Origin of the sequence: Candidatus Poriferisocius sp. (assembly GCF_965219775.1) — a bacterium.
Lineage (GTDB): Bacteria > Actinomycetota > Acidimicrobiia > Acidimicrobiales > Bin134 > Poriferisocius.
This window is the reverse complement of record NZ_OZ244793.1, coordinates 2404279-2461949: the sequence shown is the minus strand read 5'-3', so window position 1 is coordinate 2461949 and position 57671 is coordinate 2404279. Positions and strand designations below refer to the sequence as shown.

Below are 57671 nucleotides of genomic sequence, written 5' to 3'. Positions count from 1 at the left end.
TCTGGCCGCCGAGGCCGCCCAAGGCCACATTGCCGCGGGCGCCGACGTGCTCACCGGTTCGGCCCAGATGGTGGTGGGCGCCACCGGCATCGCCCAGGAGAACGACGTGCTGTGGTTCGGCACCCAGGCCAACCAGACGCCGCTCGGTGCGGACATCGTGGTGGCCTCGCAGGTGTACCGCTGGGAAGTGATCCTCGAACAGATCATCAACAACATTCAGGACGGCGTGCTCGGCGGCGAGACTTTCATCATGACCTTCGAGGGCGGCGGCCTGGACATCCAGTTCAACGAGGACTTCGACCTTCCCGCGGGCGTGAGGGATTCGGCAGAGGCGACCATCGCCGGACTGTCCGACGGGTCGATCTCCACCGGGCAGTAGCAAGCCCACCGGCGAGTACCCATCGCAGATGAACGCTGACCGGGCGGCGCCAGGAGGGGGGCCCATGCTGGAGATGCGCGGCATCACCAAGCGGTTCCCCGGAGTCGTCGCCAACGAGGATGTCGACTTCACGGTGCGGCCCGGTCAGGTTCACACCCTCCTCGGGGAAAACGGGGCGGGCAAGAGCACGCTGGTGAAGATCCTCTACGGGCTGTATCAGCCCGACGAGGGATCGATCACCTTCGACGGTGCCCCGGTGGCCATCGATTCCCCGTCGGTGGCCATCCGCACCGGTATCGGCATGATCCACCAGCACTTCATGCTGGTGGACACCCTCACGGTGGCCGAAAACGTGGCCCTCGGCTTGGGCAAGCCGCTGAGCCTGACCCATTTGGGGCCCATTCGCAGGCGCATCCTGGAGGTCTCCGAGGAGTTCGGCCTGGCCGTCGACCCCGACGCCTACATCTGGCAGATGGCCGTGGGTGAGCGCCAACGGGCGGAGATCGTCAAGGCGCTGTACCGCAACGTCAAGCTGTTGGTGCTGGACGAGCCCACCGCGGTGTTGACCCCGCCGGAGGTGACCGACCTGTTCGTCACTCTGCGGCGGTTGACCGCCGACGGTCGAGGCCTGGTGTTCATCTCCCACAAGCTCAACGAGGTGATGGAAATCTCCGACGAGATCACCGTGTTGCGCGACGGCCGGGTGTCCGGTCGTACCACCCCGGCGGTTTCGAGCCGGGAGTCCCTGGCCATGATGATGGTGGGTCGCCCGGTGGAGTTCACCCGCAACATCGCCGAACAGACGCCGGGCCCGGCCAAGCTGGAGGTGCAGAACCTGCGGGTTCGGGGGGATCGCGACGAGCTGGCCGTCCACGACGTGAACATCGACGTTCGGGCGGGCGAGATCGTGGGCATCGTCGGGGTGTCGGGCAACGGGCAGCGGGAGTTGGCCGAAGCCATCGTGGGACTCCGAGAGATCGAATCGGGAGTGGTTTCCATCGACGGGCAGCCGGTGAAGTCCCCCACCCCCAAGCAGGTGCGGTCCATGGGTTTGGCCTATGTGCCCGAGGAGCGCATGAAGTACGGCAGCATCGGCGAGTTCACGGTGGCCGAGAACCTGGTCCTGGTGGATCACGACCGGCCCCCGTACGTTCGCCGAGGGCTGTTGAGCCTCAAGTCCATCGAACGCCACAGCCGCCAACTGGTGGACGACTACTCCATCCGTACCCCCAGCACCACCACCCTCACCCGCAAGCTGTCGGGGGGCAATATCCAGAAGGTGGTGATCGCCCGGGAGTTCAGCGGCGACGCGGAGATGCTGCTGGTGGCTCAGCCCACCCGGGGCATCGACATCGGCGCCGCCGAGTACATCCACGAGCAGCTCCTGACCCAGCGGGCCCAGGGCAAGGCCATCTTGTTGATCAGCGAAGACCTCGACGAGGTGATGGCGCTGTCCGACCGGTTGGTGGTGATGTACGAGGGGGCGGTGATGGGACGCCTGAGCCGCCACGAGGCAACCATCGACCAATTGGGGCTGTTGATGAGCGGCGTGGGCGAGCCGGAAGGGGCGGCAGTAGCCTGATCGGCCACCGGGAGGTGTCTGAGTACCTGGTGGGCTCCCCCGCCTTCAAAGCGGGTGGGACGGGCGATCCCCGTCCGGCGGGTTCGATTCCCGTCCACCTCCGCTGACTGCGAAGGCGTTGCCAGTCAGACGGCCAACGGTTTCTGTGGCTCTTGCGCCGGGGACCGACGACGTTCAGACGGCCAACAAGTCGCGGGCGCCGGTGTCGCTGCTGGGGTGACGCAGCTTGGACATGGCCCGGGCTTCGATTTGGCGGATGCGCTCGCGGGTGAGGTTGAAGTGCTCGCCCACCTCTTCGAGGGTGCGGGGCTCGCCGCGGTCGAGTCCGAAACGGAGCTTGAGGATTTCCCGCTCCCGCTCGTCGAGCGGGCCCAACAGGCGGGTGATCTCCTCGGGCAACAGGGCGGTGGCGGCCACCTCGAACGGGGACTCGGCCGAACGATCCTCCACCACGTCGCCCAGCTCGGCGTCACCGTCCTCCCGCAGCGGTTCGCTCAGCGACAGCGGCTCGGCGGCAAAGCGGAGGGCCTCGGTCACCTTGTCCTCGGAGAGATCCACCTCGACGGCCAGCTCGGCCAGGGTGGCCGGTCGACCCAGCTTCTTCTCCAGGTTGGCCCGAGCCTTCTGCAGGCGGGCCAAGGTGTCCCCGGCATGCACCGGCAACCGGATGGTACGCCCGGTGTTGGCGATGCCCCGGGTGATGGCCTGGCGAATCCACCAGGTGGCGTAGGTGGAGAACTTGAAGCCCTTGCGCCAGTCGAACTTCTCCACCGCGTGCATCAGCCCCAGGTTGCCCTCCTGGATCAAGTCCAACAGGGGCAGGCCCGACGCCTGGTACTTCTTGGCGATGGACACCACCAACCGCAGGTTGGACTGCACGAAGCGGCGCTCGGCTTCCTCGCCGATGTTCTTCTGGCGGCGCAGGATCCGGCGGCGAGCGGGGGACAGACGATCGGGGCTGCCGACCTCGGCGGCCTTGTCCTGCTCGAGGAGTTCCTTGGCCTCCTTGCCCTCTTCGATCTTCTGGGCCAGCTCGACCTCGTCGTCCTTGGTGAGCAGCACGTACTGGCCGATGTCGGTCAGGTAGAGGCGGACCAGATCCTCGTCGTCGCGCTCAACACGCTCTTTGGGCATGCCTTACCCTCCCAATTACCGTGGATCACCGGTCCTGCTGTCGAACCGGTCGACGCTGACCGGGCAAAGACACGGACAATTGCTCTTTGGTAACGATACCCGTTTCATTGCCGAAGGGTCACCAGCGGAGGCCATCTTTTTTCGCGACGGTCGTCGATGAGCGCTTCCGCCAGGGTGGCCAGCTCATCCTGGGACGAGAGCGGGGGGAGCGTCCATGCCCCGGCGGCCTCCGATTGCTCCTCGGCCACATCGGCCAACACCCACCCGGCGATGCGGATGGCGTTGCCGTCGCTGACCGACGACCACTGCCGGCGCACGTGCTCCAGCACCCGGACCAGCTCGGGAACCGCCACCAAGTGCAGTCCGTTGACGGCCTCGACCGGGGCGGCCTCCTCCAGGTGGTCCATCAGATCGGCCCAGGGGCTGCTGGGCGGATTGATTCGATCCTCGGCCTTCAGGGCCGGTGAATCGGGCAGGGCGGCCCGCCACCACTGGGCGTGTTGCCCATGGCGACGACTGGATCGAGCCAACAACACCCGAACCCGGGCATCCAGCGGCGCGACACGGGGGGAGTTGTGGCGGGCATCCGGCGGCGGGGCATCGGGGGAGTCGGCAGCCAGGCGGCCTTGGAGGGCGAACAGCCGCTCGGAAATCCAGGCCAGGCCCCCACAGGCGTCGGCCAGTTGCTCAATTTCCATCGTCAGACACCCCATGCAGAGGAACGGGCTGCGGCCTTCTTCACCATCAGGAACCGGGTTGGTATCGGTTGGTGATGGGCAGCCGGCGATCACGCCCGAAGGCCTTGGCGGTGATGCGCACGCCCGGGGGATTCTGACGGCGCTTGTACTCGGCCCGGTCCACCAACCCGGTGATGCGGCGCACCAACTCGGGGTCGTAGCCCTGCTCGCACAGTTCGCCGGGGGTGAGGTCGTCCTCCACGTAGGCCTCCAGCAGCGGGTCCAGCACCTCGTAGGGGGGCAAGCTCTGATCGTCGCGTTGGTCGGGACGCAGCTCGGCCGACGGCGGCTTGACCAGCACGTGTTCGGGGATGAGGTCGTGCCCGGCGCGCTGGTTGCAGTGTCGGGCCAGGGCGTACACCTGGAGCTTCCACAGATCCTTGATCACGGCAAAGGCACCGGCGGTGTCGCCGTAGAGGGTGGAGTATCCCACCGCGCTCTCGCTCTTGTTGCCGGTGGTCAAGATGAGCCAGCCGAACTTGTTGGACAACGCCATCAGCAGGGTGCCCCGAATGCGGGACTGCACGTTCTCCTCGGCCAGATCAGGGGCCAAACCGTCGAACGACGGGGCCAGCATGTCGAGAAACGCCTGGTGGCCGGGCTCCACCGGGATGATCCGGTGGTCGATGCCCAGATTGCGGCACAAGGCCTCGGCGTCGGCCACCGAATGGTCGCTGGAGTACCGGGAGGGCATCAGCACGCCGTACACATGGTCGGCCCCCAAGGCCTCGGTGGCGATCGCCGCCACCAGCGAGGAGTCGATGCCCCCCGACAGGCCGATGCCCACATCGGCAAAGCCGTTCTTCCTCACATAGTCGCGGGTGGCCAGCACCAGGGCTTGGTACTGCTCCTCCAACTCCCCCAGGCCGGGAACCACCGGGTTGGCGATGGGCCCGTTGGGCGGCGGGGCCACCAGACCCGGCCGGTCGGCCACCTCCACCTCGGCGATCAGCAGGTGCTCCCGGAAGGAGTGCGCCTGGGCGAGGATGCTCCCGTCGGCGCCCATCACCAGCGACGCCCCGTCGAACACCAACTCATCCTGGCCACCCACCAGGTTCACGTAGACGATGGGGCACCCGGTCTCGGCCGTTCGCCGGCGCAGCACCTCCCGGCGTTGGCCGTGCTTGCCCCCGTGGTAGGGCGAGGCGTTGAGATTGACGATGACCTCGGCCCCGGCGGCGGCCAGGCGGCGCATCGGACCGTCGGCCACCCAGGCGTCCTCGCACACCGACACTCCCACCGCCACGCCCGCCACGTCGAACGGGCGGGGGTCACCGGTGCCGGGGCGGAAGTAGCGGCGTTCGTCGAACACCCCGTAGTTGGGCAACTCCCGTTTGTGGCCGATGCCCAGCAAGTGGCCGTCAGCCGCCACCCCGGCGGCGTTGCGGCAGCCGTTGTCGTCGTCGACGAAGCCGACCACCGCGGCACACGATCCGGTGTGGGCGGCGATGCGCTCCATGGCCCGGCGGCTGTCCTTCACGAAGCGGCGCTTCAGGAGGAGGTCTTCGGGCGGATACCCGGTGACGGCCAACTCCGGGAACACCGCCACGTGGCAGTGGGCCTGCTGAGCCTCGCTCAGAACAGCCAGAATCCGCGCCGAGTTGCCGTCGATGTCGCCCACGACCGCGTTGGTTTGGCACAAGGCCACCCGAAGTTTGGCCACAACCCCAGGCTAATGGTGTGCGCCCGGCGCCAATTGACCGGACCGAATTGCCCAGACGGATTCGCCTAGACGGAGTAGTACAGCTCGTACTCCTGGGGATGGGGACGCAAGCCGACGGCGTCCACCTCTTCCTGCTTGACCTCCACGTAGGACTCGATCAGCGAGGTGTTGAACACGTCGCCGGCCAGCAAGAACTCGTGATCGTCCTCCAGGGCCCGCAGGGCCTCGCTCAGCGAACCGGGCACGGTGTCGATGCCGGCCGCCTCCTCAGGGGGCAGGTCGTAGATGTTCTTGTCCAACGGGTCACCCGGGTCCATCTGATTCATGATCCCGTCCAGGCCGGCCATCAACATGGCCGAGAAGGCCAGGTAGGGGTTGGCGCTGGGGTCGGGGCACCGGAACTCGAGGCGCTTGGCCTTGGGATTGTCCGAGAGCAACGGGATGCGGATGGCCGCCGACCGGTTCCGCTGGGAGTAGGCCAGGTTCACCGGGGCTTCGTAACCGGGCACCAGGCGCTTGTAAGAGTTGGTGGTGGGAGCGGCGAAGGCCAGGATGGCCGGGGCGTGGGCCAGCAGGCCACCGATGTACCAGAGGGCCAGATCGGACAGACCGGCATACCCCCGCTCGTCGTACATCAACGTCTCGCCCCCCTGCCACAACGACATGTGGGTGTGCATCCCCGAGCCGTTGTCGCCGAAGATGGGCTTGGGCATGAACGTCACCGTGCGCCCGTGCTGGCGAGCCACGTTCTTCACCACGTACTTGTAGAGCAGCACCTTGTCGGCCATCGACAGCATCTCGTCGAACACCATGTCGATCTCGGCCTGACCGGCGGTGCCCACCTCGTGGTGCTGCACCTCGATGGGGATGCCCACCGACTCCAGGGCGACCACCATGTCCGAGCGCAGATCCTGGAACGTGTCCATCGGGGAGAGGGGAAAGTAGCCGCCCTTGTAGGGAATGCGGTGGCCGGGGCTGGGCGCGCCGGTGACCGAGGGGCGTCCGCTCTCGAAAATGCCCTCGGCCGAGCGGATCTGATAGCCGGCCACGTCGGGCTGGTTCTGGAAGGCCACGCTGTCGAAGATGAAGAACTCGGCCTCAGGACCGAAGAAGGCGGCATCGGCCACCCCGGTGCTGGCCATGTAGGCCAGGGAACGACGAACCACCCCCCGGGGATCCTTGCCGTACATCTCACCGGTGACCGGGTCCTTCACGTCGCACAGCAACACCAGTGTCTTGCGCTGGGTGAACGGATCGAACACCGCGGTGCTCGGATCGGGGATGAGCAACATGTCGGAGGCGTCGATGGTCTGGAACCCGCTCACCGAAGAGCCGTCGAAACCGAGACCCTCCTCAAAGACCGATTCGGTCAGTTCTCGGATGGGAAGCGAAAAGTGGTGCTGCACGCCGGGAACATCGGTGAAGCGCATGTCCACGAATTCCGCACCTTCGGACGCCGCCAGGGCAATGACTTCTTGGGGAGTTGACACAGTGAGTTCCTCCTTCTCTCGCGCCCGTATGCTCCCACAGGCGCGGTGGCAAGGCAGTATATTGCTCTCGCTTCGTTTCCGTGGATTTTCGCGATTGTGAACGGTTTGTGAATGCCGGCCATCGGCTGGCGCACGTCAGCGACCGCGAGGCACGCTGTTGACGACTATGGACGGGTACGCCCACTCGATGAAGCCACGCTGAGCATCGGCCATGGAACGACAAAAGGACTACGTGCTGCGGACGGTGGAGGAGCGCGGGGTGCGGCTCATCCGCCTCTGGTTCACCGATGTGCTGGGTCAACTCAAGTCGGTGGCCATCTCCCCGGCGGAGCTGGCCGACGCCTTCGAGGAGGGGTTGCAGTTCGACGGGTCCGCCATCGACGGGTTCTCCCGGGTGCAGGAGAGCGATGTGCTGGCCGTGCCCGACGCGGCCACCTTCGAGCTTTTGCCCTGGGCCGATCCCACCGAGCCCTCGGGCCGGGTGTTCTGCGACATCCGCAACCCCGACGGCACGCCCTTCGCCGGCGACCCTCGGTGGGTGTTGCGACGCACTCTGGCCAAGGCCGCCGACATGGGCTACACCTTCTACACGGCCCCCGAAGTGGAGTTCTTCTACTTCCACAACGGCGACCCGGAACAAGCCCCACAGCCGTTGGACAACGCCTCCTACTTCGACCTGACCACCGCCGACGTGGCCAGCCCCTTGCGCAAGCACACCATCACCATGCTGGAGGCCATGGGCATCCCGGTGGAGTACTCCTTCCACGAGGACAGCCCCAGCCAACACGAGATCGACCTGCGCTACACCGAGGCGCTGGAAATGGCCGACAACGTCATGACGCTGCGGCTGGTGGTCCGCAAGCTGGCTCTGGACCGCAGTGTCCACGCCACCTTCATGCCCAAGCCCCTGAACGACGCCCAAGGTTCGGGCATGCACACCCACCTGTCGCTGTTCCGCAATGACGTCAACGCATTTCGCGACGCCGGGGACACCTACGGGCTGTCGGCGACGGCCAGGTCTTTCATGGCCGGCCTTCTGCGTCACGCCCGGGAGATCACCGCGGTGACCAATCAACTGGTCAACAGCTACAAGCGGCTGGTGACCGGCGACGAGGCCCCCACCTTCGTGTCCTGGGCCCGCAACAATCGCTCCGCGCTGGTCCGGGTGCCGGTGGTCAAGCCGGGCAAGGAGACGGCCACCCGGTTGGAGTATCGGGCACTGGACTCGGCCGCCAACCCCTACCTGGCCTTCTCGGCGGTGTTGGCCGCCGGACTCAAGGGCGTGCAGGAGGGCTACGAGTTGCCCCCCGAGGCCGACACCGACCTCTACACCATCACCCGAGGTCAAGGACGGGCCCGGGGCTTCGAGGAACTGCCCATGTCACTGTGGGAGGCCCTGGACGTGCTGGAAGAGTCGCCCTTGATGGCCGAGGTGTTGGGTGAGCACCTCCACGAGTGGTTCCTGCGCAACAAGCGGGCCGAGTTCTCCGAGTACCGCCGGGAGGTCACCCCCTTCGAGCTGCGTCGCTACCTGAACACCTGGTGACCCGGTGAACGAGTCACTGTTGGTGTATCCCGATCCCCCACCGCCCGAGCTGGTACGCACGCTCGACCTGGGGGGCTACACCTGGAAGGCCGTTTCCCGACCCCAGGAGGTGGACGGCCAGTGGCTGGGAGCGGTGGTGGCCGTGGACAACCGTCCCGAGGATGCCTTCGGCTTCTGTCGGGCCCTGCACCGCCAGGGCGGCGACGTTCCGGTGCTGTTGTTGGTGTCGGGGGCTCACCTGGACGAGCTGGAAATGCGCGACGACCTCTACGCCGATTTCTGCCTCACGCCCTTCCACCAGCGGGAACTGGAAGCCCGGTTGGCTCACCTGGTGTGGCGGTCGGGCACGGTGCTGCGTCATGAACTCATCGAGTACGGGCCGCTGCTGGTCAACACCGAGACCTACCAGGCCTCCATTGCCGGCAGACCGCTGGACCTCACCTTCATGGAGTACGAACTGCTGAAGTTCCTGGCCGCCTCGCCGGGGAAGGTGTTCACCCGCGAGACCCTGCTCAGCCGGGTGTGGGGCTACGACTATTTCGGCGGGGCCCGTACGGTGGACGTCCACGTGCGCCGGCTGCGGGCCAAACTGGGCGAGGAGCACGCCGGGCTCATCACCACCGTCCGGTCGGTGGGTTACCGCTTCGGACTGTCCCGCTGGGAGCGGTAGACCGTCAGTCCCGGTGGGCCCAGAGCTCGATCTCCACCAGGGCACCGAGCGGGAGGGCGGCCACCCCCACCGCGGAACGAGCCGGGCGGTGGCCGCCGAAGGTCTCGACGTAGGCCTCGTTCATGGCCCCGAAATCATCCATGTGGACCAGGAACACGGTGGCCTTCACCACGTCGGCCAAGGTGGCTCCTTCAGTGGCCAGCACCGCCTCGGCGTTAGCCATCGCCTGACGGAATTGCGCTATCACCCCGCCGGGGACCAGCGCCCCGTCGGCAATCCCGATCTGACCGGAGCAGATGAGAAATCCCCCGGCGCGAACGATGGGGGCGTACGGACCAACCGGCGTGCTCATACGATGGGATCATAGAAGGGGGACCATGAAGGACCACGACCAACACCACCCGGAGATCGATGAGCTGATCGCCTCGTCGCCATGGCCCGACGACGCCCGCGCCCTCATCGGTGACCTGGGCATCACCGACGACCGCCGGGCCCGGGCCGCCGCCGTTTTGGCCGGTGCCTCCCGGAGCATGACCAAGGCGGTGCGTCGCGACCCCAGCCTCCTGGACGTGGTGGACTCCCCCGCCGACTTCGCCGCCGAGAAGACCACGCTGGTGGCCCCCGACGACGATGATGCCCTCGACGGCCTGCGCCGATGGAAGCGCCGCCAACTCCTGCGCATCGCCCTGCGGGACCTGTTGGGCGAAGCCGACCTGGCCACCGTGGGCCGGGAACTCTCGGTGCTGGCCGACGCCTGCTTGGCCCGGGCCTTGGCCATCGCCGACGACGGTCCGCCCCTGGCCGTCATCGGCATGGGCAAGCTCGGGGGCGGCGAGCTGAACTACGCCAGCGACGTGGACATCGTGTTCGTCCACGAGGGCGACTCCGCGGCCGCCGCCCGTCGGGCCCGCCGGGTGCTGGAGATCCTCACCGCGTTCACCGCCGAGGGGGCGGTGTACCGGGTGGACATCGAGCTGCGACCCGAGGGCGGCGCCGGAGCCCTCAGCCGCACCCCCGAAGCCTTCGGCAGCTACTTCGACCGCTGGGCGGTGCCCTGGGAGCGCCAGGCCTACATCAAGACGCGACTGTCGGCCGGTGAACAACAACTGGCCAACGCCTTCTTCGACGCCATCAACCCCGGCGTGTGGGGAGAGAACCTGGAGGCCGACACCGTGCCCCACCTGCGAGCCCTGAAGCTGCGAGTGGAGGAGTCGGCCAAGCTGAAGGGCGACCGGGAGATCAAGAAGGGGCCGGGAGGGCTCCGCGACATCGAGTTCACCGTGCAACTCCTGCAGTTGGTCCATGGACGCAACGATTCCTCCATCCGCTCGCCCAACACCCTCACCGCCCTGCGCCAGCTCAGTTGGGGTGAGTACATCGACCAGGCCGACGCCATCCACTTCACCACCGCCTACATCCACCTCCGTACGGTGGAACACCGACTGCAGCTCCGTGACGAACGCCAGACCCATGAGCTGCCCACCGGCGACGACGACCGCCAGTGGGTGGCCCGGGCCACCGGTTTCGACTCGCTGGAGGCGTTCCAGGCCTCCCACGACCGTCACCTGGCCTCGGTGCGGGAGATCCACCAGCGGATCTTCTACCGCCAGACGCTCGACCGGATGCACGAGACCGGACTGGTGGGCGAGCTGCTCCCCGATCACCTCGGCCAGCTCGGCTTTGCCGACCCCGAGCGGGCGGCGGCCACCATCGAACGCCTCACCGACAACCTCGGTCGTCGGGCCAACGTGATGCAGCAGGTGCTGGTGATCATGGTGGAGGCGCTGGCCACCACGCCCGACCCCGACCTGGGGCTGGTGCGTCTGGCCTGGCTGCTGGACGGCGCCTTCCGCACCGGGGCCATCCTGCCGGTGATGCGGGATTCCCCCATCGCCATCAGCGACATCGCCCGTCTGCTGGGTTCCAGTCGGGTGGCCGCCGGGTGGATGCGGCATCACCCCGAGTTCGCCCGTTCGCTGATGGACCCCGAGGAGCTGGCCGGAGCCCGATCGGCCGAGGAGCTGGCCGCCGAGGCCGGCGAGGCGGTGGAATCCAACCGGGACGACCGTGACGTGCAGATGGCCGAACTGCGCCGGTTCGTGCGGCGCGAGCAGCTCCGGGTGGCGTCCCGGGACATCCTGGGCATGGCCTCGATCATCGAGATCCCCGAGGAGTTGACCAACATCGCCGACGCGGCCGTGGCCGCCGCGGTGGGCTCGTTGGCTCCCGAGGTGCCCTTTGCGGTGATCGGCCTGGGGCGTTACGGCGGCTTCGACCTCTCCTACGCCTCCGACCTGGACGTGATCTTCGTGTACGAGGGTGCCACCGCCGATGAGGCCCGGGCCGCCAATCGCACGGCCCGCGGCCTGCTCCGGGAGATCGGCGCTCAGACCGCGGAGGGCCGAGCCTGGGAGATCGACGCCCGCCTGCGCCCCGAGGGCGAGAACGGTCAACTGGCCCGCTCGCTGGAGGGCTACCAGCGGTACTACGCCGAGCGGGGCCAACTCTGGGAGCGCCAGGCGCTGCTCAAGCGGCGGTTCGTGGCCGGGGACCCCGACGTGGGTCGGCGATTCCTGGAGCTGGCCGACCAGTGGTGTTACCAACCTGATTTCGGCGCCACCGACGTGGAGGAGATTCGGGCCATGAAGCGCCGGATCGAAGCCGAGCGGTTGGGCACCGGGGGAAAGGCCCGCGACGTGAAGCTGGGTGCGGGCGGCCTGAGCGACATCGAGTTCACCGTGCAGCTCCTCCAACTGCAACACGGGTTCGGCCGCACCGCCGTCCAGGACAATCGCACCCTGGGGGCCCTGGCCGGGCTGGCCGAGCACCAGTTGCTGGATATCGGCGACCGGGCCACCCTGGACGTGGGCTACCGCTTCTGCCAGCGGTTCCGCAACGCCCGGTATCACTTGTCCGGTCTGTCCTCCGACGTCTTCCCCGACGACGACCACGAGGAGCTGCTGTTGGCCCGACGACTCGGGTATCCCACCAACAGGGACCTGGAGGCTGACTACCGGGACATCAGCCAGGCCGTGCGGGAGGTGACCGACCGGCTGTTCTACGACCTTCCCGACAACGCCTCGAGCTGATCGATGGGGCCGGTGGGCCACTGGGGGCAGTGCCCGGCCGCCCGCCAGGTGGCCGCGGCCACCGCGGCGAACACTGCATCGGACCCGTTCACCGGCGGCCCATCGGACGGCTGGATGGCCACGGTCACCGGGGGCATCCGGGAGGCGGGTACCACGCCGAACGACCGGATGGTCAGATCGCCGATCTCGCCGTCGAGATCGACCGAGAGCGCTTCGGAGGTCACCCAGCCGTAGGCCATGTGGGCGGCGCCGATGCAGTAGGACCGCACCACGATGTCGTCGAGCGGGTCACCGCACCACACCTGAACGCCCAGACCGTCCGGTCCCCACCGGGCCACCGCCGAGCCCCCGCCGGGCGCGGTCACCGGCTGCGTGTCGTCGCCCAGCGCGCTCAGGGCCACCACGGCCTCCACCCAACCGGCCCCCCGGATCGACACCGAGGTCGGAGGGCCGGCCACATCCACCTCCTGGACGACGAGGCCGGGGGCCACTCGGCCGATGGCCTCGGCCACCCCGGGTGTGCGGGCCACCCGGATCACGCCGTGGCCGTCGGCAGCGATGCCGATGGCCACCGGCGGCCGTTTGGGACCATGGCGCACAACGTCCTCGCGGGACCACAACACCCGCACTGTTCGACCGTGCTCATCGGCCAGCCGTCGGGCCACGCCGGGCAAGGGCGAGGTGACCTTGGCGCCGAACGCCCCTCCGTTGGCCAGCGGGCCGGCAGGCTCGCCACCGGGTACGCACCACGAGGCGTCGGTCTCCAGGTAGGCCGGTTCCACCCACGAGGTGCGTAGCCGCACCGCCCACTCCCCCTCGGGAAACTCCAGCGGCGGGGCGGCGGCCACCGGCGTGCGTCGGCCCTGCACCCGCCCGGCGGCGGCCCGAGCCTCACTGACCGTTTCTCCCACCGCCCAGCCGCCGCGCCCGTCGGACAGCGCCACCAGGGCCCCCTCGGGGGCGGTGTCGTCGGCAAAGCCGCCTCGGCCCAACGCCACCGCGGAACCCACCGCTTGGGGCGCGCCCCCTTCGATCTCGGCCCGCCGGGCGGCCGCCCCCCAGTCCCGGGGGGGACCAGGCCGGCCAAGGCAATCAGCGGCCTCCACGATGGTTTGCCAACCGGTGCAGCGGCACAGGTGCGCGGCCAGGGCCGAGCCCACCGGGGACCGGGCCCGGTCAGCGGTCGACCGTTCCGACACGGCGGCCAGGCGCATGATGATGCCCGGCGTGCAGAAGCCGCACTGGCTGGCCCCGGAGGCGGTAAAGGCATCCCCCCAGGCGGTGCGAACGGGCTCCGGCAATCCGGCCAGAGTGGTGATCGCCCGGCCCGCAACCCGCCGAGCGGGGGTGACACACGACACCCGGGGCTTTTTGTCCACCCACACGGTGCAGCAGCCGCATTGGCCCTGAGGACTGCACCCGTCTTTGACCGAACGGATGCCCAGCCGGTCGCGCAGCACCTCCATCAGCGAGGCGCCGTCGTCGGGAACGGTCACGGCCCGACCATCCACGGTGAACGACAAACTCGCGTCCGGGGACAAATCGGAGGTTGATTCCAAACGGGCGGCCTCCGGTGGAGGCGGGGCGGTGCCCGAAGGGGCGGGGTCGGCGTTCAGCTAAAGCTCTGGCCGCAGCCGCACGTGCGCTCGGCGTTGGGGTTGGTGATGGAGAATCCGGCGTCGGTCAGGCCGTCCTTGTAGTCGAGCACCGCGCCCTCCAGCAGGGCGGCGCTCGAGGAGTCCACCACCACCTTCACTTCGCCGAAGGCGACCTGGCGGTCCTCGGTGCCGACGTCGGCGTCGAAGTACATCTCGTAGCTGAAGCCGGAACATCCGCCGGGCCGCACCGCCACCCGCAGGGCCAACTCCTCGTCGTCAGCCTGCTCCTGGCGCACCAGATCCCCTACTTTACTGGTGGCCGCATCAGTCAGTGTGATCACGGAACTCTCCCTGCTCGTGTGATAGCCGGATGAAACCGCCCTCAGTCTAACGGCAGGACACCCCAGCCCACACACCCGAACCCGCCGCCCCCCGCCGCCCCGTAGTGACCCCCGCCCCCAGGCGGTAGCATCTTGACTTGTGACCAATGAGACGGCCCCGGCCCGACCTTCGACGGCCGACGGGGAATCGGCCTCGGCCCGACCCACCACAGACGATGTGATGGGGGTGCTTCGCGGGGTGATCGACCCCGAACTGGGCACCGACATCGTGGAGTTGGGCATGGCCCGGGGCGCGGTGGTGAACGACGACGGACTGGTGGAGGTGACCGTGGCCCTCACCACCTCCGGCTGTCCTCTGCGGGCCCAGATTCAGCGGGAGGTCCGCAGCCGGGTGGGAGGGCTGCCCGGCGTGGAGAAGGTGAAGATCCACTGGAGCGAACTGACCCAGGAGGAGAAGACGGCCGCCATGGCCAAGGCCCGTTTCAACGTGGCCCAGAACGCGCCCGACACCGCGGTACCGGCCACCACCAAGGTGGTCATGGTGGCGTCGGGCAAGGGGGGCGTGGGCAAGTCCACGGTGACGGTCAATCTGGCCGCCGAGTTGGCCCGGCGGGGGATGCGGGTGGGGGTGATGGACGCCGACATCTGGGGGTATTCGGTGCCCCGGATGCTGGGCGTGGAGGGCCGCCTGGCCGGCGCCGAGGACGAGAAGAAGATCGTTCCCATGGAGAAAGCGGTGGGCGACGGCACCCTGGAAGTGGTGTCGATGGGGTTCCTGGTGGATCGGGAGGAGACCGCCTTGATGTGGCGGGGGCTCATCCTGAATCGGGCGGTCCAGCACTTTCTGGAGGACGTGCGCTGGGGCCAGGTGGACTACCTGTTGATCGATATGCCACCGGGCACCGGCGACGTCCAGATGGGCATTGCCAAGATGCTGCCCCAGGCCGAAATGGTGGTGGTGACCACCCCGGCCCGCAGCGCCCAGAAGGTGGCCGCCCGGGTGGCCTCCATGGGGCGGTCCAACTACCTCCGCATCGCCGGGGTGATCGAGAACATGAGCGCCTTTGTCGCCCCCGACGGGGAGGTTTACGAGGTGTTCGGCCAGGGTGGTGGCCAGGAGTTGGCCGACGACCTGGGGGTGCCGCTGCTGGGCCAGGTGCCCATCGACGGTTCGGTGGCCACCGGCAGCGACGAGGGGGCCCCCGTGGTCTTGGACCTCACCACCGGGCCGGCCGCCGATGCCTTCCGAGCCATCACCGACCGGCTGGTGGAGGAGGTTCCGCCGGTGGACATGGCCGGTTGCACCGCCCGGATTTTCGAGGCCGCCGAGGAGGCCCTGGCCAAGCTGGACCTGGCCGCCTCCTAGTGGTGTGGGGCGCCGGTGTGTTGAAGACCTCCGAGCAATAGGACGCCATCATGTTGGTGTGGCTGGTGCTGTTGTTCATCGCGGTACCGCTGGTGGAGCTGTACGTCATCGTGGAGACCGCCCGGAGCCTGGGCACCCTGGAGACGATCGGCTTGTTGATCGTGGTCAGCGTGGTCGGGGCCTGGATGGTGAAGGCGCAGGGGCTGGCGGTGCTCTGGCGGGTCCGATCCAGGCTGCAGGGCGGTCAGATGCCGGGGCGGGAGCTGGTGGACGGCGCCCTGGTGCTACTGGCCGGGGCGCTGATGCTCACCCCCGGCTTCGTGACCGACGGAGTGGGCCTGCTGTTGCTGTTTCCCCCGGCGAGAATGGTCATCCGCCCCATCCTCATCCGCCGGTTCCGCCATCGGGTGCGCTATATCGGCTCCGACCCGTCCTCACCGGGGACCATTCACGACACCGATCTGGCCGACGAGGAATGACCGGTCGGCCCTGAGGGCCGTACGCTGGGCGGCGTGAGACCCCCTTCGGTGGACGCCCTGGCCCGGTCGCTGGCCGACACCGGTCTCCCCCACCCCCTGTTGGTGGATGCCGCTCGGGCAGCCATCGCCGAGGGCATCGGTGAGAGCTCAGCCGACGATGACGTGGCCGGTACCGCTGGGGCCGGCAACGACGACGATGGCAGCGACGTGGCCGATCGGGCCCGCCGCCACGCCCTCACCACCGCCCGAACGCTGCTGCAGCCGGTGGTGAACGCCACCGGGGTGCTGCTGCACACCAACCTGGGGCGGGCGCCGCTGGGCGTCGAGTTGGCCGCCTCCTACACCAATCTGGAGTTGGACCTGTCGTCGGGGCGGCGCGGTTCCCGCCACGCCCACGCCGCGGCCCTGCTGGCCCGCCTGTGCGACGCCGAGGATGCCATCGTGGTGAACAACGGGGCCGCCGCGGTGCTGTTGGTGCTGGCCGCGCTGGCCGCCGACCGAGGCGCGGCGGTGTCGCGGGGGGAACTGGTGGAGATCGGCGGCGGCTTCCGGGTGCCGGAGGTGATGGAACAGTCGGGGGCCCGGTTGGTGGAGGTGGGCACCACCAACCGCACCCGGGCGTCCGACTTTGCCGCCGCCTTGGACCGCCCCCACCACGACATCGCCCTCATCCTGAAGGTCCACCAGTCCAACTACCGCATCGTGGGGTTCACCGAGCACGTGGACGTGGGCGACCTGGCTTCGTTGGGCGTTCCGGTGGTGGCCGACATCGGCTCGGGCCTGATCGACGCCGCCTGCCCCTGGCTGGACGACGGGCCCCCCGCCTGGCTGGCGGGCGAGCCCGCCGCCCGACAGTGCCTGGCCGACGGGGCCGCGCTGGTGACGTTCTCCGGCGACAAGCTGTTCGGCGGTCCCCAGGCGGGCATCATCGCCGGCCGGGCCGACCTGGTGGAACGGTGCGCCCGTCATCCCCTGGCCCGGGCGTTGCGGCCGGGCGGCCTGGTGCTGCACGCCCTCCAGGAGGTGGCCATGGCCTACCTGCGGCGGGACGGGCGGGCCATCGACTTCTGGCGGATGGCGTCGCAGGACACCGCCGGGCTGGAACAGCGGGCTCGCACCCTGGCCGCCGAGGCGCAGGTGGGTGAGACCGCGGCCATGGCGTCGGTGCCCGGAGGCGGCACCCTTCCCGGCGTCGAGATCGACTCCTGGGGGGTGGTGCTGGACGGCGACCACGCCGCCGCGCTGCGCCGCGCCACTCCGCCCGTCATCGCCCGGGTGAACGACCACCGGACGTGGCTGGACCTGCGAACGGTGGCCCCCGCCGACGACCGCCATCTGATCGTCGCTCTTTCGGCGCTGCGATGAGCATCACCATCTCCACCGCCGGCCATGTGGACCACGGCAAGTCCACCCTGGTGGAGGCGCTCACCGGGGTGGACCCTGATCGATTCGCCGAGGAGAAGGCCCGAGGCCTGACCATCGACCTGGGCTTCGGCTTGGCCCGGCTGCCTTCGGGGCGAGCGGTGTCGATCATCGACGTGCCCGGTCACGAGCGGTTCATCCGCAACATGCTGGCCGGAGTCGGGGCGGTGGACGCCTGTCTGTTCGTGGTGGCCGCCACCGAGGGGTGGATGCCGCAGTCGGAGGAGCACCTGCGGATCCTGGAACTGCTGGGGGTGTCCCACGGGGTGGTGGCGCTGACCAAGGTGGGCCTGTGCGATGCCGACATCGCCGAGCTGGCCCGCCTGGAGGTGGAGGAGCGGGTGGAGCAAACCTTCTTGGCCGAAGCACCGGTGGTGGACACCGATGTGATCGACGGTCGGGGTCTGGAGGAACTGCGGACCGAACTGGACAACCTGGTGGATCGGACCCCCCCGGCGGCCGACCACCGCCGACCCCGGCTCTGGGTCGACCGGGCCTTCGCCGCCCGGGGAGCGGGCACGGTGGTCACCGGCACCCTGGGTGGCGGCCAGATTCGGGTGGACGACGAGTTGGAACTCCACGGTCGGGGGGCGGCGGTCCGGGTCCGGGCCCTGCAGAGCCACCACGACACCCGCACCAAGATCGGGCCGGGCAACCGGGTGGCGGTCAACCTGTCGGGCGTCGGCCACCAGGAGGTGGCCCGAGGCGACGTGCTCATCCGGGCCGGGCAATGGCATCTCACCAACCGCTTCGACGCCTCCCTCAGCGTGTTGGCCACCTTGGATCACGAGGTGTCCCGCCGGGGGGCCCATGCCATCCATGCCGGTACCGGCGAGCTGCCCGCCCGCATGCGCATCCTCGGCCCCGAGACGCTGTCGCCGGGCGAGACCGGCCTGGTGCGCCTCCATCTCCCCCGCCGGTTGCCGCTGTTGCCGGGAGACCGGTTCGTGGTGCGCGAGAGCGGCCGGGCCGAGACCATCGGGGGCGGCACCGTTCTCGACGTGGACCCGGTGCTCCCCGCATCCCGAGCCCGCCCCGACGGATCGGTCGACCGGGTGATCGCCGAGCGGGAGTGGGTGGAGGCCGAGCGGCTGGCCCTGCTCACCGGACATCGGCGGGAGCCCGATGTCGGGCCTTGGGTGGTGAGTCCCCCGGCCCTGGAACGGACCCGAAGCCGAATCCGCCGGGCGGTGGAGGAGGCCGGCCCTCTGGGGCTGGATCTGGCCGGCCTCGACGAGCGGGAACGGGCGGTGATGGGACTCTTGGACGACGTGACCGTCGAGGGTGGTCGGGCCCGGCCCCGGGGCCGGTCGGATCCGTTCGACGACCACCGTTACACCGCCGCCCTGGAGGCGTCGCCGTTCACCCCGCCCGATCCCGAAGCGGCCGGGGTGAGCCGCCAAGAGGTTCGGGAACTGGTGAAGCGGGGGTTGGTCGTCGAACAGGACGGGGTGTTCTTCGCGGTGGCCGCGTTGGAATCGGCCCGCTCGGTGCTGGCCGAGATGCTGGCCGCCCAGCCCGACGGGGTGACCGTGGCCGAGGTACGGGAGCGCCTGCAGACCACCCGGAAGTACGCGCTGCCGCTGTTGGCCTGGTTGGACGGCAACGGCGTGACCCGACGAAGAGGTGACCTGCGCATCGCCGGCCCCCGGCTGTAGTGGGGGACGCAGGCCCCGGTCGAGGGATGCGCCGACCGGGGCGGCGCGCTCAGTGGCGCCGTTGGGTGAGTATTTCCTTGCGCTCCAACTCGTTGAGGCCGCCCCAGATGCCGTGCTGTTCGCGAATTCTCAGGGCGTAGTCGCGGCACTCGTCGATCACGTGGCATTCCCCGCAAATGGCCTTGGCCCGGGTCTCCCTCTCCAGTTTCTCGTCCTTGCGCTCGAACGACGGAGGCGGGAAAAAGACGGACGCATGCGGTCCCCGGCAGGCTGCCTTCACTTGCCAGGCCCTCTCATTGGTGACTGCACTCACGTCCGACTACCCCCTTTCGCCGGACCTTATAGGCGCCGTAGGCCGCGCACAAGATCAGAATTTCCCGTTGGTTAGCCGATCCTGATGGCTTGTCCGGGCTCTCGGCCACGGGGCGAGCTACCGACGACGCTCCCGGTAATCGCGCGCCGCCCCTTCTGTGGGCTCCACTTCCAGCCACAAGCCGTCAATCTCCGCGACTCTCACCTGTTCGCCGGCGACCACCGGCGTCGCCCGATTCACCCGAGCCCGCCACAGCGCCCCCCGAATGCGAACCACCCCGTCGGGGGCCACGTCCTCCACCACCTCACCCAGTTCCCCGATCATCCAGTCCCGGCCAATGGTGGGGGTGGAGAACCGGGTGCGCACCATCGACGGCATGCCCGAGAACATGGCCACCGCCACCGCTCCGGTCATCACCACCATGGGGATCCACGACATGGAGACGCCGTCGTACAGCCACCAGGTACCGGCGGCGAACATGACCATTCCGGCGGAGGTCCAAAAGCGCGGCACCGAGGTTTGGATGTCGATGCCGAAGGCCACCATCGATCCGGCCAAAAGGGCCAGCGCCCAGGGGTGGTGGGGCAGCACCGAGAGCCCGTAGCCGGCCAGAATGAACAGCAGGGCACCGACCACGCCCGCCACCCCGATCCCCGCGGTGTAGAACTCGAACAGCATGAGCCCCATGCCGATGGTCAACAGGAGGTAGGCCACCGGGGGGCTGGCCACGGTGTGGAACAGTTGATCGAGCAGCGACAGGCCCCGGAATTGCACCTGCGTCACCGGGGACAGCCTCGGGCGGCCGTCCACCTCGACCACGTCCGCCACGAAGCCGAACTCCTCCAGGTCCACCAGGAAGTCACCGATGAGGGGGGCCACGCACTGCTCCTCGTCGGGGGGGATCTGCACCTGCTGGGGGTCGAACGGGATTCCGGCTTCGGCGTAGCGGTCGGCCAGGACGTCGAGCGTCAGACGGTCGCAGGCCACCACCCCTTCGGAGATCAGTTGGCGCCACCCGAGCTTGCGGTCCCGGAGGAGTTCCTGGTTGGCCCACGCCACCGGTTCGCCGCTCAACGACGCCAGCGGGGGGCCCAGGTTGCCCACCCCCGTGCCGGGGGCGATGCCGACCGCGTCGGCCACGGCGAAGAGCTGGGCCGGTTTGCCCTCCAAGGACGCGCCGTTGGGGCCGACCCACACGGCCACCGGCACCGATGAATCGGCAATGGCCCGGGCCAGCTCGGTGAGCCGTGCATCGGACACCACCGAGCGCTGGGCGTCAACCCGAAACACCAAGAGCCGGGCCCCGCCGTCGGTGGCCACGGCCAGGGAATCCTCGATGAGTTCGGCCATGACCGGATCGATCAACCCGGTGACCTCAACCACCACGGCCACCCCCGCGCCCGCCTCGTCGCCAGGCAGGGCGGCCGCTGCACCCATTCCCCCCCATCCCAGGGTGGCCAGCACACCGCCTCCGGCGAGGCAGGCTGCGGCCAGCGTCAATCGCGGGGTTCGCACCTTTGCCTAGGCGGTTTCGGACGATTCGGTGCTGAGCAGCGACGCCAGGGCTGCTTCGGACGTCTCGGTCACGGGGACGATGCGATCGAAGCCGGTGGTGTGCAACAGCCGGGCCAAGGCCCCCTCGCCGCAGGCCACCACGACCTCCCCGTCGGAGTCGCGAATCCGTCGGATGCCCCCGATCAGGGCCCCCAAGCCGGCGGAGTCCATGAACGGTACCGACCCCAGGTCGATGAGCAACCGGGGTTCGAGGGCCAACTCGCCGATCCGCTCCCGAAACTGGGCCACGGTGTAGGCGTCGATCTCGCCTCGGGGGCGAAGCACGGCGTGGGTTTCCAGATGTTCCACATCGATCTCGAGCAAAGCGCCTCCCCTTGGCTCGTGTAGATGCTACCCCGGCGGGGTGGCCGAGCCATTGGCCGAACCGACTTCTCCGGTGGGCCGGCGCGGGGGGGTTTGGTTACCATCGGTCCGTGACCCGAGTGCTGCTGGCCACCGACAGCGACTCCGTGTACCACACGGTTGACGCCGCCTTGGGAAGCGACGCCACCGAGGTGTCGCGCGTCCGAGCCGGCCGGGACGTGTTGGCCGCGGTGCAACAGCAAGAGCCCGATGTGGTCATCTGCGACCTCCAGATCGGCAACATGGGAGGCATGGCCACCTGCTTGGACCTGCGCATGGAAGCGGAGATGGGGCGGGCCCCGGACACGCGAATCCTGATGCTGCTCGACCGCCAGGCCGACCTCTACCTGGCCCAGCAGTCCCGCGCCGACGGGTGGCTGGTGAAACCGTTGGAGGTGGTGGGGCTCCAGCGAGCGGTGGAAGCGTTATCGGGCTGAGCCAGAAGGGTCACGCACCATTAGGATTGACCCCACGGGCAGTGGCGCAGCTTGGTAGCGCGCTTCGTTCGGGACGAAGAGGTCGTGGGTTCAAATCCCGCCTGCCCGACCAAGTTTGGTTCTCGATTGGGTGACTATTGGGGTGGGTTGCCCCCGGGAAAGTGGGGCATGACGGTGTGGCGCATGTGGTCGGCGGTGGATGTGGGGACGGTGAATTCGCTCAGGTCCATGATCTGATCCCAGTGGTCCCGGTACGACTCGGGGGTGGGATCCAGGTCGGTGTGCCCCGCACCGGCCACCCAGCCCAGGCGGGCCATACGACCACCGTCCACGGTGAAGCACTCGCCGGTGGCCGCACAGTCCTGGTGGGCCAGCCACACCACCGCGGGGGCCACCTTGTCGGGCCGCATGTGGGCCTCGATGACGGCGCCGAACTCGTCGTCGGAGCGGTCGGGGCTGGGGCCGGTCACCGCCCAGGGCAGAACGCAGTTGACCAGCACCCCGTGGCGGCGGCCCTCCCTGGCCAATGACCGGGTGAGCCCCATCACCCCGGCCTTGGCGGCGGCGTAGGCGGTTTGGCCCCGCAGTCCCCACACCGCGCCGGACGACACATTCACCACCCGGCCATAGCCCTGGGCCACCATGTCGGGCCACAGCGGCCACAGCACGTGGCACGGTCCCATCAGGTGCAGGGCGATCATCTCGTTGAACAGGTTCGGGCCGGACTCCGGGTTCAGCGTTCCGAACTCGGCGGCTCGATTCACCCCGGCGTTGTTGATCACCATCTGGACCCCGCCGAAGGCCTGGCGAGCGGTATCGGCCAAGGCCACCCCGCCCTCGGCGGTGGCCACGCTGTGGTCGTCGGCCACCGCAATGCCACCGGCGGCGGTGATCTCGTCGGCCACCGAGGCGGCCAGGTCGGCGTTGATGTCGTTGACCACCACCTGGGCACCCCGTTCGGCCAACAGCCGGGCGTAGGCCGCACCCAACCCCTGACCGGCCCCGGTCACCACCGCGGTCCGGCCGTCATAGCGAAGCAGGTGGGCCGCCATCAGCCGATGGGGTCGTCAGCGAGAAGTTGGCGGGGCGCCATCAGCCGATGGGTTGGCCGGCGGGGAGCGGATGCGCCGCCATCAGCCGACCACCCCGTCGGTTCGCAGTTGGGCCAGTTCATCGGGGTCCAGCCCGAGTTCTTCGGCCAGCACCTCGTCGGTGTGCTCGCCCAGCCACGGCGGGCGGGTTTCGGGCCCTTCGCTGACCGACGACAGCTTGACCGGGTTGCCGGGGGTCAGCACCGAGGTGTCGGCGTCGGGCCGGGGGATCTCCACCAGCATGTGGCGGGCGGCCACGTGGGGATCGTCGATCACGTCGGCGGCCTCGAACACCGGGGCGGCAGCGATGCCCGCGGCGGCCAGGTCGTCGGCGGCCTGAATGGTGGTGCGGTCGCCAGCCCAGGCCCGCAGCGCCGACCGGATTTCCCCCAGGTGGTCTCGCCACCCCTGGCGGGTGGAAAATCGGTCGTCGGTCAGCCATTCGGGACGGCCGATGAGGTGGCACAGTCGCTCGAATTGGTGCTCCCGGCCGATCTGGATGACCAGCTCCCCCGAATCAATGGGGAAGCCGTCGTTGATGATCGACGTGGGTATTCGGGGGTCGGTACCCAACGACCAGTAGTTGGGCACCATGTCGCCGAAGGCCACCATGGCGTCGAACATGGAAATGTCCACGTACTGGCCGTGGCCGTGTCGCTCCCGTTGGCGCAGGGCCATGAGCACGCCGATGACGGCGAACAGCCCCGAGCCGGTGTCGCCCAGCGCACCCACCGGGGACACGGTCACGTCTTCGCCCTCGGCCCGGTTGATGGCGTACAGGCCCCCCATGGCCTCGGCGATGGGGGCGTAGGCGGGCCAGTGGCCGTAGGGCGACTGCCCGAGGTTTCCGAACCCCGACACCGAGAGGTAGATGAGGCCGGGGTGGAGTTGCGCCAGGTCCTCGTAGCCCAGCCCGGCCTTGGCCAAAGTACCGGGCTTGAGGTTCTCGGCCAGCACGTCGAAGCGGGGCACCATCCGGCGAATGAGGTCGATGGCCGCCGGGTTCTTGAGATCCATGCCCACCGAGCGCTTGTTGAGGTTGTTCCGCAGATAGGTGCCCCCCACCGGTCGCCCTTGCGGGTCGGTGATTCCGGGGGTCGAGCCCCGGCCCAGATCGCCGCGCACCGGGTGCTCGATCTTCACCACCTCTGCCCCCATTCGGGCCAGGAGCTGGGTGCCGTAGGGCAGCGACTGCATCTGCTCGATGGCCAGGATGCGGATGCCGTCCAGCGGTTTGCCGTTGGCCTGGTGCTCCGGGGCGGTGATGTCGCCGAGCTTCATGGGCTTGCTCCCTGGTAGATGCGAACGGCGTTGCCGGCCAGGATGGCGTGGCGCTCATCGGTGGGTACCCCGGCGAAGTGGCTCTTGATGGTCTCTTGGGAGTGGGGCCAGTCGGACCCGCCGTGGGGGAAGTCGCTGGACCACATCATCCGGGCCACGCCGATGTGGTGGCGGTTGGCGATGCCGTACCGATCGGTGATGAAGGTGGAGGCGATGTTGGTGTCGAAGTACTCCCCCGGTGAGCGCTGGATGGGGGCTCGGGTGGCGGGGTTGGCCCGACCGAAGCGGTCGTCCATTTGCTCCTTCAGATAGGGGAACCAGGAGCAGTCGGTCTCCACCGCCAGAAACTGGAGTCGGGGGAAGCGGTCGAACACGCCCCCTTCGATGAGTTGGGTGATGCGCACCGGCATGTCGAAGAACCGCATCGACCCGGTGAGCTTCATCTTGGCCACATCCCCCTGGGCGTGGGTGGCGAAGCCCACGTGGATGGACAGCGGCAGCCCGGCCTCGGACGCAGCGGCGAACACCGGGTCGTCGGCGGGGGTGAGCACCTCGTCGCCGCTGGGCCAACGCCCGATCATCACCCCCCGGATGCCCGGCTGCGCGGCGGCCCGCTGCAGCTCGTCCACGGCGGCGGCCGCGCCCACGTTGGGGAGGATGGCCACCCCCCACAGGCGATCGGGGTCGTGAGCGCAGAACTCGCCCAACCAGTCGTTGTAGGCCTGTACGCAGGCCACATGGAACTGGGCGTCGTCGCGGTGCCATGTCAATTGGTTGGCGATTCGGGGGGTGGGGTAGAGGACTTCCAGGTCCACGCCGTCCTGGTCCTGCTCACCCAGGCGGGCCGCCGGGTCGTAGCCGCCGGGCCGCACGTCGTCCCAGCGGACCCAGCCGGAGCGTTGGTCCACCGGTAGTCCGGCGGAGCAGTTGCCCCCGAAGTTGATGGGATCGTGGGCCCCCTCCAAGACCCAGGCGTCGCCCTGCTCGAATTGCTCCATGCGCGGCGCACGGCCCTGGTACCGGGAGGGCAACCGGCTGGTCCACAGATCGGGTGGCTCGTTCACATGCGAGTCGGCGGACACCAACCGGTACCCGTTGTCCTGCTGCTTGCGATGCTGCTTGCGAATCCTCACCCTCGCTCCAACCGCCCGTCCACCACGTCCCCGCCACCGTACCCGCCCCAACCCAGCCTCATCTCCCCAGGGCTGAGCCGGTGGTGGCTCGCTCGTTGAGACTTGGGTGGTTCGCGAAGTGGGGCCGGGGGGTGTTTCGGTTGGGGGCTACTCGCTGATGCCCAGTGGGGGGTAATGGTCGGTGAGCAGGGCCCAGTAGGCGTTGGCCCGAACATGGAAACGGTTCACTCCCACCAAGAAGTTGCGAAGGCCCTCCGGCCACCGCCCGAGCACCAACACGGCAAAGAAGCCGGCGACGGAGGCCAACAACCCCAGGAGCATCCAGAAGAGGGCCGCGATCATCACAGGGATGATGAGGATGAACCGGAAGAGCACGCTCAAGCGGCTGCGGCCGTCCAGTTCGGGGGCGAAGCTCACCGTCACTTCCGGATCGGCCCCGTTGTCCTCCGGTGTGGTGCTGAAATCAAACGGCGGGTAGGACGTCCGCATGAAGCCCACGTACACCGACGTTCGGGCGTAATAGCGGATCATCATGCAACTCACGTCGGCCAGACCGGCGGGCAACCGCCCGGTGAACACGATGGCCAACCACGAGAACAGCTCCACGACGTAGGAGACAAGCAACAACACGTAGACGAGGATGAGGTGGGGGATGGCCAAGATGAGGTTGCCGATCACCCGCCACCGGCCCACCTTGAGCGGGGCGTCGAGCGAAAGCGTTGCCGGATAGTTCATGGCTGTCCTCCCTTGTCGGAATCCGAGCACCAGACTACATCCTGGCGCTCGGTTGCGTCCGGGCTCGTCGGGGGATCAGCAGCGCAACGGCCACGCCCAGGACGGACAGTACCACCAGCACGGTCCACACCTGGTGGAAGCGGCCGAAAAGCTCCGCCTCCTCCACGTTGCCCAGTAAACCGAAGGCCATGGCCAGTCCCATCAGGGCCCCGACCTGGCGGGCGGTGGACAACACCCCCATACCCAGGCTGTAGGTTTCGTTGTCCAGGTCGCGGGCTCCGATGGCGTTGATCATGGGCAACCCCATGCCCCAGCCCCCGATCCCGCCCAACAGGATGGGCACGAACATCTCCGACCAGTAGGCCGGGTCGGAGTCGGGCACCAGCCGCAACCACACCACCGCCGCCGTGGTCATGCTCATGGCGGCCACGGTGATGGTGCGCTCATCCAAGCGACGGCTGAACTGGCCGGCCAGCGCGCTGGCCACCACCGCGGCCGCCGGGAACGGCAAGAGGGCGAATCCCGCTTGCAGGGGCCGGTAGTCCCACACCAACTCCAGGAATTGCACCATCATCACGAAGTAGGGGAACAGAAAGCCGGGGATGGCTACGGCGATGAACAGCGCCCACCGGAAGTTCCGCAGTCCCAGCAGGCGGGGGTCGACGATGGGGGCCGGATGCCCCCGGATGCGCAGCCGGATCAGCGGCACCAACACCACGGCCAAAGCGAAGGCAGCGACGATCCGGCGATCGCCCCAACCCCAGGTGCGGCCCTGCACCAGGCTGAGGGTCACCATGCCCAGGCCGGCAGCCACCAAGGCGGCGCCCACCAAATCGGGGAAGCGGGAGGCGGCCTTGTGCTCGGTGTCGGTCAGCAGAGCCCGAGCGAGAAGAAACGACGGCACCCCGATGATCACGCTCAACACGTAGGCCGCCCGCCACCCCCAGACGTCGATCAGCCCGCCCCCCACCAGCGGGGCCAGCGCCCCGGCCACACCACCGACCGCCGTCCAACTGGTGATCGCCCTGGTCTGATCGCTTTCCGGCCACACCGCCAGAATCAGACCGATGGACGCGGGCATCACAAAGGCCGATCCCGCCCCCTGAACGGCCCGGCACAACACCAGCACCCACAACTCCGGGGCCCACCACCCACCCACCGCCCCTGTGACGAACAGGGCCAGGCCGAGCAGAAAGGCCCGCTTGCGACCCGACCGGTCGGCGATCCGCCCGGCCGCCACCACGAACGCAGCCAACGATATGGCGTAGGCGCTGAGCACCCACGCCGTCGAGGTGAGCCCGGCCCCGAAGTCCTCCCTGATGCCGGCCAAAGCCAGCGGCTGCAGGGTGGCGTCCATGGTGACCAGGAACACCGCCCCCATGCACGCCCAAAACACCCCCCAATGACGCCCCCGCACCCCCCCACCGTACGCGCCGCCTCGCGTTTCAGCCGATACCAGACTCCACCGGGGCTCAGATAAACCAATTGCGAATGGCGTCGGCCCTTACCTGTCTACACCACGATGGCGGCGTCGGCGGCCTCGCGGTCGTCCAGGTAGCGCTGATACATGCGACCAATGACCGTCGCCACGATCAGTGCTCCACCGGCGAGCGCGGGAAGGGCACCGAATCCGGTGTAGATACCGTTGTCAGCCACTCGCAGGAACCCCAGTACCCAGGCTCCCACGCTGAGCAGCGCGGCCAAGCCCAGGGCCAGCAACATGGCATCGAACAATGCTATGGCCCACGGCAACAGATACATGAACAGCACCACAACCCCGATGATCACAGAGAGAACCACCATCCCTCGGCCGAACCCTGGTCCGAGTTCATCGAAGCCGGAATAGTGCTTCGGGCCACCGCGGGCCTGACCGATGATTTGAGCGACAATGGAGGCCGACTCAGCACTTGGATTGGCCCGTTCCTCCGCCACCATCTGTTCCTGCTGCGGGGTCAGTGCGCCAGGCCGTTCGTCATTGATCCAGTTGGAGAAGGCAGCCATCACCAGCAATCCGATGGCGACGAGGGAAAGCAAAGCAGGCCCGGCTCGGTAGTTCCCGTACCGACGATCGAATCCCATTCCGTGGGCGAGCAAACCGCTGAAGAAGAGGAGGAGCCCACCACCCAGCGCGATCCAGATCCCGACGCCATGGTTGGTAGCCACCGAAACCAACTCCGGACCGGCCTCTGTGGTGATTGAGATCTTGGGAGGGGTGGTCAGCAGGAACAAGACGACGGTGGCCACGACGGCCCCGCCGGACACCACTTGACCCAGTGGCGCGCTCAGCCAACGAAGCCATCTGTCCCGACTGCCGGCCAGAACCAGGGCCGACGCCAGTACAGCAGCCACTCCAAGGGCGAACACGAAGATGCCGAACCAACTTCCACCGGAGGCTTCGTAGCCGTTGAACGAGCCATCCAGCAGTCGGTCGTCATACCAACACCCCGCACTTCGGGCCTCCGGTCGGCACAGGGACTTGAGTTCATCTAGTTGGTCAGCATCGAGGTCAGAAAAGCTCTCTGGTGCCTGGCCCCCCAACCGAGCAAATCCGCTCAGCCGACCGGCCCCATCAACCCACGAAAAGAACATGCTGCTCACCACCAACAGCCCACCCACAATCCCAAGAGCCGCCCCTGCAAGAGAGCGAGCAGCGATCGCCGGGCTCTTGAAGCCCGGCGACTCAACCACAACAGGCTCCACGGGCTCCCCGGTCGCTTCCCCGGAAAGCGGTGGGGGCACAGTGTAGACCCCACGCATCGCGGCACTCATCCGTCGAATCAGTGCTCGATTGTCCTTGGGGTCGGGTTGGCTGAGCCGATCCATGGCCACACCCACCAGATACAGCGCCAACCCAGATGACGCCCCCAGCGCGGCGTCAAACGTGTTGATTCCCCGCAGCACAAGCTGCCCAAGACCCCCGCCTGCGATCACGGCGATGATACCAACCATGGAAAGGGAGAGCAGCAGTGTTTGATTGATGCCGGTCATGATGGCGGGACGAGCCAGGGGAAGCTGTACATCGGTGAGTACCCGAAGACCACTGGCCCCATACGACCTGGCCGCCTCAACCACGTCTTCCGGCACTTGGCGAATCCCCAGATAGGTCAGCCGAATCATCGGTGGGAGAGCGAACACCATAGTGGCAACCGTGCCCCCAACCGGACCAGTTCCGAAAAAGAAGATGATCGGAATGAGGTACGTGAATGGATGGATCAACTGCATCCCGTCCAGCACCGGCCGGGTGAGGTTCCACACCCGGTTGCTTCGAGCACACAGTACACCGTAAGGCAATCCAACAATCACACAGATGATCACCGACACCAAGATGATGCCGATTGTCTGCATGGTAAAACGCCAATAGTCCGGTCCAAGCACCCCACTCAACAGGATGCCCGCAGCGGCAGCTACACCTACTTTGAACTCTCGAGTCAAGGTACCGACCACAATGAACAGCAGCAGCATGAAGGGCCAGGGGATCTGCAACAGGACATCGTTGGTGATCAGATCAAGAAGATGCTCAAATGGCCATTTGATGATGGCGAAGAAAAGCTCAGCTTCGACGTTGAGCCAATTGATGGCCTCCTCAACCCACTTGCCGAACGGAATCTCCCAATTGTTCAGCCACTTCTCTTCATACCAGGAGGTGGCCAATAGGCCGGTCATGACCTCCCTCCTACCGAGCTCGCTTCCGCAGCCTGTATCTGGGAGGCCTTGGATTCAATTTCCCCCAACTCAGCCAACAGGTCAAGGGCGTTGACCTGACCAATGAGTCGGCCTCTGTCGTCCACCACGGCAACGGGTTGCCCAGTAGAAATGATCTCGTAGATGTCAACCAGTGGGGTGCCTTCCGCCACGGTGCAGATGTCGGTGCTCATCACTGACTCCACTGGTTGTTGGACCACAAGCCCCAATTGCTCGGAGGACACCAGTCCCACCGGATGATCACCGGCATCAATACAGAATCGAAACTCACCCGCACCAATCTCTGCCTGCACGCCACTCACCGGTGTTGACACACGAATGGGCCTGGGTGGGACCATAACCGCCCCTACGTGCAGAACCCTGCCCTGATCCACGTCCTTGACAAATTCGGCCACATATGCCGAGGATGGGTCACGAAGGATTTCCTCGGGTGTACCGATCTGCACTACGGCACCATCCTTCATGATGCACACACGATCTCCCACGCGGAGGGCTTCGTTGAGGTCATGGGTGATGAACAGGATGGTCTTGTGGAGGATCTCGTCTTGCATGGACAACAACTCGTCTTGCATCTGGCGCCTAATGAGCGGATCCAGAGCACTGAATGCCTCGTCCATAAGCAGGATGTCCAGATCGGCAGCCAATGCTCTTGCCAAGCCCACCCGTTGCTGCATACCTCCGGAGAGCTGCCGCGGATACGACTGACCGTAGCGTTCCAAGCCAACCATCTCCAGGGCCTCATAGGCCCGCTTGCGACGTTCTCCGGTGGTGATCCCCCGCACCTTGAGGCCGTAGGACACGTTGTCCACCACTGTGCAGTGAGGAAAGAGGGCGAAGTGTTGGAAGACCATACCGATCTTGTCCCGCCGGAATGCCTCCAACTCCTTTTTCTTCAGCTCCGTTACTTCCACGCCGTCCACCATCACCGATCCATCGGTGACCTCATGAAGTCGATTGACGCAACGGACTGCGGTGGATTTGCCGGATCCCGACAAACCCATGATGACAAAGACCTCTCCGTCGGCTACCTCGAAACTCACATCATGCAGACCGATGACATGATCGGTGGCCAATTGCACGTCATCTTTTCCGACTCCGGTCTTGGCCATGGTCAGTGCCCGCCCCTTGGGACGGGCCCCGAATATCTTGTAAACGTTGCTCAGTTTGATGCTGGTGGTCATGTCGTCCTTGCCTGTCACGCGAAGTTCATGTCACCTCTGGCTCCAAATTCACCCGACTGGATCTGGAACTGATAGGCGTGGCCGTTCTCAATGGATTCACCCGCACAGGAACGGCCCGGCAGCCATGCTGCCGGGCCATTCACTTTGCGCATGGGTATGGAACCGGACCTCGACCCTACGAGGCGTTGCGGGCTTGGTTGAGCCAGTCGTCCACAGTGGCCCGGTTGGCTGAGATCCAGTCAGCAGCCGCAGCCCTCACATCGTCTTCGGTGTTGGCCCCGGCGTCGTAGTCCAGATTCTGCAACGCCACGTCCACCACCGGGATGGTGACCAACTCCAACAGCCTCGCCGCCGCCGGATTGGCGCTCAGGAACTCGTTGCGGGCCACCACCCGGATGTCGGCGGCCACGAATCCCATCTCGCACGGCTGACCCGGGCACTGCTCGGCGGGCAACGCCGCCGCACCAATCTGATCAGGCATCGGATCACCCACCGACACCCAGATCACATCGATCCCCGGCACCAACTGAGCCGTGAACGCACCCGGAGTCCACACATACTGCAGAATCGGCTCGCCCCGCTGATACCGGCCAACCGAATCGGCGAACAACGCCGCGTGCTCGGCCGACACCTGCTCAATGGTGTCCTCCCAACCGTTGCGGGCAATCGTGTCGTTGATCACAACCTGGCAACCCCAACCGTCGTTGCAGCCCATCAAGTCGGCCTTGCCGTTCCCATCGACGTCGAACAACGCCGCAATCTCCGGGTTGTTGCCGATGTCGTCCAACATCGTGATCCCGTTGGCCTCCGCGGTGGCGATGTCCACGATGAACCCCTGCAGACCACCCGCAGTGATCTCGTTGCCGATCGGCTGAGCAACCTGACCCACATCACCGTCCAAGAACGTGTCGTGGATCGGGAACCAACCATTCACCCAAAGGTCGTACTCACCCTCTCCCAAGGCCGGATAGAACGTCGCCGGCGCCAACTCCGCCTCCGCGGGATTGCTCACCTCATACCCCAACTCCGACAACAACGCCTCGTAAATCGCCGCCTGCATGTAACCCGTCGACCAATTCGCCCGAGCCATCGACACCGACACACCCTCACCGGGGGTATCGCTCACCGGCTCCGGTGCAGGTGCCGGGGTGAAGCCGGAGGCGTTGCGGGCTTGGTTGAGCCAGTCGTCCACAGTGGCCCGGTTGGCTGAGATCCAGTCAGCAGCCGCAGCCCTCACATCGTCTTCGGTGTTGGCCCCGGCGTCGTAGTCCAGATTCTGCAACGCCACGTCCACCACCGGGATGGTGACCAACTCCAACAGCCTCGCCGCCGCCGGATTGGCGCTCAGGAACTCGTTGCGGGCCACCACCCGGATGTCGGCGGCCACGAATCCCATCTCGCACGGCTGACCCGGGCACTGCTCGGCGGGCAACGCCGCCGCACCAATCTGATCAGGCATCGGATCACCCACCGACACCCAGATCACATCGATCCCCGGCACCAACTGAGCCGTGAACGCACCCGGAGTCCACACATACTGCAGAATCGGCTCGCCCCGCTGATACCGGCCAACCGAATCGGCGAACAACGCCGCGTGCTCGGCCGACACCTGCTCAATGGTGTCCTCCCAACCGTTGCGGGCAATCGTGTCGTTGATCACAACCTGGCAACCCCAACCGTCGTTGCAGCCCATCAAGTCGGCCTTGCCGTTCCCATCGACGTCGAACAACGCCGCAATCTCCGGGTTGTTGCCGATGTCGTCCAACATCGTGATCCCGTTGGCCTCCGCGGTGGCGATGTCCACGATGAACCCCTGCAGACCACCCGCAGTGATCTCGTTGCCGATCGGCTGAGCAACCTGACCCACATCACCGTCCAAGAACGTGTCGTGGATCGGGAACCAACCATTCACCCAAAGGTCGTACTCACCCTCTCCCAAGGCCGGATAGAACGTCGCCGGCGCCAACTCCGCCTCCGCGGGATTGCTCACCTCATACCCCAACTCCGACAACAACGCCTCGTAAATCGCCGCCTGCATGTAACCCGTCGACCAATTCGCCCGAGCCATCGACACCGACACACCCTCACCGGGCAAGGCCATCGGTTCGCCCTCTCCTGGGTCAGATGGTTCGCCGGTATCGGCGGGCTCACCGGAATCAGCCGGTTCGCCCGAATCAGACGGCTCCGACGAGTCACTCGGCGTCTCTGTTGACGGAGTGTCGGCGGGTGTCGCATCGTCGTCGTCATTGCCGCAGGCGGCGACGACCAGACCGAAGACCACAAAGATGGCAAACAGAACGCTCCAGAGGTTTCGCTCTCTCATTGATATCCCTCCAATTGGCATTACGCTTGGCACGCCTCGGCGCGTGCCAGCCAGCCGCTCGCCCTACCCTAATGTGCATGGAGGCCGAACGCTAGAGGCACCTCAGGCAGGCTCTTTGCCGGCAGGGTCGGCCGGTTCAGCGGCGCTTGCGGAGGCGGCGGGCGTGGGCTTCGAGTTGTTTGCGCTGCTTGCGGGAGAGGCTGTCCAGGCCTTGGCCGGCAACTTGGTCGAGGAGAGCGTCGATCTCGGGGCTGACCTCGTCGTTCGGCGGCGGGACCGCTCGCAAATGGCCGCCGCGGCGGGACCGGCGATCCGCCCTGGCGCCCCGGGGGCCGGTAGACGACCGGGATGGGTCGGACGACAGGGTGAGCTTGGGGATCCAGGTCTGCTCGACGGCGAAGCCGAAGGCCCGGATGCCGAGCAGGGCCACGGCCACCGTGCAGGCCAATAGCACCAGTTCGTACTCGTCGCGGGTGCTGAGGGCCTGGAGGGCATCGAGGCCCACGATGACCACGGCGATGACCCAGCCGGGGATGCCGGGCCAGAATCGGGCGTGGGCGTACTGGGCGGCGAAGGCCACCAACACCCCGACCTCCACCAAGCGCAGGCCGGCAGCCCCTCCGGTGATGCCCGCCACCGCTTCCAAGCCGGTGACCATGGCGGCGGGAATGACGGTGAGCAGCACCAAGAACCACGCGAACCGCACCCGGCCCAACAGCATCTCCAACTGTGATCCGAGCATGTAGAAGATGGCGAACAAGATGATCGTCCAGAAGGTGGGTTCATTGGGGATGGGCCAGGTGACCAGCCGCCAGATCTCCCCCTCCAGGACGCTGCCGAACTCGAAGTTCTCCGACACCAGCGCCAGGTGCTGAAAGATGGGTCCGTAGCGGCCCTCGATTCCCCAGATGATCATCGAGAGGACGCCGAGCCCCACCACGAAAGCGGTGGTGGACACGGCGAAGCCCCCGATGCGGAACCAGGGATCGTCGGAGTAGCCGAAACGCCTCGACGGGTACACGGTCAGCGGCCCCGGGGCCGGGCCGGAGCCCGGAGTCCAGTGTGCGAGAACAACCTCCGACCCATGGCTACTGGTGGCGCATGGCGTGGGCCATCTCGGCGTCGAAGTCGAACGGGGGCGGGGTGCCGGTCTCGATGACGAGCGACGCCATGGCCGCCGGTGCCGGCGCGGGCGGCTGGTAGTCGTCGCACACCGGGAACGGCCGACCGTACCCGACGGTGAGAAAAGCACCGTCGGGGGCCCAGTTGGTGGGCAGGGGCACGGGCTCTGGGCTTTGGCCGACGGGGACGTCGTCCGCGGTGAGGGTGACGGCGAACCGGCCCCCTTCGGTGGGTTCCACCACGGCCCCCACGAAGCAGGCTCCCGCCGGCACGGCGGCCGCCACCCGGTGCTCCCGACCGTGGACCACGGCCACCCAGCGCAACTCCCCGGAGTCCAGAAACAGCGCCCAACCGGAGATCCAGTCGCCTTGCTCGCAAATCACCCCCGAGGCCCCCTCGGGCACACCGTCGGGAAAGGCGGCCACCGCCCGGTAGCCCCCGAACTGCAGCGGTCCCGAGGCCTCGTGCAACTTGTCGCCGGGCACCAGGTCGTAACGGCTCCGCATCGACATCCACGGGGCGTACAGGTGGGCGATGCGGTTCACCGATGAGTCGTCCAGCGGCAACACCCCGTTGCGGTCGGCTTCGGCGTCCCACAGCTCGACCAGTTCGGCCAGCTTCTCGGGATGGCGGGCAGCGAGATCGTGCGATTCGGTGGGGTCGGCCACCGTGTCGAACAACTCCCACTGGTCGTGGGCGAACTCGTGGCTGCCCACGATGGCGTCCCGCTCGGCGGCGGTGAGCTGGTTGACGTGGTTGGTGACCGCCTTCCACCCCTGGTGGTACATGGCCCGGCTGCCCCAGCACTCGTAGTACTGGGTGGTGCGGTGGTCGGGGGCGTCGGCATCGTCGAGCACCAACCGCAGGCTGGCCCCGTCGAACGACATCTGCTCCACGCCGCCGAGCATGTCCGGGGGCGAAACGCCGGCCAACTCCAGGATGGTGGGCATCACGTCGGTGACGTGGCAGTACTGGTGGCGTACCTCTCCCCGTGCGGCCAGTCCGCGAGGCCAGGAGACGATGAGGGGATCGCGCACGCCCCCTTCGAAGGTGTACCGCTTCCACCGGCGGAAGGGAGTGTTGCCCGCCAGCGCCCACCCCCAGGGGTAGTGCCCGGAGGAGCGGAATCCGCCGAGGTCGTCGTAGTGGGCCAACTCCAGTTCGAGGTCGTCCGCCTCGTCGCTGATGTAGTGGCGGATCTGGTTCCAACTGCCGTTGGGACCCCCCTCGGCCGACGTGCCGTTGTCGGAGATGAGCGCCACCACCGTGTTGTCGGCGTCGCCGGTGTCCTCCAGGAAATCCAGCACTCGTCCGATGTGATGATCGGCGTGACTCAGGAACCCGGCGTACACCTCCATCATGCGGGCGTACAGCCGCCGGCGGTCGGGGTCGATCTCGTCCCAGGGCTCCACCCATGCCGGTCGCTCCGACAGCGGGACATCCCCCGGCAACACACCGAGCTGCTTCTGGCGGGCCAAGGCCTCCTCCCGCCAGGTGTCCCAGCCGCTGTCGAATCGTCCGGCGTAGCGGTCGATCCACTCGGGCGGCGCCTGGTGGGGGGCGTGGGGGGTACCGGTGGCGTACCACAGCAGGAACGGGCGTTCGGGGTCGGCCAAGCGCAGGTCACGGAGGTAGCCGATGGCCTGGTCGGCCAGGTCGGCGTCGAGGTGGTAGCCCTCTTCGGGGGTGGTGGGAGGCTCGATGTAGGTTTGGTCCCGGATGAGTTGGGGAGTCCACTGGTTGGTCTCCCCGTTGAGGAACCCGTAGTAGTGGTCGAAGCCCACCCCGGTGGGCCAGGTGTGGTAAGGCCCGGTGGCCCGCTGGTCGCGGGGGGTGAGGTGCCACTTGCCCACCGCATAGGTGGCCCAGCCCTCGGCCCGCAGATGCTGGGCCAGGGTGCCGGCCGACGACGGGATCCGGCCGGTGTAGCCGGGGAAGTTCATCGGCATGTCGGTGAGCATGCCCACCCCCACCCGGTGATGGTTCCGCCCGGTGAGCAGACAGGCTCGGGTGGGCGAGCACACCGCGGTGGTGTGGAAATTGGTGAACCGCACACCCCGGGCGGCCAGGCGGTCCAGATTGGGGGTGTCGATGTCGGAGCCGTAACACCCCAGTTGGGCAAAGCCCAGGTCGTCCAGCACGATGACCACCACATTGGGGGCATCGGGGTCGTAGGGCCGAGGCACCGGAGAGGAGGTGGATTCGGCCAATGTGAGCCCGATGTTGCGTTCAGCCATCAAGCGCTGACATTAGCCAGTACTCGGCTTGCTGCATCAACAGTCTTCAGCGGGATCGGGTGTATCGGTAGCCGAGGCGGGGGTCAGGGGGTCAGGGCGAAGCCCTCGTAGTGGTTGGCGGCCACCTCGTCGCACTTCTCGGCATAGGGGGGGAAGCCGGGGAGGGGCATGAAGACCCGGGTCTTGCCGGGGATGTTGGCCCCCAGGTACCACGAGTTGCAGGTGGGGTAGAGGGTTTGGTCAGCCACGAAGTTAACGTGGGCCACCCAGCTCTCGGTGGCCTCCTCGGTGGCCTCGATGGCACGGTAGCCGTGGGCCCGCAGGTAACCGATGCAGTCGCCGATCCAGTCCACGTGCTGCTCGATGCACACGATCATGTTGGCCAACACCGACGGGCTGCCCGGGCCGGTGATGGTGAACAGGTTGGGAAAGCCGGGCACCCCCAGGCCCAGATAGGTGCGGGGACCGGCGTACCACTGGTCGGCCAGCGAACGACCGCCGCGGCCCCGGATGTCGATGCGGAGCAGGGAACCGGTCATGGCGTCGTAGCCGGTGGCGAACACGATGACGTCGAGGTCGTAGTGGGTGCCGTCGGCGGTCCGCAGGCCGCCGGGGGTGATCTCGGCGATGGTGTTCTCGCTGATGTCCACCAGGGTGACGTTGTCGCGGTTGTAGGTCTGGAAGTAGTCGGTGTCGAGCACCAACCGTTTGCAGCCGAGGTAGGTGGAGGGGATGAGACGCTCGGCCACCTCGGGGTCCGTCACCGTCTCCCGGATCTTGGCCTTGACGAAATCGGCCGCCACGTGGTTGGCCTCCGGGGTCCGGGCGATGTCGCTGTAGGCGCCCAGGAAGGCGAAACCCCCGGACTTCCACCGAGTCTCGAACTCCCGGAAGGCCTCCTCGACCTCCACGTCGAGCACCGAGCCCTCGTTCCAGTCGAAGCGAGCCCCGAGGGCGCCCTGTTGGGTCTTGTTCTGTTCCCGCAGCTTGTGGTACTCGGCCTTCACCTCGGCCTGCTCCTCGGGGTCGAGGGGGTGGTTGCGGGCCGGGATGGCGAATTGGGGTGTGCGCTGGAACACGGTGAGGTGCCCGGCCGTCTCGGCGATGACGGGGATGGCCTGGATGCCCGACGAGCCGGTGCCGATCACCCCGACCCGCTTGCCGGTGAAGTCGATGCCCTCTTTGGGGTAGCGACCGGTGTGGCACATCTCCCCGGCGAAGGTGTCGGTGCCGTCGATGTCGGGAACGTTGGACGACGACAAGCAGCCCACCGCCGAGATGAGGTACTCGGCGGTCACCTCGTCGGCGTCGGGACCGGCGGGGGCGTGGTTGTGATCCAGGTGGTCCACCGCCGGGGCGCTGCTCACGTGCCAGCGACCGCTTTCTTCGTCGAAGACCGCCTTGGTGACCTTGGTGTTGAACTGGATGTCCCGATAGAGATCGAACCGCTCGGCCACGTGCTGGGCGTAGCGGAGGATCTCGGGCTGGGCGGGATAGCGTTCGGTCCACTCCCACTCCTGCTCCAGCTCGGGGTCGAAGCTGTAGCAGTACTCCAGGCTCTCCACGTCGCAGCGGGCCCCGGGATAGCGGTTCCAGTACCAGGTGCCGCCCACGTCGTCGCCGGTCTCGTAGACCCTGGCCGACAAGCCGAGTTGGCGGAGCTTGTGGAGCATGTAGATGCCGCCGAAACCGGCACCGATGACCACGGCGTCGTAGTGGGCAGGGTTGTCTTGGTTCGTGCTCATGTTGACGGGGAGGGGGTCGGGGTCGGGGTCAGGCCGCCGGGCGCAGCTTGTAGCGCACCGGCAGTTGCTTGGTCCCCACGATGAGATTGGATTCGGTGCGAACGGCCGGTCCGGCCGGTTCGATTTCAACGACCCGCTCGGCCATCTGCTGGATGAGCGCCTGGGTGCTGGCTCGAGCCAGGTGAGCCCCCAGGCAGTAGTGCTCGGCCCAGCCGAAGCCCAGATGGCGGTTGGGGTGACGACCGATGTCGAAGTCGTGGGGACGGTCGAACACCGCCTCGTCCCGATTGCCCGAGGCGTAGAGCAGCATCAGGAACTCGCCCTCCTTGACCGGCTGGCCAGCAACGGTGGCATCGGCCATCACCGTGCGCTTCATGTAGTTGACGGGGGTGGACCACCGGACCACCTCCTCCACCGCATCCTTGAGGAGTTCGGGGTGCTCCCGCAGCCGCTGGAGCTGGTCGGGGTAGGCCAGAAACGCCTCCAGGGCCCCCGACAGGGCGTTGCGGGTGGTGTCGTGGCCGGCCACGAACACGATGAGGTAGTAGCCGAACGTCTCGATCTCGCCCAACGGCTCTCCGGTGGGGAGATGGGCGTGGGCCAGCATCGAGGCCAAGTCGTCCGTGGGGTTGGTGCGGCGATCCTTGATGATGCGGTCGAACATGGCGTAGAACTCCATGCCCACCTGTTGGCTGGCCTCGTAGCGGCTCTCGGCCTCCCGCCGATAGTCGGGATCGTCGCCGGACAAGAGCTGCTGGGTCAGCACCAGCAGTTGCTCTTCGTCGTCGCGGTCGATGCCCAAGATGGTGGCCAAAACCCGCAGGGGGTGGCGCTGGGCGATGATGTCCACGAAATCGCACTCGCCCTCGTCGCCCAGGCTGTCGAGCAGCGACTGGGCACTGTCGTGGACGATCTGGTCGAGCTGGCTGATGCCCCGAGGGGTGAAGAAACCGCTGGCCACCTTGCGGTAGAGCCGGTGGTCGGGGGGGTCCATGCTGATGATGGTCCGCATGTTGGCGATGGCACTCGGCCCGTTCTTCTGGTCGGCCACCTGTTGATCGCTGAGCACCACGATGCCGTCGGCCTCGTTGCTGAACACCTCGGGCTGGGTGGACACCTCGATGATGTCGGCGTGGCGGGTGATGGCCCAGAAGTTCTGGAAGCCCTCGGGCTCACACCAGTGGACCGGCGAATTCTGCCGGAGCCAGGCCAGCAGTTCGTGAGGTTGGCCATTGGCCCCGTAGCGCCGGGGAGAGATGAGATCAAGGGCGTCGACGTCCACGCCTCCACGTTAGTGGAGCCATTTGCCGGCCGGCGATGCCGCTCGGTAGGCAAGCGGGTTGGTGGAGCCCGCTACTGGTAGGCGAGCGGGTTCGTGAATGGGCTTGTGGAGCCCGCTACTGGTTGGCGATGCCGCTCTGTTGGATGATGTCCTCGCTGCCCTCGAAGCCGCCGCCGAGCGCGTCGAAGTCAACCGAGCCGACGGACAGGGCGGCCAGGGGCGGCAGCGTCGGGTTGGGCTCGACGCCACCGGCCAACGGGTACTCAAAAGTGTTGGTGGTGAAGTACCGCTGGACCGAGGGGGACAGCAGGTAGGCCACGAGACTCTGGGCGGCTTCCCGGTCGTCGGCCGCGGCGGTCATGGAGGCCGCCGTGATGATGAGCAGCGAGCCGATGTCCTGGTCACCCAGGTCGTGGTTGGCCGCCCGGTGCTGGTTGCCCGCGGCGTCGGCGTCGGCGGCCATCCGGTGGTTGTAGTAGTGGTTCACCAGACCCACGTCGATCTCACCCCGAGCCACTGCCTCCACGATGGAGACGTTGTTGGGGTAGAAGCGGGCGTTGTTGGCCACCATGTCGTCCAGCCACCGGGTGGCCACCTCGTCGCCGTACTGGTCGCGAAACACGGTGAACCAGTCCAGGAAGGACCCATTGGTGGCGGGAATGGCCACCCGGCCCTCCCAGTGCGGCTCGGTGAGGTCGAACACCGAGTCGGGCAATTCGGCGGGGGGCACCCGGTCCACGTTGTGGACCAGCACCCGCTTGCGACCGGAGAAGCCGATCCAGGTGCCGTTGGCCCCCCGATGCTCTTCGGCCACCAAATCGAGCACGTCGGCGTCCATCGCCGCCAGAAGACCCCGTGCCTGCAGGAAACCCACCGGGCCCGGTGATCGGGAGATGAACACGTCGGCGTCGGTGCGGTCGCCCTCGGTGTCGATCAGCAGGGCCAGGTCGGTGGACGAGGCCCAGCGCACCCGCACCGCGGTGCCGGACTCGCAGGCGAAGGCATCCAGGACCGGCTTGATGAGGTTCTCGCTGCGGCCGGAGTAGACGGTGACCATGGCGCCGGTCTCGTCGGCACAGGTGCCGTCGTAGATGCCGGCGGCCACCCCTTCCAACTTGGTGCCCCCGTCACCCCCACAGGCCGCGGCCACCAACGTCAGAACCAGGACAGCACCGGCAACCCCGGCGCGAGAAACAACTGTCATGCCGCAGCACCCTAGGCGGACCGAGTCCGCATATCAAGTTAGCCTAACAATTGTTGTTCGGCTTCTATGGCAACCTCAGGCGGCCGGCTTGACCGACTCCCAGCGCAGCGGCAACTGGGCATACCCGTCGATGAGGTTGGAGTGCAGCCGGGGCAGCGTGCCGGGATCATCCACCCCCAGTGCCAGCCCCTCGAAACGACCGACGATGGCTTCGAACATCATCTTCGATTCCAACCGGGCCAGCGATGCCCCCAGGCAGAAGTGGGGTCCACCGGCGCCGAAGGCCACGTGCTGGCTGGCGTCGCGGGTGATGTCGAGGGTGTCGGGGTCGTCAAAGGCCCGCTCGTCGCGATTGGCCGAGCTGTACCACAGCACCACCGGGTCTCCGGCCTTGATCTCCTGCTCGCCGATCACGGTGTCGTAACGCGGTCGGCGCACGAACTGCATCACCGGGGTGGTGTAGCGCAGCAATTCCTCGATGGCGTTGGGGATGAGCGACGGGTCGTCCTTGAGCATCTGCATCTGCTCGGGGTGGCGGATGAGCTCCAGGGTGCCGGTGGTGATGAGGTTTCGGGTGGTCTCGGAACCGGCGTTCTGCAGGAGCATGAAGAACACGTCGATCTGGAGCTGATCCAGCGATTCCCCGTCGATCTCGGCTTCCATGAGCACGCTGATGAGATCATCGTGGGGCACCTTCTTGCGGATCTCGCACATCTGGTCGGCGTAGGCGAACATGTTCAAGCTGGCCTGTTGACGCTCCTCGTCGGTGAACCGCTCGTCGAAGCCGAAAGTGGTCTCCGTCCAGTGGAAGATCTTGTGGCGATCCTCCTCGGGCACCCCCACCAAATCGGCGATCACCTGCAAGGGCAACTCCACGGCGATGTCGCCCGCCATCTCGCAGCCCGACTTGTCGGCCACCTGGTCGATCAGCCGATCAACGGTGGCCTGGATCTTGCCCTCCAGGTCGCGCACCCGCCGGGGAGTGAAGCCCCGATTGATGAGCTTGCGCATCTTGGTGTGGTCGGGGGGGTCCAGGCTGATGAGCATGCCCGAGGTGGCGTCGTCGGTGGACGACGGGGGTTGATCGCCGGCCATGAAGGGGTTGGGCTGGCTGCTGAAGCACTCCGTGTCACGCGACACCCGCAGCACGTCGGCGTGACGGGTCACGCTCCAGAAGCCGTCCCACACCGGATGGGAATGCCAGGTCACCGGCTCGTGGTCGCGGAGGTAACGGAAGTAGTCGTAGGGCACGCCCTGTTCGAAGGCGGCCGGATTCCAAAGGTTCAACGGTTCCATCTCGTCCTTCTCGGTCTCCATGAGGTCAGCGGGTTCACCATTTCACAATACCGATCACCAGGGCCTGACCGATCACCGGGGCCTGACCGATCACCGGGGCCTGACCGATCACCGGGGCCTGACCGATCACCGGGCCTGGCCGATCACCGGGGCTTGCGACCGACCACGGCGATCGAAACGGTGCTCATCATCACAAAGCCCGGTGCTCGCACCTGGCCCAGCGCGGTGTCGCCGTCCTCGGCGGTCACCAGGCCGGCCTCCACCAGCCGGGGGATGGCCCGCTCCAGGGCCAAGAACCACCACTCCCCGCCGGGTTCACCAGGCCGCATCGACCACACATCGCCGATGATGTCGATGTCGGTGGCCCCCAGGTCGCGGAACCGCCCGGGCAACCGAACGCCGTAGTCGGGGTCGCGCCATTCGCTGATGGCCCCCGAGGACACGTAGCGGTGAACGGTGGCGTAGGGCTCGGGCAGCGTCTGCTCGGTGAAGGAGGCAAAGGCCCCGTCCTCCACCATCAGCCAACCACCGGGAACCAGGGCGGCCCACAGCGTTTCCATGACCTGGTCGCGCTCGGGCAGGTGCTGGAGCACCGCCCGGGCGTGAACCAGGTCGAAGGCGGCCTCGGGTACGGGGTCGGCGGTCACGTCGTGTTGTTCGACCCTCACGTTGGGCAGCGCAGGGCGGTGGAACTGCAGGTCCACGTCGGTGGACCACACCGAACCGCCCGGGCCGACCTTCCGGCCCAACCACGCCGAGATGGATCCTCCCCCCGCGCCCAGCTCCCAGCACCGCCATCCCTCCCCCACACCGACACCCGCCAGGATGCGACGGGTGCGAGGGTCGCGAGCCTCGGCCAACATGCCCAAGCGGACGCGCTCGATGTCCACCTCATCCTGGTTCACCCCGTACCGGTTCTCCGCCATGACTGCCTCCCCCTGGACCCGCGGACCGCTGCTGTTCGTTTCTCACCTTCGGGATTCCCGAGGCTTTCCTCGCCGTTCTCCTCTGGGTGCGGGCGAGCCGTACCGTATCGTCGCATTATGGCTCAGCACTCGGAGGACACCCCAGAGCAAGCGGCATTCCGTGCGGAGGTGCAGGACTGGCTGTCGGCTCGAGCCGTCCGGCGGGAGGACGGCGACGGCTGGTCCACCCGCACCACCCACCCCGATGTCGCCGCCGAGAAGGCCCACATGGACCGGTGTCGAGCATGGCAGCGGGAGCTGTACGACGGCGGGTGGGCGGCCATCGACTGGCCCGTCGACCACGGGGGACGAGGCGGACCGAGGTGGCAACGCCAGATCTTCCAGCAGGAGGCCGCCCGCTTCGATGTGACCAGCGGCTTTCTGGCCGCCGGGATTGCCCTCGCCGGTCCGGCCATCGGGCATTTCGGGACCGAGGAGCAAAAGACCCGACACCTGCGACCCATGCTGCGAGGCGACGTGGTGTGGTGCCAGCTCTTCAGCGAGCCCGGCGCAGGGTCGGATCTGGCCAACCTGGGCACCAGGGCCGACCGGGACGGGGACGAGTTCGTGGTGAACGGACAGAAGGTGTGGAACTCCTCGGCCCATCTTTCGGACTGGGGCATCCTGTTGGCCCGCACCGATCCCGAGGCCCCCAAGCACAAGGGGATCACCTTCTTCCTGGTGGACATGCACACGGCCGGAGTGGAGCCCCGCCCCATTCGCACCATCAACGGCTCGGCCCACTTCAACGAGGTGTTCCTGAGCGACGTGCGGATCCCGGTCGACAACGTGGTGGGCGAGGTCAACGGGGGGTGGGCGGTGGCCCGGCTGGTGTTGGCCAACGAGTCCACCATGATCGGCGGGGGTATGGACCGGGCCGACAGCACCGCCAACCTGATCGCCCTGGCCCAGCGGCGGGGCCGGTCCGGGGAACCGTTGATGCGCCAGGAGCTGGCTCGGGCCTACACCCGGGAGAAGCTGCTGGACCACATGGGGCGACGGATGCAGGAGGAGCTGCGCCGGGGTGGACGGCCCAGCCTGGACGGGTCGGTGCTGAAGGTGTTCTGGTCGGAGAGCCGTCGGGACCGAGGTGATCTGGGGGCGAGGCTCCTGGGCGGATTCGGGGTGTCCGGTGACCATGCCGACACCCAGGTGTGGGGCAATGAGGTGCTCAACCGATTCTGGGGATCCATCGGCGGCGGCACCGACGAAGTCCATCGCAACAACATGGCCGAGCGGGTGCTGGGCTTGCCCCCCGAACCCCGGGTGGACAAGCACGTTCCCTGGCGGGACCAGGTGGGCGGTCCGCAGGGTTGACTCCTGCTTGAACCACGTCGGCAGCCCGCCCATCTGATCTGGTCGACCGATCTCGTCGACGCCGAGGGGCCCGCCATCCCTTCGGGGGGCACCCCCGGTAGGCTGGCCCCGAAATGGCCGACCAAGCCACCTTCGCCGACCAGGCCATGGTCTACATGGATCAGCTCTACTCGGCCGCCCGGCGCATGACCCGCAATTCCGCCGATGCCGAGGACCTGGTGCAAGAAACCTACTTGCGAGCCTACCGCGGCTTCAGCCGCTTCCAACAGGGCACCAATCTGCGGGCCTGGCTGTTTCGCATACTCACCAACGCGTTCATCAACTCCTACCGGAGCAAGCAGCGCAAACCCCAGTCGGTTGACCTGGCCTCCGTGGAAGACCTCTACCTGCACCAACGACTGGGGGGCGACACCTTGGCCGCGCTGGGGGCCAGCGCCGAGGAGACGCTGATGGAGTCCATCACCGAGTCGGAGATCGTGGAGGCGTTGGAGTCGCTCCCCGAGGAGTTTCGTCTCGCCGTGCTGTTGGCCGATGTGGAGGGGTTCGCCTACAAGGAAATCGCCGAGATCCTGGACATCCCCATGGGGACGGTGATGAGCAGGCTGCATCGGGGAAGAAAAACGCTGCAGAAGCGGTTGCTAGACTTCGGAAAAGAGCGGGGATGGGTGGATCCACCCGATTCCGAGAGTGCTCCGGCTTCGGCCGGGACGTGACCGTTCGGAGGCACACCAGATGAGAAGCGACCGCCAATGTGTGGGGCCGCCCAACCAGTGCCACTTTTCGCGCGAGCTGATCACCCGAGCCCTCGACGGACAGCCCACCATGGAGAACATCGGTCGGGTGCGGGTCGATCTCCAGCACTGCCCACCGTGCGTGCAGGCCCTCGACGTCGAGGTCCGCTTCAAGCTGGCCATGAGCCAGGCCTGTCGGGAGTCGGCCCCGGCCTCCCTGCAACTCCGCATCACCGAACAGCTCCAGCGCGTGGTGCTCGACGACCTCGATGTCCAGGATCTCTGACGCCTGCCTCGGTTTCGGTGGTCCGACCGGTCCCAACGTGGAGTGCCCGGTGGCCGGTCGCCTAGGGTGAGCCCATGGATGTCGTAGCTGCGGTGGTGTGGCACTGGTGGATCGCCCTGGCGTTGGTGCTGGGTGCCGTCCCCGCGGTCATCGGCACCATCGTCGGCTACTTCGTCAAGGTGGTTGCTCCCCGCTACAACACCCGCCGGCCGCGTACCCCCGATACCGAGACCACCGACGATCAAGATCCGACCCGGCGTTAGGTCGGTGTCGGTGTCGGCTGAGCCCGTCGACTGGAGGCTGGCCGAGCGGGTGGCCAAGCGGGTGGCGGGCCACGAGCCGTTTCTCGACTCCTACCACTACCGCAACCTGGCTCCCCAACTGGCGGAACTGACCGCAAAGGCCGAGGAGTTGGTGGCCACCGAAACCGGCCTGCGTCCGCTGTCGGGTCCCGCTCGGGCCCGGGTGGCCACCCGAGCGCAGTGGGTGGACGCCAATGTGGCCTCCTTCCAGCGGCTGTTGCGCCCGGTCACCCAGAAGATGGCCGAGCGGGCGTCACGGCCCTGGCTGGCGCCGTTGACCCAACGGGTGAGCGGTACCGAGATGGGGGCAATTCTGGGTTGGATGTCCACCCGGGTGCTGGGCCAGTACGACTTGCTGGTCATCGAGGACGACCGCCCCGAGGATCAGGACATCGTCTACTACGTCGGCCCCAACGTGATGGCCTTGGAGCACAAACACGGCTTCGATCCCCACCAGTTCCGGCTGTGGCTGGCCCTGCACGAGACCACCCACCGAGCCCAGTTCACCGGCGTCGAATGGTTGCGCCCCCACTTTTTGGGTCTTGTGCAGGAAGCCCTGGATGCGGCCGAGCCCGACCTGGAGCACTTCAAGATGGTGGCCAAACAAGTGATCGAGGCCCGGCGCCGCGGTCACGACCTGCTGGCCGACGGGGGTCTGCCCGCCCTGCTGGCCACCCCCGAGCAAAAGGCGGTGCTCGACCGCATCGGCGGCATGATGAGCCTCCTGGAGGGTCACGGCGACATCACCATGGACCGGGCGGGCGCCGATTTCCTCCCCGATGCCGGCCGGTTCGCCCGGGTGCTGCGCCACCGCCGCAACTCCGCCAAGGGCATGGCCAAGCTGGTGCAGCGTCTGATCGGCATCGAAGCCAAGTTGAATCAATACGCCGCGGGCGAGGCCTTCATCGAAACGGTGGAGGCCCGCGGGGGCCGGGAGCTGCTGCACCGGGTGTGGGAGTCGGCGGAGCGCTTGCCCACCATGACCGAGATCCGCAATCCGCAGCAATGGATCGATCGGGTCAACGGCACCACCGCATTGGCGGGCTAGCCCCGGACCGCGGGCGTCGGCCCAGAGGCCCGGTGACATGAGCGACGCGGCCACCGCCCTGATCGCCGAATTGTCGGCCCGCTGCTCCTTTCCCCCGGCCGGCACCGAGGTGGACTGCGCAGTGTCGGGCGGGCCGGATTCCCTGGCGTTGTTGGTGCTGGCCACCGAAGCCGGATGTGGCGTGACCACCTGGCACGTCGACCACGGCCTGCGGCCCGGCTCGGCGGGCGAAGCCGAGGTGGTGGCCCGGGCGGCCTCCCGGTGGGGGGCGGCGTTCGAGGCCCGCACCGTCCGGTGTGCTCCCGGTGCCAACCTGGAAGCTCGGGCCCGCGAGGCCCGCTACGGCGTGCTCCCCGAGGGGGTGCTCACCGGCCACACCGCCGACGACCAAGCCGAAACGGTGCTGTTGAACCTCATTCGGGGTGCGGGCCTCGACGGGATGGCGGGCATCACCCCGGCCCGGCGGCCGCTGCTCGGTCTTCGCCGCCACGAGACCCTCGCCCTGTGCCACGCCGTTGGCCTGGAACCGGTCCATGACCCCACCAACCTCGACCCTGCCCACCGCCGCAACCGGATCCGTCACGAACTGCTGCCGCTGTTGGACGACATCGCCGAGCGCGACGTGGTGCCCATCATCGCCCGCAGCGCCGGCCACTTCCGGGGCTGGTGCGACTTTCTGGAGAAGCAGGTGGCGGCTCTCGATCCCACCGACGCCCGGGCGGTGGCGGCGGCCCCCGAACCCCTGGCCAAGCTGGCCCTGCGACGGTGGATCCAGCGAGAGACCGGCGCCCACCACCCCCCCGATGCCGCCACCGTCGACCGCGTGTTGGCGGTGGCCAACAATCACGCCCGCGCCACCGAGGTGGGACGCGGCTGGCGAGTCCGTCGATCCTCCCAACGGCTCGGCCTGAGCAGATAGGCACCACTAGGTTGGCCCCGTGCCCGGCGAGGTAGCGACCAGCGGCGATCCCGGACCGGTGCTCATCTCCCACGACGACCTGCAGGCCTGCATCGCCGACCTCGGCAGCCGCATCACCGCCGACTACCAGGGCCGGGCCCCCCTGTTGGTGGGCGTGCTGAAGGGTGCCTTCGTGTTCATGGCCGACCTGGCTCGGGCCATCAACCTGCCGGTGGAGTTCGACTTCATGGCGGTGTCGTCCTACGGAAGCTCCACCCGCACCAGCGGCGTGGTGCGGATCGTGAAGGATCTCGACCTGGATCTGGCGGGCCGGGATGTGCTGCTGGTGGAGGACATCATCGACAGCGGCCTGACCCTGAACTACCTCCGAAAGAACCTGCAGGCCCGCAACCCCGCCAGCCTGGAGGTGTGCGCCCTGCTGGTGCGCAAGGGGCGCCAGTACGAGGATCTGGATCTCCGCTACGTCGGATTCGAGATCCCACCCGACTTCGTGGTGGGCTACGGCCTCGACGTGGGCGAGCGGTACCGCCAACTCCCCCACATCTGCCAGTACCAGCCCAACAGCAATTCATAAAAATAGCTGAAATACACCTTGCTTCCGCTCCTGGGTTGTGGCAGATTGGAGACATCGGAGCGCTGAGACGCTCCCGCCCCGACCTTGTGGACACAACCCATGCCAATGGCAAGCGAGGATCGGCAGCGGCGTCTTCCCTGGGTGGCCCTCGGGCTGACCACCACCCTGACCGCGGCCATCGTGTTCGCCCTCTGGGCATCGTCGCTCGGCAAGAGCACCCCGGTGGCGGTGGCCGGCCGGGACATCCCTGCCGGTTCGGCCATCGAGATCGGCGATATTCGCGCGGTGGAGGTCGCCGGCGGTCAGGGCGCCGAATTCGTGCCGATGGCCGAAGTGGACGCCCTGGTGGGGGGCACCGTCCGGTCGCCGGTCCCCGAGGGGGCCTTCCTTCACCCCGACCTGCTGTCCCCGGTGGCCGCCCCCGACGCCGACATGGCCGTGGTCGGCGCCGTGCTGTTTCCCGGCGAGTATCCCGTCGCCCACCTGAGTGTCGGGCGGCAGGTGGGTGTGGTGCTGCCCGCTCCGCCTGCCGATCAGGCGGCCGTGGGCCGGGCCGATCTGTGGTCCCCGGCAGCGGCCACCGGCCCTGGCGCGGACATCACCAGGGTCACGGTGGCCGAGGTGAGCCCCGTTCTGGAATCCGGTCGAGAGGCCCTGTTCGTCTCCCTGCTGGCCGCCCCCGATGAGGCGGTGCTGATCAGCCGGGCCGCAGCCACCGGCCAGATGCGGCTCATCCTGTTGCCCGGAGCGCCCTCCACCTCCGATCAGGGGCCGGACACCGGGACCATGGCGTCCGGCCCGAACGCATGAGCATCGTGGCGGTGGGCAGCGCCAAGGCCAGTCCGGGCGCCACCTGTTTGTCGGTGGGCTTGGGACTCTCGTGGGAAGCCACCATCGGGCGCCGGGCCGTTTTGGTGGAGGCCGACGGAGACGGCGGCGTCCTGGCCGCTCGCTTCGGATTGACCGCGACCCCCAGCCTGGTGGAGCTGGCGGGTGCGGCCCGCCACGAGCTGACCATCGAGAAGCTGCAGACCAACTGTCAGATGCTGGCCGGACAGTTGCCCGCGCTGTTGGCACCCGGCTGCGGGGAAACCACCACCGCGGTACTCGCTCCCCTGGCCGGCCAACTGGTGGAGGGCTTCGGCCGGTTCGATGACATCGACGCGGTGGTGGACGTCGGCCGGGTGCGCACCGACTCTCCGGCGATTGAACTGATCGACCACTGCGATCTGTTGGTGCTGGTGGTGCAACCCCGATTCGACCAGCTCGTTCCCCTCGTCCATCAGGCCCGCACGCTGACGGCCCGCAACGTTCCCACCGCGCTGGTCTGCGTGGGCGACCAGCCGTACCCACCCACGGAAATGGCCAAGGCGTGTCAGCTCGACCTCCTCGGGGTGTTCGCCCACGAACCGAGGGTGGCCCAAGCCCTTCAGGCAGGACTCCCCGACCATCGGCGCCATCGTCGGTTCCTGTTGTGGCGATCCCTGGCCGAACTCGGGCAGCGTATCCATTACCGGCTGCAGGCACGGACCGAGGCGGCCTCCCCACGATGAACTCCTGTCCTCATGCCCAGCACGTGTTGACCACGGTCACCCGAATGCTCGATGAGTCCGAAACCGCCCTGCCGGGCAACCGGCGGGAACAGCGGGCCTTGGCCGAGCGGTTCATCCCGGAGGCCCTCGACGCCCTCGCTGCCGAGCGGGCCCGGGCTTTTCTTCCGGCCATCGACCGCACCGAGGAGTTGCGCATCGCCGACGACGTGCTGGCCGAACTCTTCGGACTCGGAGCGTTGGAGCGGCTGCTGGCCGACGACACCGTGGAGAACGTGACCGCCAATGGGTGCGACGCGGTGTGGGTTCACCACGCGGGGGGGATCAAGCGGCGCGCCCGGCCCATTGCCGACACCGACGAGGAACTGATCGCCTTGATCCGCAAGGCAGCCGCCCGACTGGGACGCAACGAGCGTCGGTTCGACACCGCCAATCCCTTCTTGGACCTGCAGCTTCCCGACGGATCCCGATTGAACGCGGTGATGGCGGTGTCCGAACGTCCGGCGGTGTCGGTTCGTCGCCATCGCCACGTACGGGTCACGTTGGACGAACTCTGTTCGCTCGGCGCGGTGGATGACACCCTCCGGGATTTCCTGGAGGCGGCCGTCCGAGCCCGTATGGCCATCATCGTGTGCGGGGGGACCAACGCGGGCAAGACCACCCTGATGCGGGCCCTGCTCAACGCCTGTGACCCCGATGAACGCCTGATCACCATCGAGGACCGGCTGGAATTGGGACTCTCGGCCGACCCGGAGCGCCATCGTGACGTGATCGAGTTGGAGACCCGGATGGCCAACATCGAGGGCAGCGGCGAGATCACCATGCAGCAGTTGGTGCGCAATGCCCTGGCCATGTCGCCCGACCGCCTGATTGTCGGCGAAGTGCGGGGCCCCGAGGTGGTGGACATGCTGGCCGCTCTGTCCATCGGCAACGACGGGTCGATGTGTACCATCCACGCCAACTCGGCTCGGGCGGGGTTGAGCAAGATCGCCACCTACGCCCTGCGATCAACCGAGCACATCCCGGTGGACGTCACCAACCGAATGATCGCCGAGTGCATCGACTTCGTCGTTCACGTGCGCAAGAGCCGTGACGGTCACCGCCGGGTGGACTCCGTGCTGGAGGTGGCCGGCATCGCCGACGGGGAGATCAACGGTGTCGAGGTGTTCTCGGCCCGTCACACCGACACCGCTCGGCCGAGCGGTCGTCTTCAGGCCTCCACCCTCCGACGGCTGGCCGACGTCGGCTATCGGGAATCGCCCCTTGACGGGAATCCCACGTCCGGAGACCAACCATGTCATCGGTGATCGGCGCGCTGCTGGGGGCGGCCGTGGGCGGCGGCCTGTTCATCGCCGCGTTGGGCTGGCGGGGTGTGCCGGCGGTGGCCGCCGAGCGCACCGGGGCACCGCAATCGGGAACGACCCGGTCCACGGCCGGGCGCGTCTTGTCGCTCTGCCTGGCCGCGGGGGCGGCGGTCGTGGCCATGGCGGCCACGGGCTGGCCGGTGGCCGGTGTGCTGGCCGCGTTCGCCGGCTACGGTGCCCCGTCGGTTTGGCGAGCCAAGGCCGGACGGGACCGGGAAGTCGACCGCCTGGACGCCCTGGCCACCTGGGTGGAAATGCTCCGGGACACCATCGGAGCGGCATCGGGTCTGACCGAAGCGGTGACGGCCACCGCGGCCACGGCGCCGACGCCGGTGCGCAACTCGGTGCGACACCTCGCCGCCCGGGCGGAACGAGAGCCGTTTCCCGATGCCCTGGCCAAGTTCGCCGACGAGGTGGACCACGCGGTGGCCGACGCCGTGGTGGTGGCGCTGGCCTTGGCGGCCACCAACCAGGTGGGCTCGCTCCAGGAGTCACTGGCCGAGCTGGCCCGCAACACCCGCCAAGAGGTGTCCATGCGCTTGCGAATCGAAGCGTCACGGGCCCGGCAGTTCACCTCGGCCCGTTTCATCGCCGGGGTGGTGACCGTGTTCTCCGTGGGCCTGGTGGCGTTCAGCCGCTCCTACCTCGCCCCCTTCGACCCCCCCTCGGGCCAAGTCGCCCTGGCGGTGGTCGGAGGGTTCTTCCTGGCCTCGGGTACGGCCCTGGTGCAGATGAGCCGGTTCTCCGATCCCCCCCGGATTCTTCATGTTCGCCCGATCCCGGTCACCTCGAGCACCGCCCGGGGGCCCCGTTGAGGACGGCGGAGCCCACCACCGCGATGTCGTTGCCGTCACCGCCCGTGGGGTGGTGGTTGTGGCCCTGATCGCCGGGTTGGCGCTGGGTGCCGGGATCGGCAGCGGCCTGGCCATGGCGGTCTGGGGGTTGTTTCCTCCCCGGCGATCCCTTCAGGCCCGCCTGGAGGAACTGCACCAGGGCGACCACCATCAGCCCTCGCCACGTGACCAAATTGGCCGGGCGGCGGCCCATTCTCTGCGGCACCTGGGCCTGCGAAGCCGGCGAACGACCATCGACTTGCGGGTGGCCGGCCACACGGTGGAGCAGCTTGCGGCGGCCAAAGTCGCCCTGCTGGTGGCGGGAGTGGGACTCCCGGTCGGGGGATGGGTCGTTGCCGGGCTCGCCGGCGTCTGGATTGCCCCGCTGCTCGTGCCGGCGGTATCGGTGTTGACCGCCGGTGGCCTCTTCGTGGTGCCCGACCTGGTGGTGCGGGAACGAGCCCGACGTCGTCGACGAGAGCTGCGCCACCACCTCTGCGCCTTCCTCGATCTCGTCGGCCTGCGACTGTCCGGAGGCTCAGGCATGGAGCAGGCCCTCACCGACTCGGCGGCCCAGGGCCACGGTTGGGGCTTTGTGGAGATCCAGCGAGCCCTTCAACAGGCCCTGTTGGCCAATGAACCCCCGTGGACGGCCTTGGAGAAGCTGGGCCGAGAACTGGGGGCCCGCGACCTGGAAGAACTGGCCGCCTGGCTGCTCTTGGCGGGCACCACCGGATCCCGAGTGCGTACGTCCCTGCACGTCAAGGCCCGGGGTCTGCGTGAACGAGCCCTGCACGAGGCGGAGACCGCGGCCCAACAGGCCACCGAGCGCATGTCCCTGCCGGTGGTGCTCATGTTCACCGGCTTTCTCGGCCTGGTCGGCTACCCGGCGGTGGCCGCCATCCTCGGATCATGAGCAACCGATCCTGCCCTACCACCCCAAAGGAGGAACCACCTGTGAGCATCACCACCAAACTTCACCTCAAGATACGAGCCCTGGGCTACACCCTGGAGCAAGGGGTGCGGCGGGCCTGGCAACAGGAGCGGGGCGATGTGACCTCGACGGTGATCATCATCGCCGTGCTGGTGGCCGCCGCGGTGGCGGCCGGGGTGGTGATCACCACCTTCATCTCCGGCCAGACCAGCAAGATCAGTTGATTCATCACGACGATGGCGTCGGGAACGGAACGAGAACGCGGTGAGGTCACCACCACGGTCCTGGCTGTGCCCATTGCCATGTTCTTGATTCTGGTCATCGTTCAGGCTGGGTTGGTCTCTCACGGCCAGGCCGTGGTGGACGCAGCCGCCCAGGACGGTGCGGCTGCCGGTCAGGGTGAGTTCGGCACCGAAGCGGCCGCCCGTTCGGCCGCTCAGGCCATCGTGGGGACCAGTGCCGGAACCCTGTTGTCGGACGTGCAGGTTTACGTGCGATCCCGCCCCGGGCAGCGCTCGGTGACCGTGCAGGCCACGGTGACATCGCTGATTCCGGGGTACACCCCGGCCATTTCCTCCACGGCCACCGGTCCCCGAGAGGTCTTCCGACCATGACGACCACCCAACGGGGCAGCAGCATCGTCGGGCTGGCGGTGATGACCCCGGTCATGGTGTTGCTCCTGCTCCTTGTGGTGGCCGCCGGTCGACTCGGGGTGATCGAGAGCAAACTGACCACCGCGGCCCGCAGCGCCGCCCGGGCCGCCTCCCAGCAGCGATCGGAGGTCGCGGCCCGAACGGCGGCCACCACCACGGCGGAATCCACGCTGCACCGGCTCAGCACCGGGTGTCCGGGTGGACCCGAAGTTCTCGTCCGAGAGATGGACCTGCGACCAGGAGGGCAGGTAGACATCGAAGTTTTGTGCTCCGTGTCCTTGTCCGACCTCGTACCGCTCAATGTTCCCGCCAGCCGAACGGTGTCCGCGGCCGCGTCCGCAGTGGTGGATCGCTATCGAAGCACCCTTCCATGACGACCCCGCCGCGCCTGCTCGCCCCTCAGCGCCGATCGCGCGGAGAAATCACGGTGGTGTTCGTCGTCTTGACCACCGCCCTGGTCCTCCTTGCCGGATTGGCTTACGACGGGGCCTTGCTCCTGAACGCCAGAAGGCAGGCATCCACCCTGGCCCTGGAGGCGGCCCGGGCCGGATCCCAGGCCATCGCCCTGGAAGCCCTGTACAGCGAACCCGGCGAGGTAGCGGTCGATCCGGCGCGGGCTCAGGCCGCCGCCGCCACCCATCTCGGGGATCACAATGACTGGTCGATCACGGTGCAGGGCGACACGGTGGTCACCACCGTGTGGGTGACCCAACCCCTTCACCTCCTCTCCATGCTGGGCATCGACTCCCGCCGGGTTTCGGGCAGCGGAACGGCGCGGGCCGTGCGCGGCGTTCGCACCGGAGACGACGCATGAACCACAACACCACCACGCGTGTCGAACTCCTGCGGGGCCTGGGTTCGGCCGCGCTCCTTGTCGGCCTGCTGTTGGGTATTCCCTTGCTCTTGGTTGTCGGGGTGGGCTGGCCCTTGCCTTCGGGCATCCCCGGGGGATCGGAAGCGTCCACCGCGATGCAAACCGGCACGATCCCCTCGGGCCTGGTGGTGAAGCTGCTCGCCGTTGTGGTGTGGTTCCTGTGGCTGCAACTCGCCGTCGGGACGGGCATCGAGATGTGGGCCCACCTGCGGGGTCGGGTGGCCCCTCAAGTTGCCTTCCTCCCGTCAACCGTCCAACGCATCGCCGCCCGGCTGCTGAGTTCTGCGGTGATGATCGCCTTCACCGTTCACTATCCGGTCGCCGCCATGGCCGAGAACCCGGAGCTGTTGTCCCCGAGAGCCGTCGAGACCGACGGGGAGCAGTGGCAGGCCGTGTCCGCGGAACCGCTGGTTGACACCGGAGAACGCCGGGACCGTTTGCGGACCGTGGCTGAGCGGTACCTGGGCAACCCCGATCGCTGGTCAGAGGTGTACATCCTCAATCAGGAACAGCCCCTGGTGGAGGAGGGATCGTCGACCGCTCCGTCTCGACTCCGTCCCGGATGGGAACTGGTCCTGCCGCTGGACGCTCGCCCCGCTGATTCCCCCGATACCCCTGATTCCCCCGATACCCCGGGATCCCCTGATTCCACCCGATCTCACGTCACCGTCCGGCGGGGAGACACCCTTTCCAGTCTGGCGACCGAACATCTCCAAGACCGGGAGCGATGGGTGGACATCTTCGACGCCAACCAGGACATCATCGACGACCCCGGCCTGATCCTTCCCGGTTGGCAGCTTCGTCTGCCCGATCCGGAGATCGACACCGAGGGGCCGCCGGCCACACCGCCAACGGTCTCCGACCGGACGGAACAACAGGACCGCACCTTGGCCACCCAGGCCTACACCACCGTCACCCCCAGCGTGGTGGCCGACATTCCCCCCACCCCCGACCCGACCCATCGTCCCTTGACCGCTGAACTCACCCCCTTGGTCGGGAGGGGTATGGGCGCCACGCCATCGGTGGCCGAGGTGGCCTCCCGGTCGGCAGAAGCCCCGGCTGCTCCCCAGCGGCAGACCATGTTGGCCGTCGGCGGACTCGGCGTGTTCGCGGGCAGCCTCGGCTGGCTGCTGACCCGGTTGCGCCGAACCCATCTCGGCCGCCTGCCCGAGGACCGCCTGCCCTCTCTCAGCAACCGCGCCATCGAACTGGAACGACAGCTCCAAGGGGCGGCCTCCCCCGAACAAGCCCTCCTCCTGGACGCAGCCCTGCGAGTGATGTCCTCCCGCCTCTCGGGGGAACCACCACCTCAGGTTGTCGGAGCGAGCTTCGGTTCCGGCGGGCTGACCATCCACCTCGGTGCTTCGGCCGAGCCGCCGAACGGGTTCATCGGTGACGAGAACAACGTGACGTGGCAGCTTTCCCCCGACTCGGGGCTCGATCAATTGCTTTCCCAAGCAGACGGACTGGCGGGGCCGCTCCCCACCCTGACCTCAATCGGCCACGTGGGCGGGGATCAGTTCCTGTTGAATCTGGAGCACACGGTTGCTCTCAATGTGGGCGGCGAGCGGGAAGCCGTGGACCGTCTGTGCGCGGCCATGGCCACCCAGTTGGCCTGCAGCCATTTGGCCGATGAACTGCACGTGATGTGTGTCGGCTTCCGCCATGACCTGGGGGTGTTCGACCGGGTGGAACACGTACCGGATGTCGCCACCGCCGTGACCCGGCTGGGGGAACGACAACGGCAGAACCACGCCGTGTTGGGACCGCGTCCTGCTCAACCGGCCTCTCGATTCGGCGATAACGCCGGCCACTGGCCCCCCACGGTGGTGCTGGCACCGAACCTTCTCGGCCAGGACGAAGCGGCGTCGCTGCTGCATTGGTCCGGTCCATCGGTATGCGTCGTGGGCCACGGTCTCACCGGTGCAGCCTGGACCGGTCATTTCGACGACCTCGGCCTGCTGCTCCACCCCGTGGGCCTCCGCCTGGAGCCCCACGGATTGACACCCGGAACCACCGAAGCCGTCGTCGAACTGGTTGCCTCCGCCACCGAGGGAACCGACGCTCGGGAATCGCAACCTCCACCGTGGACCGACACTTCCCCTCCGGCGGCAAAGCCGCAGCCGTTGGTGTCCGCACCGGTGGCCCAAAGTCACCCGTGGACCGACCCACCGGCACCGGTGGCCGACCCACCGCCGTTCGAGGTGGAAGTACGAGTGCTGGGTGCCGTGGACGTACCGGGAGCCGCTCAACCGTTCACCTCCCGCCGAGCACTGGATCTGGTGGCCTATCTGGCGTTGCACCCGCAGGGTGCCGATCGGGACCAGCTCCGGACCCACATCTGGCCTGCGGACAGTCCTCCTCCCGATTCGACGCTGGCCAACACCTTGAGCCGAGCCCGCAAGGCCCTGGGAGTCGACGCCGACGGCCACCCCTTCCTGCCCCGGGTGAGCCCGGAGGGCATCTACCAATTGAGCGAGCGTGTGGGCACCGACCTGGCCCGATTCGAGGCCCTGGTGGCGGCCGCTCGGGAGGACACCGGGGAGCGGGGCCGTCAACGGCTGGAAACGGCAATGGCGTTGGTGCGGGGTGTGCCGTTCACCGGGGTGTCCGGTGAGATGTTCCGCTGGGCGGACTTCGGCCTGCGGACCCGGATCGACTGTCTGGTGGACGACACCGCTCACGACCTGGCCCGGCGGTGCCTGGCGGTCGGGGACGCCGACGGAGCCCGCAAAGCGGTGATGATCAGCCTGAACCTGGTGGGCATCTGCGAGCAGTGCTACCGCTGGCGACTCCTGGCCGCCTCGGAGAATCCGACAGAGCTGCGCCAGATCATGACCGAGCTGGTCAACCGGCTGCGCCAAGAGGGCAACCACCGCAGTGTCGCCAACCTGATCAGCCCCGAACTGCGGGATCTCTACGAACGGCTGCTGGCCCCCCGAACCCGTGATGGGTTCCCCCCGGAGACAAATGGCTGAGTGAAGCGACGGTTGGGATGGAGCCGGCTACCCTCGGGGTATTCGACGCGCCGCCGATGACACCGAACTGGTCGAGAAGGCCCAAAGGGGCGATCAGGGCGCCCTGGATGCCCTGCTGCGAAAGCACTACAACCAGATTCACGCCCTCTGCCGGCGGATGGCGGGCAACGAAGCCGACGCCCTCGACGCC

At 67.6% G+C, this 57671-nt stretch carries 53 protein-coding genes and 2 tRNA genes (2 of these 55 only partly in view); 30 read left to right on the top strand and 25 right to left on the bottom strand.

The window, feature by feature from the left end:
* From ACOQPQ_RS11105 to ACOQPQ_RS11095, 3 genes are all read left to right on the top strand, one after another.
* Positions 1–379, top strand: partial view of a BMP family ABC transporter substrate-binding protein gene (locus ACOQPQ_RS11105; protein WP_420639494.1) — the end only. The gene continues 794 nt to the left of window position 1, outside the view; the window shows 379 of its 1173 coding nt (coding positions 795–1173); the start codon falls outside the window, past its left edge; the stop codon is at positions 377–379.
* 64 nt (positions 380–443) lie between these two features.
* Complete coding sequence (locus tag ACOQPQ_RS11100) at positions 444–1961, top strand: ABC transporter ATP-binding protein (RefSeq protein ID WP_420639493.1); 1518 nt, start codon at positions 444–446, stop codon at positions 1959–1961.
* Between the two features lie 10 nt (positions 1962–1971).
* A tRNA-Sec gene (locus ACOQPQ_RS11095) sits at positions 1972–2065 on the top strand.
* Between the two features lie 70 nt (positions 2066–2135).
* Here ACOQPQ_RS11095 and ACOQPQ_RS11090 read toward each other — a convergent pair.
* From ACOQPQ_RS11090 to glnA (ACOQPQ_RS11075), 4 genes are all read right to left on the bottom strand, one after another.
* The gene (locus tag ACOQPQ_RS11090; RefSeq protein WP_420639492.1) at positions 2136–3095 is read right to left on the bottom strand and encodes a sigma-70 family RNA polymerase sigma factor; all 960 of its coding nucleotides are present in this window, start codon (positions 3093–3095) and stop codon (positions 2136–2138) included.
* A gap of 104 nt (positions 3096–3199) precedes the next feature.
* Positions 3200–3793, bottom strand: coding sequence for a hypothetical protein (locus ACOQPQ_RS11085; RefSeq protein WP_420639491.1), 594 nt, complete (start codon positions 3791–3793; stop codon positions 3200–3202).
* A gap of 46 nt (positions 3794–3839) precedes the next feature.
* Positions 3840–5495 (bottom strand): NAD+ synthase, encoded by a 1656-nt coding sequence (locus tag ACOQPQ_RS11080; RefSeq protein ID WP_420639490.1) that lies wholly within the window; start codon positions 5493–5495, stop codon positions 3840–3842.
* A gap of 65 nt (positions 5496–5560) precedes the next feature.
* On the bottom strand, positions 5561–6985 hold the full coding sequence (gene glnA / locus ACOQPQ_RS11075; RefSeq protein WP_420639489.1) for a type I glutamate--ammonia ligase: 1425 nt from the start codon (positions 6983–6985) through the stop codon (positions 5561–5563).
* A gap of 211 nt (positions 6986–7196) precedes the next feature.
* Between glnA (ACOQPQ_RS11075) and glnA (ACOQPQ_RS11070) the strand changes: the two genes are divergently transcribed.
* Both glnA (ACOQPQ_RS11070) and ACOQPQ_RS11065 read left to right on the top strand, forming a co-directional pair.
* Positions 7197–8531 (top strand): type I glutamate--ammonia ligase, encoded by a 1335-nt coding sequence (gene glnA, locus ACOQPQ_RS11070; RefSeq protein ID WP_420639488.1) that lies wholly within the window; start codon positions 7197–7199, stop codon positions 8529–8531.
* Positions 8532–8535: 4 nt separating this feature from the next.
* Complete coding sequence (locus ACOQPQ_RS11065) at positions 8536–9201, top strand: response regulator transcription factor (protein WP_420639487.1); 666 nt, start codon at positions 8536–8538, stop codon at positions 9199–9201.
* Between the two features lie 4 nt (positions 9202–9205).
* On the opposite strand, the gene ACOQPQ_RS11060 is transcribed toward ACOQPQ_RS11065, so the two are convergent.
* Positions 9206–9553, bottom strand: coding sequence for a RidA family protein (locus tag ACOQPQ_RS11060; protein WP_420639486.1), 348 nt, complete (start codon positions 9551–9553; stop codon positions 9206–9208).
* A 25-nt stretch (positions 9554–9578) separates the two neighbouring features.
* Here ACOQPQ_RS11060 and ACOQPQ_RS11055 point away from each other — a divergent pair, with 25 nt between their 5' ends.
* Positions 9579–12290, top strand: a complete 2712-nt coding sequence (locus tag ACOQPQ_RS11055; RefSeq protein ID WP_420639485.1) for a bifunctional [glutamine synthetase] adenylyltransferase/[glutamine synthetase]-adenylyl-L-tyrosine phosphorylase — start codon at positions 9579–9581, stop codon at positions 12288–12290.
* Here ACOQPQ_RS11055 and ACOQPQ_RS11050 read toward each other — a convergent pair.
* Positions 12260–13786 carry a 2Fe-2S iron-sulfur cluster-binding protein gene (locus tag ACOQPQ_RS11050; protein ID WP_420639484.1) on the bottom strand — a complete coding sequence of 509 codons (1527 nt, stop codon included), beginning with the start codon at positions 13784–13786 and terminating at the stop codon, positions 12260–12262. The two genes, ACOQPQ_RS11055 and ACOQPQ_RS11050, sit on opposite strands and share 31 nt — an antisense overlap.
* A 116-nt stretch (positions 13787–13902) precedes the next feature.
* Positions 13903–14229 (bottom strand): HesB/IscA family protein, encoded by a 327-nt coding sequence (locus tag ACOQPQ_RS11045; protein WP_420639483.1) that lies wholly within the window; start codon positions 14227–14229, stop codon positions 13903–13905.
* A 139-nt stretch (positions 14230–14368) separates the two neighbouring features.
* Between ACOQPQ_RS11045 and ACOQPQ_RS11040 the strand changes: the two genes are divergently transcribed.
* The 4 genes from ACOQPQ_RS11040 to selB are packed head-to-tail and all read left to right on the top strand — an operon-like array spanning position 14369 to position 19154.
* Complete coding sequence (locus tag ACOQPQ_RS11040; RefSeq protein WP_420639482.1) at positions 14369–15595, top strand: Mrp/NBP35 family ATP-binding protein; 1227 nt, start codon at positions 14369–14371, stop codon at positions 15593–15595.
* Positions 15596–15645: 50 nt separating this feature from the next.
* Positions 15646–16074 (top strand): FxsA family protein, encoded by a 429-nt coding sequence (locus ACOQPQ_RS11035; RefSeq protein WP_420639481.1) that lies wholly within the window; start codon positions 15646–15648, stop codon positions 16072–16074.
* A 33-nt stretch (positions 16075–16107) separates the two neighbouring features.
* Positions 16108–17439, top strand: a complete 1332-nt coding sequence (selA, locus tag ACOQPQ_RS11030) for an L-seryl-tRNA(Sec) selenium transferase (RefSeq protein WP_420639480.1) — start codon at positions 16108–16110, stop codon at positions 17437–17439.
* Entirely contained in the window at positions 17436–19154 is a 1719-nt protein-coding gene (gene selB / locus ACOQPQ_RS11025) for a selenocysteine-specific translation elongation factor (protein WP_420639479.1), read from the top strand. Before selA ends, selB begins: the two co-directional genes overlap by 4 nt.
* Before the next feature lie 49 nt (positions 19155–19203).
* Here selB and ACOQPQ_RS11020 read toward each other — a convergent pair whose 3' ends face one another.
* From ACOQPQ_RS11020 to ACOQPQ_RS11010, 3 genes are all read right to left on the bottom strand, one after another.
* Complete coding sequence (locus ACOQPQ_RS11020) at positions 19204–19434, bottom strand: WhiB family transcriptional regulator (protein WP_420639478.1); 231 nt, start codon at positions 19432–19434, stop codon at positions 19204–19206.
* Between the two features lie 150 nt (positions 19435–19584).
* A complete protein-coding gene (locus ACOQPQ_RS11015) occupies positions 19585–20982 on the bottom strand; it encodes an NfeD family protein (RefSeq protein ID WP_420639477.1) in 1398 nt (465 codons plus the stop codon).
* A 6-nt stretch (positions 20983–20988) separates the two neighbouring features.
* On the bottom strand, positions 20989–21345 hold the full coding sequence (locus ACOQPQ_RS11010) for an anti-sigma factor antagonist (protein WP_420639476.1): 357 nt from the start codon (positions 21343–21345) through the stop codon (positions 20989–20991).
* A 110-nt stretch (positions 21346–21455) separates the two neighbouring features.
* On the opposite strand from ACOQPQ_RS11010, the gene ACOQPQ_RS11005 reads away from it, so the two are divergent.
* Together ACOQPQ_RS11005 and ACOQPQ_RS11000 are read left to right on the top strand one after the other, a co-directional pair.
* On the top strand, positions 21456–21821 hold the full coding sequence (locus ACOQPQ_RS11005; protein ID WP_420639475.1) for a response regulator: 366 nt from the start codon (positions 21456–21458) through the stop codon (positions 21819–21821).
* 35 nt (positions 21822–21856) lie between these two features.
* A tRNA-Pro gene (locus tag ACOQPQ_RS11000) sits at positions 21857–21933 on the top strand.
* A gap of 22 nt (positions 21934–21955) precedes the next feature.
* Here the strand turns inward: ACOQPQ_RS11000 and ACOQPQ_RS10995 are convergent.
* The 15 genes from ACOQPQ_RS10995 to ACOQPQ_RS10925 form a co-directional block, all read right to left on the bottom strand.
* Positions 21956–22873: an SDR family NAD(P)-dependent oxidoreductase gene (locus tag ACOQPQ_RS10995; RefSeq protein ID WP_420639474.1), complete on the bottom strand. Its 918-nt coding sequence runs from the start codon at positions 22871–22873 to the stop codon at positions 21956–21958.
* An 81-nt stretch (positions 22874–22954) separates the two neighbouring features.
* Positions 22955–24193 carry a CaiB/BaiF CoA transferase family protein gene (locus ACOQPQ_RS10990; protein WP_420639473.1) on the bottom strand — a complete coding sequence of 413 codons (1239 nt, stop codon included), beginning with the start codon at positions 24191–24193 and terminating at the stop codon, positions 22955–22957.
* A complete protein-coding gene (locus ACOQPQ_RS10985) occupies positions 24190–25326 on the bottom strand; it encodes an amidohydrolase family protein (RefSeq protein ID WP_420639472.1) in 1137 nt (378 codons plus the stop codon). Before ACOQPQ_RS10985 ends, ACOQPQ_RS10990 begins: the two co-directional genes overlap by 4 nt.
* Positions 25327–25473: 147 nt before the next feature.
* Positions 25474–26061 carry a DUF4389 domain-containing protein gene (locus ACOQPQ_RS10980; RefSeq protein ID WP_420639471.1) on the bottom strand — a complete coding sequence of 196 codons (588 nt, stop codon included), beginning with the start codon at positions 26059–26061 and terminating at the stop codon, positions 25474–25476.
* A gap of 34 nt (positions 26062–26095) precedes the next feature.
* The gene (locus tag ACOQPQ_RS10975) at positions 26096–27478 is read right to left on the bottom strand and encodes an MFS transporter (protein ID WP_420639470.1); all 1383 of its coding nucleotides are present in this window, start codon (positions 27476–27478) and stop codon (positions 26096–26098) included.
* A 95-nt stretch (positions 27479–27573) separates the two neighbouring features.
* Entirely contained in the window at positions 27574–29724 is a 2151-nt protein-coding gene (locus ACOQPQ_RS10970) for an ABC transporter permease (RefSeq protein ID WP_420639469.1), read from the bottom strand.
* Positions 29721–30944 (bottom strand): quaternary amine ABC transporter ATP-binding protein, encoded by a 1224-nt coding sequence (locus ACOQPQ_RS10965; protein WP_420639468.1) that lies wholly within the window; start codon positions 30942–30944, stop codon positions 29721–29723. Before ACOQPQ_RS10965 ends, ACOQPQ_RS10970 begins: the two co-directional genes overlap by 4 nt.
* Before the next feature lie 175 nt (positions 30945–31119).
* Entirely contained in the window at positions 31120–33045 is a 1926-nt protein-coding gene (gene proX, locus ACOQPQ_RS10960) for a glycine betaine/L-proline ABC transporter substrate-binding protein ProX (RefSeq protein ID WP_420639467.1), read from the bottom strand.
* A 358-nt stretch (positions 33046–33403) separates the two neighbouring features.
* Complete coding sequence (locus ACOQPQ_RS10955; RefSeq protein ID WP_420639466.1) at positions 33404–34288, bottom strand: DUF6576 domain-containing protein; 885 nt, start codon at positions 34286–34288, stop codon at positions 33404–33406.
* A 67-nt stretch (positions 34289–34355) separates the two neighbouring features.
* Positions 34356–36626, bottom strand: coding sequence for an arylsulfatase (locus tag ACOQPQ_RS10950; protein WP_420639465.1), 2271 nt, complete (start codon positions 36624–36626; stop codon positions 34356–34358).
* A gap of 83 nt (positions 36627–36709) precedes the next feature.
* Positions 36710–38371 (bottom strand): flavin-containing monooxygenase, encoded by a 1662-nt coding sequence (locus ACOQPQ_RS10945; RefSeq protein WP_420639464.1) that lies wholly within the window; start codon positions 38369–38371, stop codon positions 36710–36712.
* A 28-nt stretch (positions 38372–38399) separates the two neighbouring features.
* Positions 38400–39653 carry a cytochrome P450 gene (locus ACOQPQ_RS10940; protein ID WP_420639463.1) on the bottom strand — a complete coding sequence of 418 codons (1254 nt, stop codon included), beginning with the start codon at positions 39651–39653 and terminating at the stop codon, positions 38400–38402.
* Between the two features lie 115 nt (positions 39654–39768).
* The gene (locus tag ACOQPQ_RS10935; protein WP_420639462.1) at positions 39769–40857 is read right to left on the bottom strand and encodes an extracellular solute-binding protein; all 1089 of its coding nucleotides are present in this window, start codon (positions 40855–40857) and stop codon (positions 39769–39771) included.
* Between the two features lie 75 nt (positions 40858–40932).
* Positions 40933–42174 (bottom strand): cytochrome P450, encoded by a 1242-nt coding sequence (locus ACOQPQ_RS10930; protein WP_420639461.1) that lies wholly within the window; start codon positions 42172–42174, stop codon positions 40933–40935.
* A gap of 122 nt (positions 42175–42296) precedes the next feature.
* Positions 42297–43079, bottom strand: coding sequence for a class I SAM-dependent methyltransferase (locus ACOQPQ_RS10925; RefSeq protein ID WP_420639460.1), 783 nt, complete (start codon positions 43077–43079; stop codon positions 42297–42299).
* A 117-nt stretch (positions 43080–43196) separates the two neighbouring features.
* Between ACOQPQ_RS10925 and ACOQPQ_RS10920 the strand changes: the two genes are divergently transcribed.
* The 18 genes from ACOQPQ_RS10920 to ACOQPQ_RS10835 all read left to right on the top strand — a co-directional run.
* Positions 43197–44435 (top strand): acyl-CoA dehydrogenase family protein, encoded by a 1239-nt coding sequence (locus tag ACOQPQ_RS10920; protein ID WP_420639459.1) that lies wholly within the window; start codon positions 43197–43199, stop codon positions 44433–44435.
* Positions 44436–44548: 113 nt separating this feature from the next.
* Complete coding sequence (locus ACOQPQ_RS10915) at positions 44549–45148, top strand: sigma-70 family RNA polymerase sigma factor (protein ID WP_420639458.1); 600 nt, start codon at positions 44549–44551, stop codon at positions 45146–45148.
* Positions 45149–45167: 19 nt separating this feature from the next.
* A complete protein-coding gene (locus ACOQPQ_RS10910) occupies positions 45168–45452 on the top strand; it encodes a hypothetical protein (RefSeq protein WP_420639457.1) in 285 nt (94 codons plus the stop codon).
* Between the two features lie 74 nt (positions 45453–45526).
* Complete coding sequence (locus ACOQPQ_RS10905) at positions 45527–45715, top strand: hypothetical protein (RefSeq protein WP_420639456.1); 189 nt, start codon at positions 45527–45529, stop codon at positions 45713–45715.
* A 10-nt stretch (positions 45716–45725) separates the two neighbouring features.
* A complete protein-coding gene (locus tag ACOQPQ_RS10900) occupies positions 45726–46802 on the top strand; it encodes a zinc-dependent metalloprotease (RefSeq protein ID WP_420639455.1) in 1077 nt (358 codons plus the stop codon).
* Positions 46803–46839: 37 nt separating this feature from the next.
* Entirely contained in the window at positions 46840–47721 is an 882-nt protein-coding gene (gene tilS, locus ACOQPQ_RS10895) for a tRNA lysidine(34) synthetase TilS (RefSeq protein WP_420639454.1), read from the top strand.
* A gap of 19 nt (positions 47722–47740) precedes the next feature.
* Positions 47741–48295 (top strand): hypoxanthine phosphoribosyltransferase, encoded by a 555-nt coding sequence (gene hpt, locus ACOQPQ_RS10890; protein WP_420639453.1) that lies wholly within the window; start codon positions 47741–47743, stop codon positions 48293–48295.
* A gap of 105 nt (positions 48296–48400) precedes the next feature.
* Entirely contained in the window at positions 48401–49105 is a 705-nt protein-coding gene (locus tag ACOQPQ_RS10885) for an SAF domain-containing protein (protein WP_420639452.1), read from the top strand.
* Entirely contained in the window at positions 49102–49848 is a 747-nt protein-coding gene (locus ACOQPQ_RS10880; protein ID WP_420639451.1) for a hypothetical protein, read from the top strand. The genes ACOQPQ_RS10885 and ACOQPQ_RS10880 overlap by 4 nt, the downstream gene beginning before the upstream one ends.
* A gap of 44 nt (positions 49849–49892) precedes the next feature.
* Entirely contained in the window at positions 49893–51152 is a 1260-nt protein-coding gene (locus ACOQPQ_RS10875) for a CpaF family protein (RefSeq protein WP_420639450.1), read from the top strand.
* On the top strand, positions 51140–52024 hold the full coding sequence (locus tag ACOQPQ_RS10870) for a type II secretion system F family protein (protein ID WP_420639449.1): 885 nt from the start codon (positions 51140–51142) through the stop codon (positions 52022–52024). The genes ACOQPQ_RS10875 and ACOQPQ_RS10870 overlap by 13 nt, the downstream gene beginning before the upstream one ends.
* Before the next feature lie 58 nt (positions 52025–52082).
* Positions 52083–52958 carry a type II secretion system F family protein gene (locus tag ACOQPQ_RS10865; RefSeq protein ID WP_420639448.1) on the top strand — a complete coding sequence of 292 codons (876 nt, stop codon included), beginning with the start codon at positions 52083–52085 and terminating at the stop codon, positions 52956–52958.
* A gap of 41 nt (positions 52959–52999) precedes the next feature.
* Entirely contained in the window at positions 53000–53200 is a 201-nt protein-coding gene (locus ACOQPQ_RS10860) for a hypothetical protein (protein ID WP_420639447.1), read from the top strand.
* A gap of 12 nt (positions 53201–53212) precedes the next feature.
* Positions 53213–53590, top strand: coding sequence for a TadE/TadG family type IV pilus assembly protein (locus ACOQPQ_RS10855; protein ID WP_420639446.1), 378 nt, complete (start codon positions 53213–53215; stop codon positions 53588–53590).
* Complete coding sequence (locus tag ACOQPQ_RS10850; protein WP_420639445.1) at positions 53587–54003, top strand: TadE/TadG family type IV pilus assembly protein; 417 nt, start codon at positions 53587–53589, stop codon at positions 54001–54003. The genes ACOQPQ_RS10855 and ACOQPQ_RS10850 overlap by 4 nt, the downstream gene beginning before the upstream one ends.
* Positions 54000–54443 carry a TadE/TadG family type IV pilus assembly protein gene (locus ACOQPQ_RS10845; RefSeq protein WP_420639444.1) on the top strand — a complete coding sequence of 148 codons (444 nt, stop codon included), beginning with the start codon at positions 54000–54002 and terminating at the stop codon, positions 54441–54443. The genes ACOQPQ_RS10850 and ACOQPQ_RS10845 overlap by 4 nt, the downstream gene beginning before the upstream one ends.
* Positions 54440–57481 (top strand): LysM peptidoglycan-binding domain-containing protein, encoded by a 3042-nt coding sequence (locus tag ACOQPQ_RS10840; protein ID WP_420639443.1) that lies wholly within the window; start codon positions 54440–54442, stop codon positions 57479–57481. Before ACOQPQ_RS10845 ends, ACOQPQ_RS10840 begins: the two co-directional genes overlap by 4 nt.
* Before the next feature lie 40 nt (positions 57482–57521).
* Positions 57522–57671 carry the beginning of an RNA polymerase sigma factor gene (locus tag ACOQPQ_RS10835; protein ID WP_420640398.1) on the top strand. It continues 423 nt past the right edge of the window, so 150 of the gene's 573 nt are visible here — the first part of the coding sequence; it begins with the start codon at positions 57522–57524; the stop codon falls past the right edge of the window.

What these genes read in the sequence shown, in the direction of transcription:
- ACOQPQ_RS10840 (WP_420639443.1), top strand. Translation starts at nt 54,440, where the DNA reads ATGAACCACAACACCACCACGCGTGTCGAACTCCTGCGGGGCCTGGGT.
- glnA (WP_420639488.1), top strand. Translation starts at nt 7,197, where the DNA reads ATGGAACGACAAAAGGACTACGTGCTGCGGACGGTGGAGGAGCGCGGG.
- ACOQPQ_RS10915 (WP_420639458.1), top strand. Translation starts at nt 44,549, where the DNA reads ATGGCCGACCAAGCCACCTTCGCCGACCAGGCCATGGTCTACATGGAT.
- ACOQPQ_RS10850 (WP_420639445.1), top strand. Translation starts at nt 53,587, where the DNA reads ATGACGACCACCCAACGGGGCAGCAGCATCGTCGGGCTGGCGGTGATG.
- ACOQPQ_RS10920 (WP_420639459.1), top strand. Translation starts at nt 43,197, where the DNA reads ATGGCTCAGCACTCGGAGGACACCCCAGAGCAAGCGGCATTCCGTGCG.
- ACOQPQ_RS10885 (WP_420639452.1), top strand. Translation starts at nt 48,401, where the DNA reads ATGGCAAGCGAGGATCGGCAGCGGCGTCTTCCCTGGGTGGCCCTCGGG.
- proX (WP_420639467.1), bottom strand. Translation starts at nt 33,045, where the DNA reads ATGGCCTTGCCCGGTGAGGGTGTGTCGGTGTCGATGGCTCGGGCGAAT.
- ACOQPQ_RS10870 (WP_420639449.1), top strand. Translation starts at nt 51,140, where the DNA reads ATGTCATCGGTGATCGGCGCGCTGCTGGGGGCGGCCGTGGGCGGCGGC.
- selB (WP_420639479.1), top strand. Translation starts at nt 17,436, where the DNA reads ATGAGCATCACCATCTCCACCGCCGGCCATGTGGACCACGGCAAGTCC.
- ACOQPQ_RS11055 (WP_420639485.1), top strand. Translation starts at nt 9,579, where the DNA reads ATGAAGGACCACGACCAACACCACCCGGAGATCGATGAGCTGATCGCC.
- ACOQPQ_RS10980 (WP_420639471.1), bottom strand. Translation starts at nt 26,061, where the DNA reads ATGAACTATCCGGCAACGCTTTCGCTCGACGCCCCGCTCAAGGTGGGC.
- ACOQPQ_RS10845 (WP_420639444.1), top strand. Translation starts at nt 54,000, where the DNA reads ATGACGACCCCGCCGCGCCTGCTCGCCCCTCAGCGCCGATCGCGCGGA.
- ACOQPQ_RS10855 (WP_420639446.1), top strand. Translation starts at nt 53,213, where the DNA reads ATGGCGTCGGGAACGGAACGAGAACGCGGTGAGGTCACCACCACGGTC.
- ACOQPQ_RS10965 (WP_420639468.1), bottom strand. Translation starts at nt 30,944, where the DNA reads ATGACCACCAGCATCAAACTGAGCAACGTTTACAAGATATTCGGGGCC.
- ACOQPQ_RS10910 (WP_420639457.1), top strand. Translation starts at nt 45,168, where the DNA reads ATGAGAAGCGACCGCCAATGTGTGGGGCCGCCCAACCAGTGCCACTTT.
- ACOQPQ_RS11060 (WP_420639486.1), bottom strand. Translation starts at nt 9,553, where the DNA reads ATGAGCACGCCGGTTGGTCCGTACGCCCCCATCGTTCGCGCCGGGGGA.
- ACOQPQ_RS10970 (WP_420639469.1), bottom strand. Translation starts at nt 29,724, where the DNA reads ATGACCGGCCTATTGGCCACCTCCTGGTATGAAGAGAAGTGGCTGAAC.
- tilS (WP_420639454.1), top strand. Translation starts at nt 46,840, where the DNA reads ATGAGCGACGCGGCCACCGCCCTGATCGCCGAATTGTCGGCCCGCTGC.
- ACOQPQ_RS10925 (WP_420639460.1), bottom strand. Translation starts at nt 43,079, where the DNA reads ATGGCGGAGAACCGGTACGGGGTGAACCAGGATGAGGTGGACATCGAG.
- ACOQPQ_RS10945 (WP_420639464.1), bottom strand. Translation starts at nt 38,371, where the DNA reads ATGAGCACGAACCAAGACAACCCTGCCCACTACGACGCCGTGGTCATC.
- ACOQPQ_RS11090 (WP_420639492.1), bottom strand. Translation starts at nt 3,095, where the DNA reads ATGCCCAAAGAGCGTGTTGAGCGCGACGACGAGGATCTGGTCCGCCTC.
- ACOQPQ_RS10950 (WP_420639465.1), bottom strand. Translation starts at nt 36,626, where the DNA reads ATGGCTGAACGCAACATCGGGCTCACATTGGCCGAATCCACCTCCTCT.
- ACOQPQ_RS11035 (WP_420639481.1), top strand. Translation starts at nt 15,646, where the DNA reads ATGTTGGTGTGGCTGGTGCTGTTGTTCATCGCGGTACCGCTGGTGGAG.
- ACOQPQ_RS11085 (WP_420639491.1), bottom strand. Translation starts at nt 3,793, where the DNA reads ATGGAAATTGAGCAACTGGCCGACGCCTGTGGGGGCCTGGCCTGGATT.
- ACOQPQ_RS11100 (WP_420639493.1), top strand. Translation starts at nt 444, where the DNA reads ATGCTGGAGATGCGCGGCATCACCAAGCGGTTCCCCGGAGTCGTCGCC.
- ACOQPQ_RS10930 (WP_420639461.1), bottom strand. Translation starts at nt 42,174, where the DNA reads ATGGAGACCGAGAAGGACGAGATGGAACCGTTGAACCTTTGGAATCCG.
- ACOQPQ_RS10880 (WP_420639451.1), top strand. Translation starts at nt 49,102, where the DNA reads ATGAGCATCGTGGCGGTGGGCAGCGCCAAGGCCAGTCCGGGCGCCACC.
- ACOQPQ_RS10990 (WP_420639473.1), bottom strand. Translation starts at nt 24,193, where the DNA reads ATGAAGCTCGGCGACATCACCGCCCCGGAGCACCAGGCCAACGGCAAA.
- ACOQPQ_RS10875 (WP_420639450.1), top strand. Translation starts at nt 49,893, where the DNA reads ATGCTCGATGAGTCCGAAACCGCCCTGCCGGGCAACCGGCGGGAACAG.
- ACOQPQ_RS10995 (WP_420639474.1), bottom strand. Translation starts at nt 22,873, where the DNA reads ATGGCGGCCCACCTGCTTCGCTATGACGGCCGGACCGCGGTGGTGACC.
- ACOQPQ_RS10935 (WP_420639462.1), bottom strand. Translation starts at nt 40,857, where the DNA reads ATGACAGTTGTTTCTCGCGCCGGGGTTGCCGGTGCTGTCCTGGTTCTG.
- ACOQPQ_RS10905 (WP_420639456.1), top strand. Translation starts at nt 45,527, where the DNA reads ATGGATGTCGTAGCTGCGGTGGTGTGGCACTGGTGGATCGCCCTGGCG.